This is a genomic window from Sporosarcina aquimarina (genome assembly GCF_023715615.1).
In the GTDB taxonomy this organism is placed as follows: Bacteria; Bacillota; Bacilli; order Bacillales_A; family Planococcaceae; genus Sporosarcina; species Sporosarcina aquimarina_A.
In genome coordinates this window covers 286,625-344,295 of record NZ_JAMBOM010000003.1, presented here as the reverse complement: position 1 = coordinate 344,295, position 57,671 = coordinate 286,625, and the positions used below count along the sequence as shown (strand labels likewise).

The 57,671-nt window shown below is 40.6% G+C and carries 51 protein-coding genes and 1 pseudogene (2 of these 52 running past the window's edge); 39 read left to right on the top strand and 13 right to left on the bottom strand.

Going from position 1 to position 57,671, the window contains the following annotated elements; translation table 11 throughout:
• The 14 genes from M3197_RS11225 to rlmH all read left to right on the top strand — a co-directional run.
• A protein-coding gene (locus M3197_RS11225; RefSeq protein WP_251661608.1) for a YybS family protein crosses the window boundary here: on the top strand, nucleotides 1–830 show its 3' portion. Its footprint begins 145 nt before the window's first position; 830 of the gene's 975 nt are visible here — the last part of the coding sequence; the start codon falls outside the window, past its left edge; it ends in the stop codon at nucleotides 828–830.
• A 12-nt stretch (nucleotides 831–842) separates the two neighbouring features.
• Nucleotides 843–2,813: a DHH family phosphoesterase gene (locus M3197_RS11220; protein ID WP_251661606.1), complete on the top strand. Its 1,971-nt coding sequence runs from the start codon at nucleotides 843–845 to the stop codon at nucleotides 2,811–2,813.
• 2 nt (nucleotides 2,814–2,815) lie between these two features.
• Nucleotides 2,816–3,262 (top strand): 50S ribosomal protein L9, encoded by a 447-nt coding sequence (gene rplI / locus M3197_RS11215; RefSeq protein ID WP_251661603.1) that lies wholly within the window; start codon nucleotides 2,816–2,818, stop codon nucleotides 3,260–3,262.
• Nucleotides 3,263–3,277: 15 nt separating this feature from the next.
• Nucleotides 3,278–4,630, top strand: coding sequence for a replicative DNA helicase (gene dnaB / locus M3197_RS11210; protein ID WP_251661601.1), 1,353 nt, complete (start codon nucleotides 3,278–3,280; stop codon nucleotides 4,628–4,630).
• 124 nt (nucleotides 4,631–4,754) lie between these two features.
• The gene (locus tag M3197_RS11205) at nucleotides 4,755–6,044 is read left to right on the top strand and encodes an adenylosuccinate synthase (protein ID WP_251661599.1); all 1,290 of its coding nucleotides are present in this window, start codon (nucleotides 4,755–4,757) and stop codon (nucleotides 6,042–6,044) included.
• 242 nt (nucleotides 6,045–6,286) lie between these two features.
• Entirely contained in the window at nucleotides 6,287–6,997 is a 711-nt protein-coding gene (gene yycF / locus M3197_RS11200) for a response regulator YycF (protein WP_251661666.1), read from the top strand.
• Between the two features lie 4 nt (nucleotides 6,998–7,001).
• Nucleotides 7,002–8,831: a cell wall metabolism sensor histidine kinase WalK gene (gene walK, locus M3197_RS11195; protein WP_251661597.1), complete on the top strand. Its 1,830-nt coding sequence runs from the start codon at nucleotides 7,002–7,004 to the stop codon at nucleotides 8,829–8,831.
• Nucleotides 8,828–10,162 (top strand): YycH family regulatory protein, encoded by a 1,335-nt coding sequence (locus M3197_RS11190; RefSeq protein WP_251661594.1) that lies wholly within the window; start codon nucleotides 8,828–8,830, stop codon nucleotides 10,160–10,162. The genes walK and M3197_RS11190 overlap by 4 nt, the downstream gene beginning before the upstream one ends.
• Entirely contained in the window at nucleotides 10,149–10,967 is an 819-nt protein-coding gene (locus M3197_RS11185) for a two-component system regulatory protein YycI (protein ID WP_251661592.1), read from the top strand. Before M3197_RS11190 ends, M3197_RS11185 begins: the two co-directional genes overlap by 14 nt.
• Before the next feature lie 12 nt (nucleotides 10,968–10,979).
• A complete protein-coding gene (locus M3197_RS11180) occupies nucleotides 10,980–11,768 on the top strand; it encodes an MBL fold metallo-hydrolase (protein WP_251661590.1) in 789 nt (262 codons plus the stop codon).
• A gap of 25 nt (nucleotides 11,769–11,793) precedes the next feature.
• Entirely contained in the window at nucleotides 11,794–12,498 is a 705-nt protein-coding gene (locus M3197_RS11175) for a ribosomal eL19 family protein (protein ID WP_251661589.1), read from the top strand.
• A gap of 124 nt (nucleotides 12,499–12,622) precedes the next feature.
• On the top strand, nucleotides 12,623–13,927 hold the full coding sequence (locus tag M3197_RS11170) for a S1C family serine protease (protein ID WP_251661588.1): 1,305 nt from the start codon (nucleotides 12,623–12,625) through the stop codon (nucleotides 13,925–13,927).
• A gap of 165 nt (nucleotides 13,928–14,092) precedes the next feature.
• Nucleotides 14,093–14,257 (top strand): CxxH/CxxC protein, encoded by a 165-nt coding sequence (locus M3197_RS11165; RefSeq protein WP_251661587.1) that lies wholly within the window; start codon nucleotides 14,093–14,095, stop codon nucleotides 14,255–14,257.
• Nucleotides 14,258–14,336: 79 nt separating this feature from the next.
• Complete coding sequence (gene rlmH, locus M3197_RS11160) at nucleotides 14,337–14,816, top strand: 23S rRNA (pseudouridine(1915)-N(3))-methyltransferase RlmH (protein WP_251661586.1); 480 nt, start codon at nucleotides 14,337–14,339, stop codon at nucleotides 14,814–14,816.
• A gap of 188 nt (nucleotides 14,817–15,004) precedes the next feature.
• On the opposite strand, the gene M3197_RS11155 is transcribed toward rlmH, so the two are convergent.
• The 3 genes from M3197_RS11155 to M3197_RS11145 all read right to left on the bottom strand — a co-directional run bounded on the left by M3197_RS11155 (nucleotide 15,005) and on the right by M3197_RS11145 (nucleotide 16,302).
• Nucleotides 15,005–15,238, bottom strand: a complete 234-nt coding sequence (locus tag M3197_RS11155) for a hypothetical protein (RefSeq protein WP_251661585.1) — start codon at nucleotides 15,236–15,238, stop codon at nucleotides 15,005–15,007.
• A 3-nt stretch (nucleotides 15,239–15,241) separates the two neighbouring features.
• Entirely contained in the window at nucleotides 15,242–15,562 is a 321-nt protein-coding gene (locus M3197_RS11150) for a YbjQ family protein (protein WP_251661584.1), read from the bottom strand.
• A gap of 200 nt (nucleotides 15,563–15,762) precedes the next feature.
• On the bottom strand, nucleotides 15,763–16,302 hold the full coding sequence (locus M3197_RS11145) for a TetR/AcrR family transcriptional regulator (protein WP_251661583.1): 540 nt from the start codon (nucleotides 16,300–16,302) through the stop codon (nucleotides 15,763–15,765).
• Between the two features lie 167 nt (nucleotides 16,303–16,469).
• On the opposite strand from M3197_RS11145, the gene M3197_RS11140 reads away from it, so the two are divergent.
• The gene (locus tag M3197_RS11140) at nucleotides 16,470–17,879 is read left to right on the top strand and encodes a DHA2 family efflux MFS transporter permease subunit (protein ID WP_251661581.1); all 1,410 of its coding nucleotides are present in this window, start codon (nucleotides 16,470–16,472) and stop codon (nucleotides 17,877–17,879) included.
• 145 nt (nucleotides 17,880–18,024) lie between these two features.
• Here the strand turns inward: M3197_RS11140 and M3197_RS11135 are convergent, their stop codons facing one another.
• Nucleotides 18,025–19,215: a coenzyme F420-0:L-glutamate ligase gene (locus M3197_RS11135; RefSeq protein WP_251661580.1), complete on the bottom strand. Its 1,191-nt coding sequence runs from the start codon at nucleotides 19,213–19,215 to the stop codon at nucleotides 18,025–18,027.
• Nucleotides 19,216–19,349: 134 nt separating this feature from the next.
• Between M3197_RS11135 and M3197_RS11130 the strand changes: the two genes are divergently transcribed.
• From M3197_RS11130 to M3197_RS11100, 7 genes are all read left to right on the top strand, one after another.
• The gene (locus M3197_RS11130; protein WP_251661578.1) at nucleotides 19,350–20,228 is read left to right on the top strand and encodes a LysR family transcriptional regulator; all 879 of its coding nucleotides are present in this window, start codon (nucleotides 19,350–19,352) and stop codon (nucleotides 20,226–20,228) included.
• Nucleotides 20,229–20,386: 158 nt separating this feature from the next.
• A complete protein-coding gene (locus M3197_RS11125) occupies nucleotides 20,387–21,172 on the top strand; it encodes a nucleotidyltransferase domain-containing protein (protein ID WP_251661576.1) in 786 nt (261 codons plus the stop codon).
• A 710-nt stretch (nucleotides 21,173–21,882) separates the two neighbouring features.
• Nucleotides 21,883–23,151, top strand: a complete 1,269-nt coding sequence (locus tag M3197_RS11120; RefSeq protein ID WP_251661574.1) for an MFS transporter — start codon at nucleotides 21,883–21,885, stop codon at nucleotides 23,149–23,151.
• A gap of 381 nt (nucleotides 23,152–23,532) precedes the next feature.
• The gene (locus M3197_RS11115) at nucleotides 23,533–24,042 is read left to right on the top strand and encodes a YehS family protein (RefSeq protein ID WP_251661572.1); all 510 of its coding nucleotides are present in this window, start codon (nucleotides 23,533–23,535) and stop codon (nucleotides 24,040–24,042) included.
• Nucleotides 24,043–24,187: 145 nt separating this feature from the next.
• Complete coding sequence (locus M3197_RS11110) at nucleotides 24,188–24,934, top strand: methionine ABC transporter ATP-binding protein (RefSeq protein ID WP_251661569.1); 747 nt, start codon at nucleotides 24,188–24,190, stop codon at nucleotides 24,932–24,934.
• Nucleotides 24,927–25,589 (top strand): methionine ABC transporter permease, encoded by a 663-nt coding sequence (locus M3197_RS11105; RefSeq protein WP_251661566.1) that lies wholly within the window; start codon nucleotides 24,927–24,929, stop codon nucleotides 25,587–25,589. Before M3197_RS11110 ends, M3197_RS11105 begins: the two co-directional genes overlap by 8 nt.
• A gap of 16 nt (nucleotides 25,590–25,605) precedes the next feature.
• The gene (locus M3197_RS11100) at nucleotides 25,606–26,439 is read left to right on the top strand and encodes a MetQ/NlpA family ABC transporter substrate-binding protein (protein WP_251661564.1); all 834 of its coding nucleotides are present in this window, start codon (nucleotides 25,606–25,608) and stop codon (nucleotides 26,437–26,439) included.
• 170 nt (nucleotides 26,440–26,609) lie between these two features.
• Here M3197_RS11100 and M3197_RS11095 read toward each other — a convergent pair whose 3' ends face one another.
• Complete coding sequence (locus tag M3197_RS11095) at nucleotides 26,610–27,149, bottom strand: PadR family transcriptional regulator (RefSeq protein WP_251661562.1); 540 nt, start codon at nucleotides 27,147–27,149, stop codon at nucleotides 26,610–26,612.
• Nucleotides 27,150–27,195: 46 nt separating this feature from the next.
• Entirely contained in the window at nucleotides 27,196–28,380 is a 1,185-nt protein-coding gene (locus M3197_RS11090; protein WP_251661560.1) for a YhgE/Pip domain-containing protein, read from the bottom strand.
• A 293-nt stretch (nucleotides 28,381–28,673) separates the two neighbouring features.
• Here M3197_RS11090 and M3197_RS11085 point away from each other — a divergent pair, with 293 nt between their 5' ends.
• Nucleotides 28,674–29,750, top strand: a complete 1,077-nt coding sequence (locus M3197_RS11085; protein ID WP_251661558.1) for a helix-turn-helix transcriptional regulator — start codon at nucleotides 28,674–28,676, stop codon at nucleotides 29,748–29,750.
• A 256-nt stretch (nucleotides 29,751–30,006) separates the two neighbouring features.
• Here M3197_RS11085 and M3197_RS11080 read toward each other — a convergent pair whose 3' ends face one another.
• Complete coding sequence (locus M3197_RS11080; protein ID WP_251661556.1) at nucleotides 30,007–30,765, bottom strand: SDR family oxidoreductase; 759 nt, start codon at nucleotides 30,763–30,765, stop codon at nucleotides 30,007–30,009.
• A gap of 144 nt (nucleotides 30,766–30,909) precedes the next feature.
• Between M3197_RS11080 and M3197_RS11075 the strand changes: the two genes are divergently transcribed.
• The 5 genes from M3197_RS11075 (at nucleotide 30,910) to M3197_RS11055 (ending at nucleotide 35,905) form a co-directional block, all read left to right on the top strand.
• Nucleotides 30,910–31,485, top strand: coding sequence for a TetR/AcrR family transcriptional regulator (locus M3197_RS11075; RefSeq protein ID WP_251661554.1), 576 nt, complete (start codon nucleotides 30,910–30,912; stop codon nucleotides 31,483–31,485).
• A gap of 49 nt (nucleotides 31,486–31,534) precedes the next feature.
• Nucleotides 31,535–32,311, top strand: coding sequence for a TatD family hydrolase (locus M3197_RS11070; RefSeq protein WP_251661552.1), 777 nt, complete (start codon nucleotides 31,535–31,537; stop codon nucleotides 32,309–32,311).
• A gap of 434 nt (nucleotides 32,312–32,745) precedes the next feature.
• Nucleotides 32,746–34,314 carry a methyl-accepting chemotaxis protein gene (locus M3197_RS11065; RefSeq protein ID WP_251661550.1) on the top strand — a complete coding sequence of 523 codons (1,569 nt, stop codon included), beginning with the start codon at nucleotides 32,746–32,748 and terminating at the stop codon, nucleotides 34,312–34,314.
• Between the two features lie 193 nt (nucleotides 34,315–34,507).
• Nucleotides 34,508–35,125, top strand: coding sequence for an NUDIX hydrolase (locus M3197_RS11060; RefSeq protein ID WP_251661548.1), 618 nt, complete (start codon nucleotides 34,508–34,510; stop codon nucleotides 35,123–35,125).
• A gap of 30 nt (nucleotides 35,126–35,155) precedes the next feature.
• Nucleotides 35,156–35,905 (top strand): alpha/beta hydrolase, encoded by a 750-nt coding sequence (locus M3197_RS11055; protein WP_251661546.1) that lies wholly within the window; start codon nucleotides 35,156–35,158, stop codon nucleotides 35,903–35,905.
• Between the two features lie 71 nt (nucleotides 35,906–35,976).
• Here the strand turns inward: M3197_RS11055 and M3197_RS11050 are convergent, their stop codons facing one another.
• Both M3197_RS11050 and M3197_RS11045 read right to left on the bottom strand, forming a co-directional pair.
• Nucleotides 35,977–36,468: a hypothetical protein gene (locus M3197_RS11050; protein WP_251661544.1), complete on the bottom strand. Its 492-nt coding sequence runs from the start codon at nucleotides 36,466–36,468 to the stop codon at nucleotides 35,977–35,979.
• 213 nt (nucleotides 36,469–36,681) lie between these two features.
• Nucleotides 36,682–37,104 (bottom strand): organic hydroperoxide resistance protein, encoded by a 423-nt coding sequence (locus tag M3197_RS11045; RefSeq protein ID WP_251661542.1) that lies wholly within the window; start codon nucleotides 37,102–37,104, stop codon nucleotides 36,682–36,684.
• A 263-nt stretch (nucleotides 37,105–37,367) separates the two neighbouring features.
• On the opposite strand from M3197_RS11045, the gene M3197_RS11040 reads away from it, so the two are divergent.
• The 7 genes from M3197_RS11040 to M3197_RS11010 all read left to right on the top strand — a co-directional run bounded on the left by M3197_RS11040 (nucleotide 37,368) and on the right by M3197_RS11010 (nucleotide 45,083).
• The gene (locus M3197_RS11040; protein ID WP_251661541.1) at nucleotides 37,368–38,561 is read left to right on the top strand and encodes a DUF4317 domain-containing protein; all 1,194 of its coding nucleotides are present in this window, start codon (nucleotides 37,368–37,370) and stop codon (nucleotides 38,559–38,561) included.
• Between the two features lie 167 nt (nucleotides 38,562–38,728).
• A complete protein-coding gene (locus tag M3197_RS11035) occupies nucleotides 38,729–39,724 on the top strand; it encodes a LacI family DNA-binding transcriptional regulator (protein WP_251661540.1) in 996 nt (331 codons plus the stop codon).
• Between the two features lie 157 nt (nucleotides 39,725–39,881).
• Nucleotides 39,882–41,159, top strand: a complete 1,278-nt coding sequence (gene hisD, locus M3197_RS11030) for a histidinol dehydrogenase (protein ID WP_251661539.1) — start codon at nucleotides 39,882–39,884, stop codon at nucleotides 41,157–41,159.
• 32 nt (nucleotides 41,160–41,191) lie between these two features.
• On the top strand, nucleotides 41,192–42,508 hold the full coding sequence (locus M3197_RS11025; RefSeq protein WP_251661538.1) for a GntP family permease: 1,317 nt from the start codon (nucleotides 41,192–41,194) through the stop codon (nucleotides 42,506–42,508).
• A gap of 78 nt (nucleotides 42,509–42,586) precedes the next feature.
• Nucleotides 42,587–43,537 (top strand): 3-hydroxyacyl-CoA dehydrogenase family protein, encoded by a 951-nt coding sequence (locus tag M3197_RS11020; RefSeq protein ID WP_251661537.1) that lies wholly within the window; start codon nucleotides 42,587–42,589, stop codon nucleotides 43,535–43,537.
• Nucleotides 43,534–44,298, top strand: coding sequence for an SDR family NAD(P)-dependent oxidoreductase (locus M3197_RS11015; RefSeq protein WP_251661536.1), 765 nt, complete (start codon nucleotides 43,534–43,536; stop codon nucleotides 44,296–44,298). The genes M3197_RS11020 and M3197_RS11015 overlap by 4 nt, the downstream gene beginning before the upstream one ends.
• 17 nt (nucleotides 44,299–44,315) lie before the next feature.
• On the top strand, nucleotides 44,316–45,083 hold the full coding sequence (locus M3197_RS11010; protein ID WP_251661534.1) for a 3-hydroxybutyrate dehydrogenase: 768 nt from the start codon (nucleotides 44,316–44,318) through the stop codon (nucleotides 45,081–45,083).
• A 112-nt stretch (nucleotides 45,084–45,195) separates the two neighbouring features.
• Here M3197_RS11010 and M3197_RS11005 read toward each other — a convergent pair.
• The 3 genes and pseudogenes from M3197_RS11005 to M3197_RS10995 form a co-directional block, all read right to left on the bottom strand.
• A pseudogene (locus M3197_RS11005) lies at nucleotides 45,196–47,007 on the bottom strand (ABC transporter substrate-binding protein).
• Nucleotides 47,008–47,037: 30 nt separating this feature from the next.
• Nucleotides 47,038–48,534, bottom strand: coding sequence for an ABC transporter permease (locus M3197_RS11000; RefSeq protein ID WP_251661532.1), 1,497 nt, complete (start codon nucleotides 48,532–48,534; stop codon nucleotides 47,038–47,040).
• 13 nt (nucleotides 48,535–48,547) lie between these two features.
• Nucleotides 48,548–49,969 (bottom strand): ABC transporter permease, encoded by a 1,422-nt coding sequence (locus M3197_RS10995; protein ID WP_432813997.1) that lies wholly within the window; start codon nucleotides 49,967–49,969, stop codon nucleotides 48,548–48,550.
• 125 nt (nucleotides 49,970–50,094) lie between these two features.
• Here M3197_RS10995 and M3197_RS10990 point away from each other — a divergent pair, with 125 nt between their 5' ends.
• Entirely contained in the window at nucleotides 50,095–51,834 is a 1,740-nt protein-coding gene (locus M3197_RS10990) for an ABC transporter ATP-binding protein (RefSeq protein ID WP_251661531.1), read from the top strand.
• Between the two features lie 95 nt (nucleotides 51,835–51,929).
• Here M3197_RS10990 and M3197_RS10985 read toward each other — a convergent pair whose 3' ends face one another.
• Nucleotides 51,930–54,929: an efflux RND transporter permease subunit gene (locus M3197_RS10985; RefSeq protein ID WP_251661529.1), complete on the bottom strand. Its 3,000-nt coding sequence runs from the start codon at nucleotides 54,927–54,929 to the stop codon at nucleotides 51,930–51,932.
• Between the two features lie 560 nt (nucleotides 54,930–55,489).
• On the opposite strand from M3197_RS10985, the gene M3197_RS10980 reads away from it, so the two are divergent.
• From M3197_RS10980 to M3197_RS10970, 3 genes are all read left to right on the top strand, one after another.
• Nucleotides 55,490–57,028, top strand: coding sequence for a malate:quinone oxidoreductase (locus tag M3197_RS10980; RefSeq protein WP_251661527.1), 1,539 nt, complete (start codon nucleotides 55,490–55,492; stop codon nucleotides 57,026–57,028).
• Between the two features lie 267 nt (nucleotides 57,029–57,295).
• Nucleotides 57,296–57,622 (top strand): hypothetical protein, encoded by a 327-nt coding sequence (locus M3197_RS10975; RefSeq protein ID WP_251661524.1) that lies wholly within the window; start codon nucleotides 57,296–57,298, stop codon nucleotides 57,620–57,622.
• Nucleotides 57,618–57,671, top strand: partial view of an O-methyltransferase gene (locus M3197_RS10970; protein ID WP_251661662.1) — the beginning only. The gene runs 576 nt beyond the window's last position; only the first 54 of its 630 coding nucleotides appear in the window; its start codon is at nucleotides 57,618–57,620; its stop codon lies off the right edge, out of view. Before M3197_RS10975 ends, M3197_RS10970 begins: the two co-directional genes overlap by 5 nt.

Genomic DNA, 57,671 nt, shown 5'->3' with positions numbered 1-57,671 from the left:
TTTTTATACCGCTCCCCATTTTGCTTTACCGACTTCGCTATGATCGAAGTGCAAGTCTAATTGTCGCTGTAGCGGCTATTTTAGTTTCTTCATTATTAGGGGGTCTATTTTCGATTCCAATTGCATTTGTGTTCGTATTCCTCGGCTTTGTGATGGGGGAAACCATACAGGCAGGTAAATCAAAGTTTTACACAGTGATGACGGTTGGATTGACTATTCTCATTTCATTGGTGGCGGCGTACGTAGGCGCAGTGTTGTTCTTCCAATTCAACGCGATGGAAGTAATCATGGAGATCTTAAAAAAGGCACAACAAGAAATGATAGAATATTCGTCTGATCTCAAATTACTTCCTCAAGACTATGAAAAAACAATTGCAGACACTTTTTTATTTTATCGATTAACTATCCCTGCCTTGGTGATTTTAGGCTCCCTTCTTACGGGGTACCTTTTTGTTATTGCAAGTTTTTATACGGCTGAACGGATAGGGGCAAAGGTTCCGAAATTCACTCAATTTAGAGAAATGAAATTGCCATTCATGACAATCGTCATTTATGCGCTTGTTATCTTGTCATCGTTTCTCATTGGAAACGATACAACTTCTACAGGCTTTCTGATTTACATTAACGCGATGGTTATTTTGAGATTTGCATTTTTACTACAAGGGCTCTCCTTGATTTACTACTTTTTACATGAACGGAAGCCACCGGGTTTCATCACTGTGCTTGCGACAGTGTTTGCGGTGGTGTTGAATCCGATGACGATACTGCTTGGGACACTGGACACGGCCATTGACATTCGGGCTTGGATAGGAAAAGACAAGGTGAACTAGGAGGATGAGACAATGACATCTTTTTTTAGAAGGAGAGCGATTCGTTATCCACTTGCTGCCGTCTCACTCCTCGGCGTCCTAGCGGCAGTATTTTTGTTCATGTTTAACTTTTGGATCGGGCTGATCTATACAGTGATTTTCTTTGCGCTGATTGGCTCTTCATGGAAGATTGAAGAACAAACGTATATGGATACTGAAAAACATATCGAGACGATGTCGTATCGGATGAAAAAAGTAGGAGAAGAAGCGCTACTTGAACTACCAATAGGAATTATTCTTCTCAATGATAAGCAAATTATTGAATGGGCCAATCCTTATGCTGCGCAAATCTTTGAAGAGGATTCCTTAATTGGTGAAGAGCTTTTTGAGCTAGCTGAACAATTTCGTTCTTTCTTAAAAGACGATGTACCTGATGATTTGACGTTGACGGTGGGAGAACGTTCCTTCAGACTTGCATACAAGCCAGAGGATCGCCTGATTTACTTGTTTGATGTAACGAAAAGACAGAGGATTGAATCGCTGTATTATGCAGATCGAACAGTGATCGGTATATTACTTGTCGACAATTATGACGAACTCGCACAGACGATGGATGACCAAACACGAAGTCAGCTGAATTCTCTTGTTACCTCACTTATTAATAGCTGGGGGGCGGACAACGGAATCTTTGTGAAGCGTGTAGCTTCGGATCGCTTCCTGGCGGTGTTCAATGAATCAATGCTAAATGAGTTAGAAAAGAGTAAGTTTGCAATTTTAGATGATGTTCGGGAAAAAACTGCGAAACAAAGTAATGGTCTTACATTAAGTATCGGGGTGGGCGCAGGCTCTCCATCCTTAATTGAATTAGGTGAGCTGGCTCAATCCAGTTTGGACCTTGTGCTCGGACGTGGAGGAGATCAAGTTGCCATTAAACGTTCAGACGGAAAGTTGAAGTTCTTCGGTGGGAAAACAAATCCAGTGGAGAAGCGGACAAGAGTACGAGCACGAGTCATCTCGCATGCATTACGTGACTTAATCCAAGGTAGTGATCAAATCTTTGTGATGGGACACAAGATGCCGGATATGGATGCGATAGGTGCAGCGATTGGTGTACGGAAGATGGCACGGATGAATAACGTTCCAGGATATGTCGTCGTGAATTTCGAAGAATTGGATGCAAGTGTTAATCGACTAATTGACGAGATTGAACAAGATCCTGATTTGTATGACCATTTCATCCATCCCGATGAGGTTTTATCAAAAATGACAGACAAATCACTAGTGGTCATAGTGGATACACATAAACCAAGCATGGTCATCGATGAACGAGTGATTGACAAGGCAGAAAAATTGGTTGTCATCGATCACCATCGTCGAGGGGAAGAGTTTGTACAAAATACAATGCTTGTTTACATGGAGCCGTATGCGTCATCGACAGCTGAACTGGTGACAGAGCTTATTGAGTATCAACCGAAAAACGAGAAATTGACGATGCTTGAGTCCACGGCGATGCTTGCGGGTATCGTGGTCGATACGAAGAGCTTTACATTACGGACAGGTTCCCGTACGTTTGAAGCAGCCTCTTACTTACGTACGAATGGTGCAGATACCGTACTCGTACAGCGTTTGTTGAAAGAGAACATTGAAACGTATGTAGAACGTTCGAGGCTAATTGAAACGGTTGAAATCATGGATGGCGGTGTTGCCATTGCGAAAGGTGAAAATGGTGAACCGTACAATTCCGTACTAATTGCACAAACCGCTGACATCCTGCTAACGATGCAAGGAGTATCTGCATCCTTTGTCATTGCACCACGGTCAGATGGTAAAATTGGTATTAGTGCTCGTTCACTCGGTGAATTAAATGTACAACGCGTGATGGAACAGCTTGGTGGCGGAGGTCATTTGACGAACGCCGCAGCACAGCTTACTTTAGATACAGTAGAAGAGGCTGAAGAACAATTAAAACAAGTAATTATGGATGATCAGGAAAGGGGAGATTGAACATGAAAGTTATTTTTCTACAAGATGTAAAAGGTAAGGGTAAAAAAGGTGATGTAAAAGAGGTTTCTGTAGGATATGCTCAAAACTTCTTACTCAAAAATAACGTGGCTGTTGAGGCGACACCAGCGGCCCTCAGCAAGTTAGAAGGGCAAAAGAATCGCCAAGCAAAAGATGCTGCCGAAGAGTTGGAAGATGCGAAGAAGCTAAAAGCACGTATCGAAGAGCTCACAGTAGAATTGACAGCAAAGTCTGGTGAAGACGGTCGGTTATTTGGATCGGTTACTTCTAAACAAATCGCATCAGCTCTAGAGAAACAACACGGCATTAAGCTTGATAAGCGTAAGATGGATTTACCCGATGCCATTCGTGCACTCGGCTATACAAATGTACCTGTGAAATTACATCACGATGTTAACGCTGTATTGAAAGTCCACGTAACAGAAGAATGATAAGGAGATAGTCTGATGGATCAAATGATAGATCGTATTCCCCCTCATAATAACGAAGCCGAGCAGTCCGTCATCGGGGCAATTTTCTTGGATCCTCAAGCACTTATTACAGCGGCTGAGATTTTGATTCCCGAGGATTTCTACCGTACTGCACATCACAAGATTTTTCTAACGATGATTGGCTTAAGTGATAAGGGGCAGGCGATCGATGTTGTCACTGTCACGGAAGAACTATCTGCAAAGAAGGAATTAGAAGACGTTGGGGGTCTTTCTTATTTAACGGAGATCGCAAATAGCGTTCCAACTGCAGCGAACATTGAACACTATGCTCGCATCGTTGAGGAAAAGTCTTTACTGAGACGTCTAATTTCAGTGGCTTCGACAATAATGGAAGATGGCTATACGCGAGAAGACGAAGTGGAAGCACTCCTATCTGAAGCCGAAAAGAAAATGATGGAAGTTGCGAACCGTAAAAATGCCGGAGACTTCCGTCATATCAAGGACGTACTTGTGGATACGTATGACAACATAGAGATTTTACATACGCGCAGGGGAGACGTCACCGGTGTTCCAACGGGCTTTGCCGATCTTGACAAAATAACCGCGGGCTTCCAACCAAATGACTTGATCATTGTGGCGGCGAGACCTTCCGTGGGTAAGACAGCATTTGCGTTGAATGTCGCACAGAACGTTGCAACTAAGACAGATGAAAACGTTGCGATTTTTAGTCTGGAGATGGGTGCTGAACAGCTCGTCATGCGTATGTTATGTGCAGAAGGCAATATTGATGCGTCTGTGCTAAGAACAGGGAATCTCGAGGCAGAGGATTGGCGTAAGCTAACGATGGCGATGGGCAGTCTGTCTAACGCGGGAATCTTCATTGATGACTCTCCTGGTATACGCATTAACGAAATCCGGTCAAAATGTAGACGTCTGCAGCAAGAGCACGGACTCGGGATGATTATGATTGATTACTTACAACTCATTATGGGCAGTGGCAGATCGGGTGAAAACCGACAACAGGAAGTATCGGATATCTCCCGTTCTTTGAAAGCTCTTGCCCGTGAATTGAAAGTACCAGTAATCGCCTTATCCCAGCTATCCCGTGGTGTTGAGCAGCGACAAGACAAACGTCCAATGATGTCTGACTTACGAGAGTCTGGAAGTATCGAGCAAGATGCGGATATCGTTTCGTTCTTGTATCGTGAAGACTATTACGACAAAGAGACTGAAAACCAGAATATGATTGAGATTATCATTGCAAAGCAACGTAACGGCCCAACCGGAACGGTGACGTTAGCATTTGCAAAGGAATATAATAAGTTCTTAAATATTGATTGGTCGCAACATGAGTCCTTTGGTGCTTAAACACGAATGTAGGAGAATAGTAGTTCTCTAACGTTCGTGTTTTTTCTTGACGTAGCACACAAAGCTTGATACAATAAAAGCCGTTTGAATGAGGATGCTTATGCATCCAACGGAGGTGCTTATAATGCCATCAGTAGTAGTTGTTGGAACACAGTGGGGAGACGAAGGGAAAGGAAAGATTACAGATTTCCTTTCAGAAAATGCAGAAGTAATTGCTCGCTATCAAGGCGGGAACAACGCGGGTCATACGATTATCTTCGGCGGGGAAACATACAAACTTCACCTCGTGCCATCCGGCATTTTTTATAAAGAGAAGACGTCTGTTATTGGGAACGGCATGGTTGTCGATCCAAAAGCACTCGTCAGCGAATTGAGAGGCCTTCAAGACCGAGGCGTCAACACAGACAACTTACGTATTTCTAATCGTGCCCATGTCATTTTACCTTACCACTTGAAGCAAGATCTTGTGGAAGAAGAGAGCCGCGGGGAAAACAAGATCGGGACAACGGGTAAAGGAATTGGTCCAGCGTACATGGACAAGGCTGCAAGAATCGGAATTCGTGTGGCAGACTTGCTTGACCACGAAGTGTTTGAGATGAAGTTACGCATGAACTTGAAAGAAAAGAACCGTCTGTTTGAAAAGATGTACGATACAGAAGGTTTCAAGATCGAAGACATCTTAGAAGAGTACTACGGTTACGGTCAAGAACTTTCGAAGTATGTTACAGATACATCTAAAGTGTTAAATGATGCACTTGACCAAGCACGTCGTGTCCTATTTGAAGGTGCACAAGGCGTTATGCTTGATATCGACCAAGGAACATATCCGTTTGTCACATCATCCAACCCAGTTGCGGGTGGCGTAACAATTGGTTCTGGTGTCGGACCGACTAAGATTGATCACGTCGTAGGTGTGTGTAAAGCCTATACATCTCGTGTCGGTGACGGTCCGTTCCCAACTGAACTATTTGATGAAGTTGGCGATCAGATCCGTACAGTCGGTAAAGAATTTGGTACAACAACAGGTCGTCCACGTCGAATCGGTTGGTTTGATAGTGTTGTCGTTCGTCACGCGCGTCGCGTGAGTGGATTGACAGACCTATCGGTAAACTCAATTGATGTATTGACTGGTTTGGATACCGTTAAAATCTGTACGGCTTATGAGTACAAAGGTGAAATAATTACAGAGTATCCTGCAAATTTACGGATGCTAGCTGAATGTACACCAATTTATGAAGAACTACCAGGCTGGACAGAAGACATAACAAAATGTAAATCACTTGATGAGCTACCAGCTAACGCGCGTCACTATTTAGAGCGTATTGCGCAGCTCACAGATGTAACGATTTCCATCTTCTCAGTAGGTCCGGATCGTACACAAACAAACGTTGTAAAAAGCGTTTGGCGTGCATAATTTAAACTTGCAAAACGCTTCCTCAGTTTCTGCCAATTTGGTGGACGGAGGAAGCGTTTTTACTTACGGGAAAATCCGACAAAAATCGGGAAATATTCCCCGGGAAATAAATTAGCAACGCCGGATAAAAGCTCTTTCTAAGCGGTTTCGGAAACGATTGGAACGTGCGAAAATGCATGAAGAATGGTAGAGTAAAAGGATACCAAGTAAATGCGCCGACTCGGCCGGAAAGGGTAGAACTCATGCAAAACAAAACAATACTCGTTGTAGATGACGAGAAACCCATTGCGGATATATTGGAGTTTAATTTAAAAAAAGAAGGCTTTACCGTTTATACAGCCTATGATGGAGACGATGCATTAGCGAAAGTCGAAGAGGTCAAGCCGGATATCATGTTGCTCGACATCATGCTGCCAAAACAAGACGGGATGGAAGTGTGTCGTGAAGTTCGTAAAAAGTATGATTTTCCGATTATCATGCTGACTGCAAAAGACTCTGAAATCGATAAAGTTCTTGGATTGGAGCTCGGTGCAGACGATTATGTTACGAAACCATTTGGTACCAGGGAGCTGATTGCCCGCGTCAAAGCGAACCTGCGGAGACACCAGAAAGCTGCAGCTGAGGACGCGGAAGAAGCTACAAATGATATTACGGTCGGCAGTCTTGTTATCCAGCCAGATGCGTATCTTGCACAAAAGCGAGGGGAAACTATCGAACTTACTCATCGTGAGTTTGAACTGTTGCATTACTTAGCTAATCATATTGGACAAGTAATGACACGTGAGCACTTGTTGCAAACTGTCTGGGGCTATGATTATTTCGGTGATGTTCGAACAGTTGATGTTACCATCCGTAGACTTCGAGAGAAGATTGAAGATACACCAAGCCATCCAACATGGATTGTGACACGCCGAGGGGTTGGCTATTACTTGCGAGATCCGGAACAGGAGTAACCAAATGAGAAAAGTGGGGATCTTCAATTCCATCCATGTTAAGATTGTGCTGATTTACGTCATGCTCATTCTACTAGCCTTGCAGATTATAGGCCTGTACTTTTCACAGCAGTTGGAAGAAACCTTAAAACTAAACTTCACAAACTCGATTAAAGATCGTATAAACCTCGTTGAATTTAGCGTGCGTGAAGAAATGCTGAAAGAACGAACCTCGGACGATCCGTCAACCGAAACGAGTTTGCGGACCGTCCTTTCAGGTTTTAGTTCGGATGATATCATTGAAGTACGAGTAATCGATTCAAAATATCGAATTTTAGCATCCTCTATACCGGATCATCAGAAAACGATGGTTGGACAGAGATCCATCGATGATATCGTCAAAAGGGCCATTGTTTCTGAAAGTCCTCAAAGTGTCATTAACTTCAATAAGAAAACAAATAAAAGAGTGCAAAAGCGGACTCAACCGATTATGAATGGCAGTGAAGTCATCGGAGCACTCTACGTGGAGTCCAACATAGATAAAGTCTTTAAGCAGATCGATGAAATCAATCGAATCCTTGCAGGAGCGGCTGCGGTCTCGCTTACGATTACGATCATCATAGGAATATTCATTGCACAGACGTTCACCCGTCCCATTTCTGACATGCGCAGACAAGCACAAGCGATGGCAAAGGGGAATTACTCCAGAAAAGTCCGGGTTTATGGAAACGATGAGTTGGGGCAGCTGGCCATTGCGTTCAACCATTTAACCAATCAGCTCTTGGAGTCTCAATCTACGACAGAGGCGGAGAGACGGAAATTGGCATCTGTGTTGGAGAATATGACAGATGGAGTAATTTCAACAGATCGGAAAGGACGTGTAAGTCTCATTAATGACTCGGCACTTGGCATGCTTCGGATGACTAGTGATCTCGTGTTGAATCGGCCGATTAATACGATTCTCGGAATTGAGAAAGAGTACTCCTTTGAAGATTTAATAGAGATGCGTGAATCGATCCCGCTGGACTTTAGTACGGAAGAAGAACCGTCTATTTTGCGTGCAACGTTTTCTGTAACTCAACGGGAGACAGGTTTTGTGAATGGACTCATAGTTGTTTTGCACGATAATACTGAGCAAGAAAAAATTGAAATGGAACGTCGTGAGTTTGTGTCAAACGTATCACACGAACTAAGGACGCCACTCACTACGATGCGCAGTTACTTGGAGGCCCTCGCTGAAGGGGCATGGAAAAACGAAGACATTGCCCCGGCCTTCTTGAATGTGACACAAACGGAAACGGAACGGATGATCCGACTTGTGAACGATTTGCTCAAACTTTCTAGAATGGATAGTAATGAATACGAGCTCAACACAGAGTGGGTAGACTTCAATACGTTCTTCAACTCGATCATAGATCGATTCGAGTTTTCTAAATCACAAGAAGTGAGCTTCCGTAGAATTGTACCACCAGTAGATCTGTTTGTTGAAATTGATACGGACAAAATGACACAAGTAATTGATAATATTATTTCGAACGCGCTGAAGTATTCGCCTGACGGTGGAATTGTCCGTTTCAATGTAGCGGTATTGGAAGACTCGATTCGCGTAAGTATTTCAGATGAAGGTCTTGGCATCCCAGCTGCAAATGTAAATCGGATCTTTGATCGTTTCTTCCGCTCAGACAAAGCACGATCCCGTGCAATGGGGGGGACTGGTCTCGGTCTCGCAATTGCGAAAGAAATGATTAGTGCACATGGCGGCAAGATTTGGGCGCATAGTGTCGAAGGCGAAGGAACATCGATTTTCTTCACATTGCCTTATGAACAACACGATGATGGGGAGTGGGATGTGTGAGACATATTGAGACAATCAAATCGGTCGTCCTGCTACTACTCGTCCTCCTGAGCATCACATTTACGTTTTCAATTTGGTCATATGCACCACAGCTGGCTTCAATTGATCAAAACCAGTCAGTGGATGGATCTATTACGAGCATACAAAATAAGAAACCAATATCCGATATTGTTCTTCCATACAAATGGGTGTTTAAGTTTAATGATGAAGAATTATATGGAACAACAGATACTACAGTAATACAGCCTGTACTTGAGGAAATGATGCGCTGGAAAGTGTTCGGATTCACTGCAGTGAACCTGGATCTAACGAAAGATGAGATGCATGACTTACTCACAAAAGGAAATCAGTATGTCCTCTATTATCCAGGAGAAGTACCAGTTTCCGTCTATAAGGATGTCCTAGAAATTGAAGATAAAACTGTACCTGAAGTTTTATTCAATAAACTTATTGTCAATTGGGATCCAGATGACAGTCTTCCTGAGGTGCACTTTGTCAGTACGGTTAGCAGAACGCATTATAAAGCAAAAGTGAAAATGGAGGATACACAACGGTTCCAAAAGTCGATTATTGATAAAGGGAAAAAATTGTCTCAATATAAAGAAGTTCACGTGAATGAAACCAACACGTTAACGATTTCGAGTGAGCCCATTACTGTGATTCACTCGACCTATATTGAAGAGGAGATCAACCCTTCGTTATTTAAAGATGCGTTGTTTAATGATCCAAATGCTGTTCGAAGGAATTTGGTCGATACCAATAAAGAAGAGTATGGCGACGACCATGCACTGATGAAAGTAAACACGAAAACTAAATTCTTAAACTTTGTGTATCCACCTGAAAGTCAGGAATTAGCAATTCCTTCTGAACTGATGACAACTGCAATTGAATTTGTAAATGATCACGGCGGTTGGACAGATGATTACCGCTATTCTTATATGAATCCAGTTTCGCGTTACATTCAGTTTCAGCTTCATGACAACGGACTTCCAGTCTTTAGTGAACTCGGGGAAAGTGCTGAGATAATGGAAAAACTGGGAGATAACCGAGTATCGAGCTATACCCGACCTTACTTCACACTCAACTCGCCTATCAAAAGTTATGAAGTGACACTCCCTCCAGCAACGGAGGTCGCCCGTCACCTAGAAGAATCAGATGATCTCGATTTCACAGCAATCGAAGAAATAAAGCCAGGCTATTCACTTGTTCATGATACGGATGTTGGTATCTTGAAATTCGAACCCCATTGGTTCTATTACATCAACGGAAATTGGGAAGTGTATGAGGAAGATCTAACTCGGAAGGGAGGCGGCCTTCTTGGATTGGAGTAAAACCAAAACAATTTTCATCATAGTGTTCTCGATACTGAATGTATTCCTGTGTTTCCTGTATTTGAACCGGAACGCTAATATTGAAAATCTTGAAGTGGCGGGGAAAACTTCTATGGAAGATGTCCTAAAGCAAGAAAACATCACCTACAAGTTGCCTCCATTTGTCGACAAAGAAGCGTCATTTGTTTCTGCAGATGTCGTTGACTTTAACAAAGAATCACTGAAAGATTTAAAGGGGCAAAAAACCTCCATCTTGAATGATAATCTTTTAAGGTCAACACTCACCGATAAAATAACACTTGAAGAAGCAAAGAAAGATGATTTCAAATCATTCCTTTCCCAATATGTATTGAACGGAACAGAATACGTACTGTGGGAGGTGGCGGAAGAACAAAAAAAAGCATTCTTCTTCCAACAATTCGAGGGACGTCCGATCTATTATAGTCCGAGTGCCATGCTCGTGGTCTCATGGGATGATGATGAAAAAATTCAATCTTATGAGCAACATATGTTGAAGAAATTTTCGAATTTCAATAAGAAAGACTTGCTTTCACCACTAGAAATTATTGGATCTCTGGCTTCACGAGGTTTGTTAAAACAGAACTCTGAGGTAACAAATGTCAAAATGGGCTATTCTACGCTTGTTCGCTTAACGGAAACCCAAGTGTTTGCCCCGACGTGGGATGTTCAAGTAAAATTAGAGAGTGGGGAAGAAGAACACCACTTCCTCAGTGCTAACGAAGGTAAAGTGATTGAGTTCACACTTGAAAAGGATCCAGAAGAAGAGGAAGAGCAATCCGAATAAGGAGTTTTTACGATGCGATTCAGCATACTTGCCAGTGGCAGTACTGGTAATTCAATTTATATAGAAAATGATTCAGGGGCCTATCTCGTGGACGCAGGCTTAACGGCAAAACGTATCGAAGCACAGCTTGCGAAAATCGGTCGATCCATGAAAGATGTTAACGCCATTTTCGTCACGCATGAGCATAGTGATCATATTAAAGGTGTCGGTGTTTTAGCAAGAAAGCATGGGGTTCCTATATACGCGAATCAGAAAACATGGCAAGCGATGGATGGGTTAGTTGGTGACATCTCACTCGAACAACGGTTTCAGTTCGATATGGAAACGGTCCATTCTTTCGGTTCGATCTCGATTGAATCGTTCGCTGTTTCCCATGACTCTGTGGATCCGATGTTCTACGTGTTTCATGAAGATGATCGTAAACTTGCGATCATTACAGACACCGGATACGTGAGCGATCGCATGAAAGGAATCATTAAGAGTGCGGATTCTTTTGTGTTTGAATCGAATCATGATGTTGGTATGCTCCAAATGGGGCGTTACCCATGGAGTGTCAAGCGACGTATTTTGAGCGATGTCGGTCACGTATCGAACGAAGATGCAGCGATTGCCATGAATGATGTCATCGAGCAAAAAGAGACTCAGATCTATTTGTCTCACTTAAGCCGTGACAATAACATGAAAGACCTTGCGCGCATGAGCGTTGAACAGACGTTACAAACGTGCGGCATTATAGCAGGAGAGTTTGTGCATTTGCATGACACCGATGCAGAAGAACCAACTGAACTAATCACTGTTTGAGGAGAAAACCGTATCGCTTAAGGCGATGCGGTTTTTTGTGTGGGATGAAATTGATTGGGCTAGTAAACGAGCTCGATTCGAGGGACAACCCGCCCGTTCTGCTGGTGAACCCGCTCGTTTTCTCGTACAACCCGCCCGTTTCGCGGCAGAACCCGATCATTCTCTCGTACAACCCGCTCGTTCCGCGGGTGAACCCGATCATTCTCTCGTACAACCCGCCCGTTCCGCGGGTGAACCCGATCATTCTCTCGTACAACCCGCCCGTTCCGCGGCTGAACCCGCTCGTTCTCTCGTACAACCCGCCCGTTCAGCGGCAGAACCCGCTCGTTCTCTCGTACGACCCGCCCGTTCCGCGGCAGAACCCGATCATTCTCTCGTACAACCCGCCCGTTCCGCGGCTGAACCCGCTCGTTCTCTCGTACAACCCGCCCGTTCCGCGGCAGAACCCGCTCGTTCTCTCGTACAACCCGCCCGTTCCGCGGGTGAACCCGCTCGTTCTCTCGTACAACCCGCCCGTTCCGCGGCAGAACCCGCTCGTTCTCTCGTACAACCCGCCCGTTTCGCGGCAGAACCCGCTCGTTCTCTCGTACAACCCGTCCGTTCCGCGGCAGAACCCGCTCGTTCCCTCGTACAACCCGTCCGTTCCGCAACTGAACCCGGACACTCCCTCTTAGAAGACACTTCACAAAAATATAATAGTTACAAAACTCGAGTTATCCATTCGTTATAACTTCCTAAATGGGAACGATTCACTCCATTCCATCGTCTTTTTTATAGAAGTCCCCATATTTCTTTTAAAATTATCAGAATGGGGTAAAGTGTAAAGAGAGAATGGAATCGAAAGGACGAGAGCCATGGACGACTACAACAGGGATCGGGAAGAGGAACAATCGAGGTCATCATTGGACCCGCTGAGTGAACCACAACAAGAGAAGAATTATGAAACACCACAGAGCGAGACCATGTACCGAGCACAAAATACGACTCCACCGCCACCTCCAGAGCCACCAAAACGACGAGGTGGATTTTTGCCTGCATTATTTGGAGCCATCATAGGAGGTCTGCTCGTCTGGTTGCTCATGTTTACCGTAGGTGGATCGGATGATAATGACAATAAGACGAAGGGAACAGTAAAGGACTCGGGAAGCTCCAAGCAAGTGAGTGTAGACATCGACAGTGATTTAACAGGAGTCGTGGAAAAATCAACCGACGCAGTTGTTGGGATTACAAATTTACAACGTGGTCAAGATTTCTGGACCCAATCTGACACACCACAAGCAATTGGAACAGGATCTGGTGTCCTGTACAAGAAAGCAAATGGGAAAGCCTATATCGTGACCAATCATCATGTTGTCGAAGATGCAGAAGTATTAGAAGTAACACTTGATGATGGAACGAAGATGGCAGGTAAGTTAATTGGAAGTGACGTATGGACAGATCTTGCGGTTGTTGAAATTGACGACAAAGATATAACGTCAACTATGGAGTTCGGAGATTCTGATGCGTTAAAACGTGGCGAAACGGTTATTGCGATTGGGAATCCGTTAGGTCTTGGTTTTTCTGGTTCCGTCACAGTAGGTGTGGTCTCAGGTAAAGACCGTTCGATTCCTATCGACATTAACTCAGATGGCGCCGTTGACTGGCAAGCGGACGTTCTCCAAACCGATGCAGCCATTAACCCTGGAAACTCAGGTGGAGCTCTTATCAATATGGCGGGCCAGCTGATTGGCATTAATTCCATGAAAATTACGGAGGAGACGGTAGAAGGAATTGGTCTAGCAATCCCTATCAACTTAGCCTTACCAGTCATTGAGCAACTTGAACAGACAGGTGAAGTGAATCGTCCTACAATGGGTGTATCACTACTTGACTTAAGAAATATCCCTGTTCAACAGCAGAGCGTGCTGAAGTTACCCAAAGACGTTAAAAATGGGGTTGTGGTTACAGAAGTCTTCCGCAATACACCAGCACAAACTGCAGGAGTCCAAAAATATGATACAATTGTAGAAATGGACGGAGAGCCGATTGAAGACATGGTGACGTTGCGCAAGCACTTGTACAACGAAAAGAAAGTCGGCGATAGTATGACGATGAAAGTCTATCGCGATGGGAAACCTGTCACAATTGAAATGGTTTTGAAAGATGGAAACTCGTTCTAGTGCACATGTGCATAAAATAACTATTTAGTTATCCACAGCAGACACGATAGCAGAAAAATAGCTATTGTGTCTGCTTTTTTTATCAACAAATCTACGTTTGTGGATAAAACTGAAAATTTGTGCATAACTCTGTGGGGAAATAAAAATGAAAAAGAGGTGAATAATATGAAAATTCATAGCTGTGAAACCCATATAAACCGGGCACTTGATGAATTTGTTGCGAAAGAGGAGACATTTCCGAGTATGGAACCAATAACAGAAGGTGAGAAGTTATCCACAACATGTGATTACTGTGAAGTACCACCTGTCTATCTTGTGACGAACATATAATCGGGCACAACATCTAGAAGCGGTTGTGGATATGTGTATAACTTCGGTGTATAACTTTTCAAAAAAGGTGGACAAGGCTGTGAATATTACAATTGTAACGGTAGGAAAACTGAAAGAGAAGTATTTGAAAATGGGCATCGAGGAATATACAAAGCGACTCGGTGCATATGCCAAAATCGAGTTGATCGAAGTGGCGGATGAAAAAGCACCCGAGCAACTCAGCGAGGCCGACATGGAAATTGTGAAGAAAAAAGAAGCAGACCGCATTCTTTCGAAAGTTTCACCAGATACCCACGTCATTGCACTAGCGATTGAAGGAAAACAGAAAACATCCGAGCAGCTAGCAGAAAATCTGCAATCACTCATGACATATGGTAAAAGCAAAATCACCTTTGTGATTGGCGGTTCCTTGGGATTACATGCAGATGTCTACAAGAGAGCAGATGAGCTGCTGTCGTTTTCGAAAATGACATTCCCGCATCAGTTGATGAAGCTGATTTTGTTGGAGCAGGTATATCGAGGGTTTAGAATTATGAGGAATGAACCGTATCATAAGTAAGTGCAGTTTATGAAAAGGACCACCTAAAACGTTGAAGCGTCAGCGTTTTAGGTGGTCCTTTTCATGTAGTTAAATTCAATAACGGCAGTTTTAGTTAATGAGCGTAGTATCTTTTGTACATCTTCCCATGTAAAAAGCGATTTTCGTTATAAAAAAATTGGCAGGGTCAATTTAAAACAGACACTTAGTCAATTTTTATTTTCCTCTTTATAAAAGCGTTCGCCGGATTGTGGATTAAAATAAACGACGAGTCTTTTATTTGTAATTGGATCAATAGAAATCTCATTTGTCCGTATAAATCCTTTTGGTACTTGGTTGCCATGTTTTGTTTTGAAACGACGATCCCATATGAACCAGGATCCAAATATTAAGACAATCAGAATGAGAAACTGGATACCGTAAAATCCTATAATCCATTTCATTCGTTATTTCTTTTCTACAATAACTGCTGTTCCATAGGCTACAATTTCACTCATATTTTGACCGATTTCTCCAGAGTCAAAACGCATCATAATAATAGCGTTTGCTCCCATTGCTGTAGCATTTTGAACCATACGATCCATTGCTTGCTTTCTGGCATCTTCCAGCATTTCTGTATATTGATTGATTTCTCCACCTACTAGTCCTTTTAGAGAAGCGACGATGTCTTTGCCAATTCCTCTTGCTCTTACGGTTAAACCAAATACGGGACCTAGCACTTCTGTGATTTGATGATTAGCAATATTCTCGGTCGTAACGATTATCATAGGTATCCACTCCATATCAAAAATAATAAGTACATCGTTATAGTATATTCTATCTTTAGAAAAAATAGAAGCATTTACCAGTGAAGAGCACAAAGTTTTAGATTAAAACCTCATTAAGATAGACAATGGTGAACTTTACCATAAGTAGGTCTGTTTTTTCTACCAACCACTTAATTTATAGTGGTCCAATTTGAAGATAATTAAGATTTATACATGAGGTTAATTTGATCAGCGATGTAATCCGAGCTTAGATGCAAGCCATTTTTTAACCACCACATGATGATACCTACTAAAGAAGCTGTTCTAATGTCAATATCGACATAGAATTCGGTAGGGATTATGCTGGTGTTCATTCTACGTTTTTCAATTAGTTTTTTGATCAAACTAAACAAATGCTTTTCAAATTGCTCGAGTTGAAAAAGTATGAGTAGATGATGTCTTTGTGTATAAAGATAATCTAGTAATTGAACCAATTGTATTTGTTTATTGTTGTCCTTCAATTGAATGAGCCCTTCAATTTGGTTGGTTAGCTCATGTAAAACATCCTGCATTAATTGAGAAACCAGATCGTCTATATCTCGATAATGCAAATAAAAGGTAGTTCGATTTAACAACGCTCTGTGCGTTACCTTTTGCACGGATAATTGAGAAATGAGCACTCCTTCATTTAAAAGTGTTAATGCAGCATTTTTTAACATTTCTTGGGTCCGAATGGATCGGGGATCTTCTTTTTTAGTCATTTTTCACATTCCTGTCTATCATAGTTGATTTTATCTACACTTCATTTTTGATTGTTGATTAGTCGACAGTTGGTGCTATATTGTTTATGGTCAATCTTGTGAGTTTCTTGCTATTATACTTTATAGACATTGTGTCGTAAAACTATAATTGAGTTAGGAGTTTGATCATGCAAAACGAAATATCTAAAGAAACAAGGAAGCTACTGCTAATTGTCATGATTGCAGGATGCTTTTTTTCTACTTTAAATCAAACATTGCTCAATGTTGCGTTGAGTGATTTAATGGTTATTTTTGATGTGAAACCGACAACCATCCAGTGGCTGGCTACCGGTTTTATGCTTGTGAATGGTGTATTAGTTCCGATTACTGCTTATTTAATGAAACGCTTTTCAACACGTCAATTATTTATTAGCTCGATGGTATTTTTATTAGTGGGTTCTATTGTTGCTGCGTGTGCTATGAATTTTGGGGTGTTATTAGCGGGACGTATGATTCAAGCTGTCGGTGCAGGAATTATTATTCCGTTAATGATGACAGTTATTGTTTTCTTATATTCAGTAGATGAACGCGGTAAAGTTATGGGGAAAGTGGGATTTGCGATTATTTTTGCTCCAGCCATTGCCCCTACAGTTGCAGGATTTATCGTTGAATATATGTCATGGAGATGGCTTTTTATTGGGTTAATTCCATTTGTGGCAATCATTATTTTAGTGGCTTATAAGTATTTATTGAACGTAGCAGAGGCGACGAAGGTAAAAATGGATGGGCTGAGTGTCATTTACTCCACTGTAGGCTTTGGCTTTTTATTATTTGGCTTTAGTAGTGCAGGTAGCCGAGGATGGGGGGACTGGCTTATTGTAACGATAATTGTTTTAGGATTGTTGGTTACAATGCTATTTTGTCAGCGTCAAATGTCTTCGAGTGATCCATTGCTAAACTTATCGGTATTTAGATACAAAATGTTTTCGATGACGACCATTGTAAATATTGCGATTACGATTTTAATGTATGCGGACCTAATTTTATTACCGATGTATTTACAGGACGGCCGTGGTTTTACCGCATTTGAAGCAGGGTTATTATTGTTACCTGGTGCTATTATTAATGCTATGTTATCGCCGGTAACAGGAAAATTGTTTGATAAATACGGTGCAAAACCTTTATTTATTGTGGGAATGAGCTTCATTGCATTGTCGATGTGGGCAGTCATTGATTTATCATCTTCTACTTCGTATGCTTATATACTTGTTCGTACGATTATTCTACGCATTGGATTAGCATTTATCACAATGCCATTAAATACAGCAGCTCTAAATGCTTTACCTAGAGAATTAGTCTCCCATGGCTCTGCTATTAACAATACGACGCGTCAATTAGCTGGAGCAATTGGTACGGCGGTCATTGTGACGATTTACTCGATGCAATTAACCAAGATTTCAATTGAAACAAGTGAGGGCTATGTAGCAGCAGTAAATACGACTTATCTCTTTATGTTTGTTGTAGCGCTTCTTGCATTTATTGTGGTTTGGTTTGTTCCTAGAAATAAAAAAGAGGCAAATAAGAAATTAAGTAACTAGTACTTCATAAGTAAATGCGTTTTAAATAAGCAGTATTTGCAATAGCAAAGTAGATGACCAACTAACGTGAGATGGATAGTGGATCCGTAACATAAGAAAAAGTAAAAGGATGTCTCGACTAAAGAGACATCCTTTTATGATGAGTTTATTTTGTAAAGTTATCGAAGTAACCTTGAATATAGACAATTGGAGTACCTTTATCTCCACTTCCTGAAGTTAAATCGGATAAAGATCCAATTAGGTCAGTTAGTTTACGAGGTGTAGTGCCTTGTGCTTCCATTGAACCTACGAGGTCTTCTTTTTTATTCTGGATGAATTCAGTAATAGCTTGATTTAACTCTTCACCTTGAAGATGAGAGAAGTTATTATCTGCCAAGTATTTTAGTTTCACTTCGTTTGGAGTACCATCAAGTCCTTTTGTATAAGCAGGTGATACTACTGGATCCGCAAGCTCCCAAATCTTACCCACAGGATCTTTAAATGCTCCATCGCCATAAACCATTACTTCAATAGTTTTACCAGTTAATTCTTTAATTTTTGCTTGAATTCCATCAACAACTGGTTGGCAGTTGTTCGGAAATAGTTTGACACTGTCTTCCGTTGCTTTATTTGAACCAAGTAGACCATAGGCTTCATTAAAGCCGCTACCGTTAATTGGTTTTGAAAGAACATCATCTAGGCCATATACTTTTTCAGCACCATTGTTTGTTAATATACGTTTTGTCCTTACGCGTGAGTGAATATCACAAGTTAACACGTTCTTTGTATAGTCCAGAATTGTTTTTGGATTATTAGAGAAGATTACTTCACAAGTTGCACCTTCAGCTTCAATCAAGGATTTATAGTATTCAATGTAATCAACACCTGTGAAAGTGTGTTTGCCATAACCGAAATGTTCACGGAACTGGGCTTCAGTTAATACATCTGTCCATGGATTGATGCCTTTCGCATCCAGCTCATCGATGTCTACCAGGTGATTGCCCACTTCATCAGAAGGATAGCTTAACATTAAGACTATTTTTTTTGCTCCTTTTGCAATCCCTCTCAAGCAGTTTGCAAATCGGTTACGACTAAGAATTGGGAAGATGACACCAATTGTATCATCACCGAATTTAGTTTTTATATCTGATGCAATATGATCAATGGTTGCATAGTTTCCTTGCGCACGAGCGACAATGGATTCAGTAATTGTAACAATATCGCGATCCTCTATCGAAAAACCTTCGACCTTTGCTGCATTTAATACTGTTTCAACAGTGATTTGTTCCATATTATCACCTTGGTTGATGATGGGACTACGAAGCCCACGAACTACTGTTCCAACGGCTCTTGTCAATTTAATCTCTCCTCTAAGTGAGTATGTTTTATATAATTATGTCCATATATATAAACATTATATGTTTACTATACCCTTATAACGTGATATAAGTAAAATTAATATTCATTATATCAGATATAAGGAGAGCTTATATGATAGGGAAATTGGATTTATACAGAATATTTAACGTTGTTAGCTCTAATCAAAGTTTTTCAAAAGCAGCACAAGAACTATACATGACGCAACCAGCTGTTAGTCAAGCAATATCGAAATTGGAGAAAGAATTAGATATTCTGCTTTTCCATCGAACCTCAAAGGGAGTAGTATTAACAAATGAAGGAAACCTGTTAAATGAGCATATTAAGTCAGCATTGGGAATCATAAACGCCGCAGAAGACAAACTTTTAGAATTTAAATCATTAAAGACCGGACAATTACGTATTGGAGTTGGAGACACCATCTCTCGCTATTTCTTATTACCTTATTTGGAAAAATTCCATAAGGGGTATCCTGGGATCAAATTAAATATATTAAATGGAACTACAACAGAAATTTGTGACTTAATTAAATCAGGAAAGGTAGATATTGGTGTGTGTAATTTACCAATCGATGAAGAAAATCTACAAGTCATACCCTGTAAGGAAATTCAAGATATCTTTGTTTGCGGAGAAAAATATAAAACTCTTACTGAAAAACCCGTTAGTTTTGAGTATTTAATGAGAATGCCACTCATTTTTTTGGAAAAGAAGTCGAATTCACGATTGTTTGTAGAGCAATTCTTTGAAAAGAAGGGTTTTCAATTTTCACCTGTATTTGAATTAGGCTCTTTTGATTTGGTTTTAGAATTCGCAAAAATAAATTTAGGGATTTCGTGTGTGATCAAGGAGTTCTCAAAGAACTATTTAGAAAGTGGAGAATTATATGAGATACAGCTAGTAGAGGAAATTCCAAAGAGGATTATTGGCCTATGCTATTTAGAGAATGTTCCATTAACACGTGCTGCAAAATCATTTATAGAACTTATAAAATAATACCTGAAGTTGAAAAAACTCATTTACAAGTAGTACGGAGAATCGGACCATAAGTAAGTGAGGGTAATGTAGAATTCATAATTTTTTCTGATATTTCTTTTACTAAAACGGTATGTAAGATAAAACTAGTTCTTTTAAGCCTAAAAGGAGATGTGTAAATGAATGAAATTATTCAAAAGAAATTGTTAGAAATAGAAGAGAGATACGGGGTGAAAATCTTGTATGCTGTTGAATCTGGAAGCAGAGCATGGGGCTTTCCTTCAAAAGACAGTGATTACGATGTTCGTTTTATTTATATTCATCCACCAGAATGGTATCTCTCAATTGATCCCCAAGGAATTGGAGTAAAGAGAGATGTAATTGAAGAACCAATTAGTGATTTGTTAGATATAAGCGGTTGGGAGATCACAAAAGCGCTCCGTCTTTTTAGAAAAAATAATCCGCCACTTTTAGAATGGTTAAGAAGCAATATCATTTATTATCAAAAATACTCGTTTGTTGATAACATACGGTCTTTGGAATCGGATGTATTTCATCCGAATTCGATGCTGCACCACTATTTAAACATGGCAAAAAATAATTATCGTGAGTACCTGCAGGGATCAGAAGTGAGAATAAAAAAGTATTTTTATGTACTACGACCGATATTGGCGTGTATGTGGATTGAGAAATATAATATGACACCTCCAATTAGCTTCCATGAATTATTGAAAGACATCATTCCAGAAGGTGAATTAAAAAATGCGGTTGAACATCTTTTAAAAAGAAAGCTAATAGGTGATGAGTTAGATATTGAACCCCGTATTCATGTGATTAACAGATTCGTGGAAAACGAAATGGAACGACTCGAGGAATATGTAAAATCGCTCAAAGTTGAAGCGAAGGATCCGACGAAACTATTAGATGAATTGTTTAGAAATACATTGCAAGAAGTTTGGAAGTAATATTTTTAATTCGCGCATAATCTTGTAATTTTGATAAACAAAGAAATCTTCCGAACTGCCTTAAGACAAGGTACGGTGAAGCCTATCATAAGTAAATGCAGTTTTGAAAAAAATCACTTAGTGTGTTGATATATCAACACGCTAGGTGATTTTTTTAGTTAAATTTTATATATTTCTATCTCAATAATTATAAATCATTACTCAAAATGACAAAAACTTAGAGTTAGCAGCATTGAAGTGGCTTTTATTTGTCATCAAACTTTTATGTGAGAACGATATTTTTATTTGACGTGAATAATATCAACAAATGGAACTATCCATTTCAAACTTCAATTTATAAATTAATAACACAATTCATAAAAGATATACATGTGGATTATTTGAATGGTTCGTATTATTCCAACGAAGTTCATAGCATTGACACAATATAAATTGCAGGTTATTATTGTTACTAAAAGTAACTTAGTTATTTAAAGTCACTATAATTATGAATGTTGTTTGTATTTTAAATAAAGTAATTTATTTAATGAACTAGGCAGAAAGGAAAAAGTATAGTAGGGAGAATCCATAAATTTAATGATGGATATATCAAACTAAAAAATTCTCATTAATTAACGGCATGTTAATTATAAAACTTCTTTCAAAGTAGAAAGAGATGTTAGTCGTTTACTTTAAAAATAGAAATTAAATATGGAATAGGGGATAACATCATGAGTCAGTCAAAGAAAAAAATCCACTATGCATGGTGGGTATTATTAGGGTTAGTTGTAATGGTCGGAGCTGCAAAAGGTGGCATTTTGACCACAGGTGGACTATTTTTAACTCCGATTACAGAGGATTTAGGTATTGGAATGGGAAGTTTAACTTTGTACTTTAGTATTTCATCAATTGTAACCATGATATCATTACCAATTGCAGGTAAGATGATAGCAAAATATAATATTAGATTAATTTTAGTGACAGCTGTTATTTTGGAGGCAGGCTCCTTTGCCATGTTTGGATTAATGAACTCCGTATGGGGATGGTATCTGTTTGCTATACCTATGGCAATGGGATCTGTATTTGTAACACAATTGGCGGGTCCTGTACTTATTAATAATTGGTTTGAAAAGCACAAAGGCGTGGCTATAGGTATTATGGTGGGAGCTGGTGGTTTAATAGGAGCTTTTCTTCAACCGGTAGCAGGTAACTTAATCGCAAGTGAAGGTTGGAGAAACACGTATATGATTTTAGGATTAGGTGTAATGACGGTTGTTATACCTGTTGTGCTATTAACGATTAGAAAGGCCCCTCACCATAAAGGTTTAGAGCCATATGGTAAGGTTGTAGTTCAGCCAAATGAAGAGATTAAAGTTCAAACGACAACAAATAGCGGGGTTACTGCTGCCATAGCAAAAAAATCAAGTGTATTTTATTATCTATTATTTTTCTTCTTCTTTGAAACATCAATAGCTGCTTTTAACCAACATGTTGCGCCATTCGCAATGGGTTTGGGATATGACATCAAGTTTGCAGGGAATGCAATGGGCGCATGGTCGGTAGGTATTGTAATTGGAGCGATCTTCTTCGGTTTTCTCAGTGATAGAATAGGAGTGAAGAATACAGCCATTTCGGCTATGCTTCTAGGCTTAGTCCCAGTAGGAATTCTTATAATAGTTCCTGAAAATCCAATGATGTTTACACTAGCTACTGGCCTATATGGATTTGTTGTTGCATCTCTTGGGACATTGGGGCCGCTTTTAACAACAGCTCTATTTGGCAATAAGGAGTTCAGTCAAATTTATGGACTTGCAATAACGGGATTGGCAGTTGCAGGTATTGTTGCGTTACCTGGATACGGCTTTATATTTGAAATTACAGGTAGTTACACATATGTGCTATATGGAATTTTTATAATGTTTCTCTTGAATGTGGGAGCCATTATCCTCGCATTTAAAGGAAAAAAGAAATTTAAAAAAGCCGGATTGTGGAATGAATAATAGGTTAAAGAGTTTTAAAGCAACATATACGCATGAGCCATACGATGTTTACGTGAGTAATAATCCTCGTGCATTCCTATAAAGTTGCCTAAATAGAATAAGAATGATCTATGAGAAGTTATCACTAACTTCTTTTTTTTATTCTTTAAATAGACAACAATTCAAAAAGCGCGATTGGACGTATACAGTAGCTGATTGGGCATGTCATGAATAGATGAGGGGAATAATACCATTACTAACTGAATTAGCAGTTCAACTACTCTTATATTAGTTGGAATGCCGAAATAAATTCGGTAATGGGATGGCAAGGGGAAGCAATGAATAAGAAAAAGCATTATACTAATACTTACTGTACGAATTAGAAAAGGTTAGGTGAATAACATGAATGCAAATGACATATTAACTCGACTAAGATACGCACTCGACATAAAAGACGCAGAAATGGTTGAGATTTTCGCACTAGGCGGAATCGAAACAACAAAGACAGAAGTCCAAGACATGCTATCAAAGTCAAAAAACAGTACGGATGGTGAGGCTCCGGAAGAAGAATATATTAACATGATCGACAACACGACGTTAGAGTCATTCTTAAACGGGTGTATAACATTAAAAAGAGGACCGCAAGAGGAAACTCCCGAGACTCTCAAAAACCAATTCTTGATGACCGCCGACAATAGAAACATGAATAATATCTTACTTAAGAAAATGAAAATTGCACTTTCCTTAACGAGTGAGGAAATGATCGATATCTTAAATGACGCAGGGGTTACGGTGTCAAAAAGTGAATTGAGTGCGGTTCTTCGAAAAGAAGGTCATCGAAACTATAAGGAGTGCGGTGATCGTTACGCTAGAAATTTCCTAAAAGGGTTAGCCCACATCTATCGACCATGATGACTTATAGAACAATCCACGCAGGATCCGGTAAAACAAGGAGCCTGCTTTTTCTTGTTGCCTTGCAGATAGTATGACAGCGTATACGGGATAAGCTATAATCATGAAGGTCGCAGCCACCTTTCAACTAGAGAGGGGAGTATCTTTGATTTCACTACATAATGTTAGTAAAAGTTTTACCGGTGTTCCAGTCATTCAATCCATTTCACTCTCGATTGCACAAGGTGATATCCACGGCATCATTGGAGCGAGTGGTGCTGGAAAATCGACATTGTTACGACTCATGAATTTGTTGGAAACACCAGACGATGGAGTAGTTGAGGTGAACTGTCAAAAGCTAACATCTCTCAACATTAAACAACTTCGACAAGCTCGTAAATCCATAGGGATGATCTTTCAACACTTCAATTTAGTGGCCAATAAAACCGTGTATGAAAATGTAGTAGTCGCGCTTGAGCTTGCAAAGTATCCTAAAGATGAACGTCGGAACCGAGCCTTGGAGTGTCTGCGATTTGTTGGACTTGAAAGCTTTCAGCCCAAGTATCCAGCTCAGCTAAGTGGCGGTCAAAAGCAACGAGTTGCGATTGCAAGAGCGCTTGCGAACCATCCGCACGTGCTGTTATGTGATGAACCCACGTCATCTCTAGACCCTCATACAACTGCTGAAATCCTCACAGTCTTAGCAGATATCAATCAAAGACTTGGGGTTACCATTGTCCTTGTGAGTCATGAGATGGAGGTCATTAAAAGCATCTGTAACCGTGTAACTGTGCTCACGGAAGGAACTGTCTATGATACGTTATCCATTACACCTAAAGGTATTCAGGCGACGGAAAGCTCTGCGAATCACTTTGTAGAACAGCTCACGAAAGACGGTGGTCGCGATGCCTGAAGTACTCGTTCAATACCAAGCTGAAATTTGGCAGGCGATTGGAGAAACGTTCATCATGGTGGGAGTTTCTATCCTTGCAGCTATTCTAATTGGGCTACCTGTGGGAACGTTGTTATTTCTGTGTCGAAAGGGACAAGTTTTTGAAAATCAGGTTGTTTTTTCGATCGTCAATTTATTCGTGAATGTGGTCCGTTCTTTTCCATTTCTTTTGTTAGTCGTCTTTTTAATCCCTTTTACAAGATTTTTAATTGGAACAGCAATCGGGACCGCAGCTGCGACTGTGCCTCTGTCAATTATTGCAATTGCCCATTACGCTCGTTTAGTGGAACAAGCATTGTTGGATGTGCCAAAAGGCGTGATGGAAGCGGGTATTTCTATGGGCGCTTCTTTGAAAGAGCTCATCTTTAAATTTCTTTATGTGGAAGCACGGTCCGGACTCGTCCTTGGATTAACCACATCTATTATTAGCTTCATCTCGTACTCCACCATTATGGGAGTTGTAGGAGGCGGGGGAATCGGTGATTTTGCCATCCGCTATGGCTATCAGCAGTTTAAGACAGATTTGATGATTTATATGATTGTGATCATGATCATTCTGGTACAGCTCATCCAATTTACGGGGACGACTGTATCTAGATGGTTAGACAAAAGATAAAGAACAGGAGAAAACAATGAAAAAACTTCTTTTATTTTTAACGTTGAGTATGATTCTTGTAGTAGCAGCAGGCTGTAGTAAATCGGATTCTGCCAGTGAACCTGAAAAGGCTCCGGCAAAAGAAGACGAAGTTGTTACATTGAAAGTCGCATCATTAATTCCACCAATGACCGAGATTCTTGAACTGGTTAAACCGACACTAGCGGAAGAAGGCGTGGACCTTGAAATCGTCGTGTTGGGGGATAACATTCAACCGAACAGCGCTCTTGCTGCAAAAGAAGTAGACGCAAACTTCTTCCAACACGTACCGTACATGGAAGAATTCAATCGCAATAATGATGCCAACCTAGTTCCGATAACCCCAATCTATTTTGCTAATTATGGTGTCTACTCAAAAGACTACGACTCCATGGACAAACTGCCGAAGGGTGCGAACATTGCGATTGCGAATGATGTTTCAAATATTGACCGCTCATTAGCGTTACTAGCTCAACATGACATTATTACATTAAAAGAAAAAAATGGACCTTACTATACTAAAGCAGACATCTTAGAGAATCCGAAGAACTATGAATTTAAAGAGGTGGATTTGCTAATGCTTGCGAGAATGTATGATGACGCAGATGCAGTCATTATGACACCAGCTTATGCAGCACCACTGGACTTGACGCCGAAAAGTGATGCACTCTTAACTGAAGGTGTTGAAAATGACTTCGCGATCACACTTATTGCCCGGGAAGACAATGCAGATTCGGAACCGATTCAAAAGTTATCGAAAGCAATGACTTCTGATGAGGTCCGTAAGTTTCTAAAAGACAACTACGACGAAACGGCAATTCCAGCATTTTAATTAACAAAAAAAGGCTTTGAGAGCGGGGGACCCCTGTCTCTTAAAGTCTTTTTCAATGAAGTCACGCATTTAATGAAATTAACTCCAAATCACCTGTCCCCACATTTTTCATCTGAACAAAAAAGAACTCTCCCAGAAACCAGTTTTCACTGGCTTTCTGGAGGGTTCTTTTATAAATTGTCCTGTTCAATTTGTCTAATAGCTTCTTCGAGCCAATAATTTGAATGATCTGACTTAGTTGTAAAGTATCCAATAAGCAACTCATGGAGGTTTTCACTTTTTTTGTCTTTTTGAGATGTGTTTTCAAACTTCATAATGTGTTCCCAATGAGCTTTATGACTCGTTAACTTTTCTTTTAACAGTGTCACTACTTTTTCAGAATCCACATATTTGATATTTGCTAAAGCGATTACCATGTCATTGATGTCATTTGCGCTTTTAAATAACTTATAGATTTTATTAGGGAGCTCTTCACGGCCTTTATCCGTAATCGCAAATACTTGTTTGTCAGGTCGATGTTCTTCTTTTATGATTTCAACGGGTTCTATTAAACCATGTTTTGCCAATGAGTCGAAGTGATAGTACAGTTTGCTCTCTGTGATTCCACCTAATTCGTCCAATGGAATGGGTTCAGACATTTGTTTTTTCAGCTCATAAGGATAGGTTTTTCCTATCATTAATTTGCTTAATATAAACACTTGAATGCTCATTCGCAATGCCCCTTTAAGAATAATAATTATTCTTATTATAACATGATTAAGACAACACTTTAGTGATTTCTTCGATTTCAGTCCTTGTTGCGGACTTGTCAGCTGGTTTGGATTTGTGAACGGTCGCAACGATGATGATATTTATGACCATTGCCCCTAAACCAACAGCAGCTAGTGACCAAAGGAAGGGACTTGGACTAATGCTTCCGTATAGATCCGCTAAGTAGCCTTGTACAGAATAATACATAGGAGTAATGTGGCTAGCCCATTCATATGGCTTGTACATCATATCCCTTGAGATTACTGCCCCATTTGCTAAGGTTTGGACGAAGATAAGAGGTATGTTGAGAATCATACCAGCGGGTCCCAGTAAGAAAATAAGGATCGCCGTAAAATTGAAACTAGCCATATAGATAAGAGTTTGATGGCCAACGATACTTAAGAACAAGCTTCCGTCAGGTTGGTTCACTAAAAAGGTAATTCCTGTAGCCGCTAATGAAGATAACAACGCAATTAAAAGAGCCGTCAATTGTAAATAGATGAATAGCCGCGTTTTGCTAGCTCTTCCTCGGTTCTCTTTAAAGGTATCTACTAGTTGCATAGATCCAATCATAGCCCCAATGTAACTCGCCATTGTTAGGAACATAGGAAGCATATTGTTATGCATACCATCGGGTATTTTGTTGACGGTGACGATGTTACCTACATAAGCGGTTTCAATCTTTTCCGCTAATTCAGTAGCCTGTTTTTCGGGTACATTAAAGTTCATTAATACACTTTGTGCTGTTTGTTGAGAGAATTGCTGGCTAAGTTGATTATTAATTTCTGCAACAACTGACTTCATGGAAGAAGAAATGACTGTCGCTCCTGCGTCATTAATTGTAAAGTCGATACTAGAAGAAGTCTCACCGTTTTGCATATCCGATGAGAATGATTCGGGAATGTGAACGACTAAGGCTAAATCATTTTTCTCCAACTCTTTTAAAGCCTGTTTATTTTTAATATCTGTTTCTATATCTTTAAAAGGTAAATTTTCTTGTAGTTGATCTGCAATCTTTGCTCCATATTCCCCGGCATCATCGTTAACGATTGCAATCGGTAATTTGTCAATATTCCCCGGAATTGCCGTATAACCTGGTAAGAAGATTCCTAGCATGGCAATCGCATAGAATACTCCCATAATGATGGCGGCAATAGAACCTCTCGATTTTAGAAACTGTGTGAATTTCATAAGTTTTTCCTCTTTCCAATTGAATATACACTTTAACGAACGAACTTTAAAGAAAGTACTTTGTTTAAAGTATATCATCATTTTATTCTTTTTTAGTAGGAAGTCAACTGATCTGATTGGAGGAGAAGTAGGTGGGTTTTGAATCAGGTGAGATGAGAAATTTCTAAAATGAAAGAGCAAATCCACGGCAAGATTGTTTCGCCTTTTCTAAATAGACCGATTATCGAACAGCACAACAACTATCATATGATGAAACTAGCTACAGCTTATACTGTTATTCAGGAGTGATGAAATTGAATGAGTACATCCAGCAAATGATTGATTGGATAGAGAACAAATTACAAGGGGAGTTTTCATTGGACGAGTTAGCAAATCATATGGGGTATTCTCCATACTACTGCTCTTTTAAGTTTCATCAGGCAACCGGTATTAGTATGAGGCGCTACATTTTGCTTCGAAGATTATATTTGTCTACAGGAGATTTAGTAATGAATCGCAAAATCATCGATGTCGCTGTTGACTACAACTATTCATCCCAAGAAGCTTATAGCAGAGCTTTTAACTCAGTGTTTGGAGTAAGTCCAAGAGATTTTCAACGACACCAAATGCCAGTTCAATCGATTGGCAAGTTAAGAATTCATCCAGCAGAGGGAGTGGATAGTATGAATACGTGTAGAGAAGAAGAAGTAGCACACTTGCAAAGTGAAAAGAGCGAATTATTTGACTGGGATGTATTGAATATCTTAAATGGTGAAGTTATGTATGAAGAGTTTAATAATAAACAACTGATGGGGAATTCCGATTATGCCCCATTTAATGAAGCGATGTGTGTCCATGAAACAACAATTCCAATTTTCGATTCTACATTTATTGAAACACGTGCGTTAGGTCATCATGTCTCAATTGAAAGTTACACCTCTAAAGTGTTGCAGCCATTAAAACGTCTTAATCAGAAAAACTATAATTATATAGTTTTATGGTTTGGTGAAGATATGTTTTGTCAGATGAATCTCCTAACCATTCTTGCTTATCTTGAGCAATCAGAGTATGAAGGTATGGTGTATTTAAATAGTTTTAAGGAGGACGAATTTAAAGTAACTCAAACTGAACTTGTTTTAGGCAACTATTATTCCGTCTATGAAGACGTACTCGTGAATCACAAGAAGCCGAAACGTAAAGTGCTACCTATTATGTTCCAAGCAATCGGGTTGTATCTAGAAATGCAGACAGAAACCAATCCAGTGACTAAATACATTACGAGAAATAAACAATTGTCTCAATCCGAATTGCTCAAGCGGTTATTTGAGGTTTTCCCGATGATCGGGTATGGAGATACACAGTATATAGAGCTGATAAATAGAGTACGGTAGAGGAGTATGACCGATCTTGTTTAGACAAAGTAGTCAGAAGCAGTGGTAGCGTAGATTATTTAAACTGTAAGATTATACAAACAACAATACGTAGAGCTGTTTCACTCACACTAACAACTCATAAAAGGAACCGTATCAAAAGTAAACCAAAAGACCTTAAAGAACCGGTCTTTTGGTTTTAAAATTGTCAGATCAACCTAATCTCATTCAAGACTACCCTCAAGAACTAGATACACACCGATACAAATCCAGTTCCTCAATAAGAAGTCCAGCCTCCATCAACACCGATTACTTGTCCATTCACAAAACTTGCAGCATCCGATCCTAGAAGGATAGCCAATTCTGCTACTTCTTCAGGCTGTCCGACACGTGGGTTCAAGGACATTCCAAGTGATTGGCGACGTGCGCCAAATTCGCTTATATTTTTCATGGAAGCACTGATATTTGTCGCGACGGCTCCAGGCGCAATCCCGTTGCAACGGATGTTTTTGTCAGCATACATGAATGCCGTATTTTTTGTTAGACCGACGACTGCGTGCTTCGAAGCTGTATATGCAGCTCCTGCGCGACCACCGTAAAGACCGCCTGCAGAGATGTTATTAACGATAGCGCCGTGTCCTTGTTCCATAAATAGGTTGACGGCAATACGCATTGATCTCATGACGGCAGTTGTATTCACAGAGAACACTCTTTCCCATAGTTCTTCTGAAACTTCTCCAACAGGCTCCATGCCATCCATGATACCGGCGTTGTTTACAAGGATGTCCAGTTTACCAAAAGCTTCTTTTGTTTCATCGAATAGTCGCTGCACATCCTCCTCGGATACCACATTTGTTTGAACTGCAATGGCTTCTGCACCTAAAGCTTTAATTTCTTCTACTACAGCTTGAGCACCTTCCAGGTGGATGTCGGACACCACGACTTTCGCGCCTTCCTTTGCGTACCCTACAGCAATCGCCTTTCCCATGCCAGATGCTGCTCCAGTGACAATCGCTACTTTTTCTTTTAATCTCATTTCAACCAGCCTCCTTTGACTTTACTGTACACCTGTTCAATAAAATTATAGTATTGGGTGTAAGTTCTTACAATAATCAAATAGTTGATAGTTGTTCATTAAGGAACAGATCTATCAAAACTGTTCAATAAGAGGTGGAAAGGGATGCGGACAGATTTACGTGTGATAAAAACAAAAGAGGCGTTGCACAACGCTTTGTTGGAAGTACTAGATGAAAAGAGTTTGAATGCCATTTCTATATCAGAGATTTGCAGAAGGGCAAAAGTGAACCGGGGTACTTTCTATTTACACTATGCTCAAGTCGAGGATCTATTTGAAGAGTATTTTAAAGAAATTACTGCTGATTTGGCGAGATCCTATCAAGAACCGTATCGCTATGTGACTGTATTGAAAACAGAAGAATTAAATCCTGATACAATACGTATTTTCCATCATATTGAAAATTATAAGCGCTTCTACCGTATTGTGTTTTCAAAGAAAGTCCCAATACTGTATTATTATTTATTGTTCGAGGAAATTAAGCAATTGTTGCTTAAGGATCAAGAAGCTATCTTGCATGAAGATATTGACCATGAGTTACATTGCTCTTATCAGGCGAACGCCATCATTGGAATCATCATCGATTGGTATCATAAGGATTTTAGCTATAGTGCGGAATATTTAAACCGTCAACTCGTACAAATTGTAAATATACAATCAGGTAATTCAAAAGGTATTTGATTAATAATTATATATTTTAATGAAGAACTACATAAGCAGGTGAGAACTCATGAACCGAAAAATAATTGACGCACACATTCACTTAGATATGTATGAAGATAATGAACGTGTCCAAATTCTAGATGAATTAGAAGCAACATCTGTTGAATCATTAATTGCAGTCTCAAACAATTTAGCTTCTTCACTTAGGCAACTGGAGTTTGCCCGAATGGATAGTCGGGTTAAACCTGCTATAGGTTATCATCCGGAACAGTCGCTGCCGAGTAAAGGGGAGCTTGATGGAATTATGGAGCTCATTGATGAGAATCGTGAAGGTCTCATTGCAATAGGAGAAGTCGGTCTTCCATATTATTTGCGTCAGGAGGAGCCGAAGATAGATATAGCGCCTTATGTGAAGTTACTTGAGCACTTTATGCAAAAGGCGGTAAACTGTGAGTTACCTATCGTGTTACATGCTATTTACGAAGACGCTGAGCTTGTATGTGACATGTTGGAAAGCTATCACATCAAACACGCACATTTCCATTGGTTTAAAGGAGATGACGCAGTTCTAGACCGTGTTCTTCGGAATGGGTATGTTCTATCGATTACTCCGGATGTCACGTATGAACAAGAAATTCAACATATAGTTAAACAAACCCCACTATCGCAACTAATGGTGGAAACAGATGGGCCGTGGCCATTTAAAGGTCATTTTACCGAGAAGATGACTCATCCATCTATGATGCATCGTAGTATAAAAACAATTTCAGATATTAAGGGAATGAGAGTAGAAGAAACCTATCGTCAAATCTACGAGACAACCTTGAAATTTTATCGGGTGTAAAGCGAACCCTTTTTATGATGTGTTCGGTATACCCCATAGTAAATGATTGAAAAGGCGTAACCTCAAAATGGTGCGTCTCTTTTTTTGTTGTAAAATATGGAGAAAATCGACTATTTATAATATAAGTTACCTGAATACAAGATATAATGGGACTTTTTAATAAGAATAAAAAACCATAAAAGACGTAAATCATTGCTTTACATAGTTCATTGGTATGTATATATTTAATTTTAGAGGATGGTTATTATTTACTATATTTACCCAATAGTACATAGTATATCCTGAAAAATATATAAGAGGTGTACAGGTTGAGGAAATTTATGCAGTTAAATAGTCTTAGAAAGAAAATTTTATTTGGGTTTGCTATCGCAATTGTTTTAACGTCCGTATACAGTGGCTTTACCTATCTAATGAATAAAAAAACGAGTGCTTCTATGGATCAAGTCATTAATGAAGAATTACAGCTATTGTCTGCATATGATCAAATGTCTTCTTCTATCTCAGTTAGGATATCAGCGGTGAGAGGATATTTACTTTCAGGAAACCCATCCTATATAGATGATTTTCAGAAGTACACTGAAATTGGTCTTGAAAGTGAAAGTGTTATTAGGAGTATAGAAGTAAACAGTGAGTTTGATGCATTGATAAAGAGAACGGTCAATTGGCGTAAACAGGTTGATGCAGATGTTTTTAACGAATATGACGAGGGGAACAAAGAGTTAGCTATTCAAAATGCTACCAAGCTAAGTGCAGAGAGTACTGAGATTCGTCTGGGATATGAAGAGTTGGCGGAAAAAAACCATGAAAAAATGGAGGAAATGGGTAAAGAAATACAACGATCAGAAAAACGGGCTGCACAAATGGGTTCTCTATTTGCCTCTTTAATCACAATTATTTCCATTTTAATTGCCGTTGTTACAGCGAGAGTGATCTCGAATCCTATAAATAACGTTGCAGAACGAATGAAGTTAATTGCTAGCGGAGATATTAGCCAGGAGCATCTTGTTACAAATGCACGAGATGAAATCGGTCACCTTGTGACAGCGACAAATGAAATGCAAACAAAAATGAATACAATCCTACGTCAAATCAATGGCGTTTCGAATACCGTGTTATCCCATAGTGAAGAGTTAACGCAGTCTGCTAGTGAAGTAAAGGCTGGCTCTACTCAGACCGCAATGACAATGCAGGAGCTGGCAACAGGGGCTGAAACTCAAGCGAATAGTGCTAGCAACCTAGTATCTATCATGGATTCGTTTGCCACAAAGATTTTTGAAACCAATGAGAATGGGACCGATGTTCAGAAGTATTCTCAAGAAGTGATTGGTATGACCCAAGAAGGTGTAGAGATGATGGAGTTTTCTACAAAACATATGGAGAAAATTAATGAGCTTGTTGAGGAATCGGTTCAAAAAGTTGAAGGATTGGATAGTCAATCTCAGGAGATTTCTAAGCTAGTTACAGTAATTAATGATATTGCAGCACAAACAAATCTACTGGCATTAAATGCAGCAATCGAAGCAGCTAGAGCAGGAGAGCATGGGCGTGGATTTGCAGTAGTTGCTGATGAGGTGCGTAAGTTGGCAGAGCAAGTTTCTCATTCTGTAACCGATATTTCAGGCATTGTGGAACGAATACAAGGCGAAACGAAAAGCGTTTCGAATGCACTTGCTAAAGGTTATAAAGAGGTAGAGCAAGGAACCGAACAGCTGCAATTGACAAAAGGGACATTCAATAAGATTAGTAAAGCAGTACTAAAAATGGATGAAAATATAAAAACAGTTGGCAACAATTTGAATGACATTGTTGACAATACTAAAGAGATTAACAATACAGTCGACGATATCGCTGCCGTATCTGAAGAAGCGGCGGCGGGTGTAGAACAGACCTCGGCTTCTGTACAGCAAACTGCAAGTTCTATGGAAGAAGTGGCCAGTAGTTCAGCTGAACTCGCGCAACTCTCTGAAGAGCTGAATAGATTGGCACATCAATTTAAACTGTAATTACACAAAACACGAGACCATTTCACTTTGATGATCTCGTGCTTTTTTGTGGGGATAGATTATTTTTATCCTATATTCTTACGTGGTGTAACGTAAACAAACGGTATGAAATGGCTTTTCATGAGCTTCTTTAATTATTCACCAGCCAATGATACGATAATGTTATGAGAAAGCATGGAGGTGCAGAAACTTTATGTTCTTGGAGGATTGGAAGAAACAACTAAATGACAATAAGTCATTGTTCATTGGGGAAGATACAGCGTTTCGCGCCGCGGTATTGGTGCCTCTCGTTCAAGAATCAGGCGAGTGGCATGTAGTTTTTGAGAGGCGTTCCCTGACAATGCGAAAACAGCCGGGAGATAGTAGTTTTCCAGGAGGTCGAATTGACTCGACAGACGCTTCCCCGATGGATGCGGCATTGCGAGAAACACATGAAGAATTAGGAATCGATCCAGATACCGTCACCGTTATTGGAAAGTTGAGTCCATATATTGCATCTCCTTCGTTTGTGGTCTATCCATTTGTTGCGGTATGTGACTACCATGAAATTATCCATTCTTTTAATAAGGACGAAGTCGAGGAAGTCTTTGCAATTCCGTTGAAGTGGTTACTTGACCACGAACCTGTTCTACACAGAGTCCCGGTTCAACCAATACCCTTGCCAGACTTCCCGTTCGATAAAATCTACAATGGTGAGCAGTACCAATGGGGAAATCGTTCACAGGAAGAGTGGTTTTATGAGTATGAAGAGTATATTGTTTGGGGATTGACTGCTCGGATATTAAAACACTTTATCGATCTGATTAAATAAAATGGTATCTCACATAAAGGAGTCATGAAAATGAGAGAAAAGAAACCATGGGCAGTAAAGATCCTTATGGGAATTGCAGTGTTATTGATAATTACGTTAGCTGGATTTTTCATCTTCGTCAGCACTTCCTATGAAGCAATTCCATCTTCAAAGAACAGCTTACAATCAGATGATCAGGTGATCGTTAAAGAAGAAGGGGATATTCTATTTGAACCGGTATCTGAAGCACGCGATATCGGATTTATTTTCTATCCTGGCGCCAAAGTAGAAGCACCCGCTTACGCAACGATGGCAAAAGAAATTGCAGCGCAAGGATATCCTGTCATTCTTGCCGACTTGAGATTTAACTTAGCGATCCTGTCTCCAAATCGTGCGGGTGAGATTATAAATGACCATCCTGAGATTAAAAGATGGGTCATTGGTGGTCACTCGTTGGGTGGTGTGATGGCGTCCAATTATGCGCTAGATCATGAGAATGTAGAAGGGCTTGTATTACTTGCATCCTATCCTCAAAGTAAAACTGATTTGAGTAAGTCCTCGTTAAACGTATTATCCCTTTGGGGAAGCAATGATGAGGTGGCAGATCTGGACAAAGTGAAAAACGCTAAGGAAATCATGCCCAATGATGCAGAATTCATTGAAATAAAAGGCGGAAATCACGGTGGTTTTGGAGAGTATGGTCATCAAAAAGGTGATGGAGACTCTTCGTTGTCAGGGAATCAGCAGGTACAAGATACCGTTAAATACATTGTAGAATTTTTGGAAGAACTGAGCGAGTGAAAAGAATCTTTCTGACAGTAACGTAAAAAAACGCATGCAGAAAGTTTCTCCACATGCAAGGTACACTCAAATCATGAGCATAACACAACGATTTGATATGGCGTCGTCTGAGCAGGGATACTCCGAGTTGTTGCACCATACACGACAAGTAGATCTCGATTGGCCAGGTTTCCAGTGAAAGGCTGCCCGTTCTGCAGGACGACTTTAGTAGCTGGATTCATATTCAGCTGTAACGTGTGATCACTGCTCACTAACTGGTCATCAAAATGGTCGACTTTCACAAATTGTCCTCGTACATTTTTGCTTACAATGAGCGCATTGAATTGGGGTGGAAAGATAAGAGGTGCAGGTGCATTTCCATCGTAAAATCCTGTTACTTGATCCCCAACGGATACGACTTCGTGATCGACAAAGTAAGTGGTCGGAGCCACTACAAAATTCACTACGTTTCCATAACCATTATCAACTGACATTTGCTTATAACAACCCACTTCGTTGTACTGTCCAATTGAAAAGTCATTAATGGCAGTTACGATGCCCGCAAAGGCTTGATAGTTTATCATTCCGATTCCTCCTGTTTGTTAAGCAGTATCTCCTGTCTATATAGCCTATGTCGCTCTCGCTTCATGGTGACAGTTTAAAGGCATCTTATTTAATAACTCATTGAGTTGCAGTATTTTACTGGTCTTCTCGCTACTTAAAATCTTTCAATGAAGAATGCCAAAACCCCAACGCCTGTAAACGTTGGGGTTTTCCTACTTTTAACGTTTTCAAAATTAAAGGGTTTCTAACTCAACTTCTATGTTGTCTCGCGTTGCTTTTGAGTATGGGCAGACCTGGTGAGCTTTTTCAACTAACTCTTGCAACTGGTCTTTTTCAATACCTGAACCTTTTACTTGAAGTTTCACGGCTAATTTAAAGCCTTGATCCGATTCGTCTTTCTGAAGGCTGACATTTGCAGTGACTTCAGAGTCGAATTTCACTTTTGCTTTGCCAGCGACCAATTGCAGTGCACTGTCAAAACATGCCGCATAGCCTGCAGCAAACAATTGCTCAGGGTTGGTTGAGCTTTCTAGTTTTTTAGCTCTAGGAGTTCCAGGCATCGCCGTATCAAAGCTCACGACATTATCGGAGGATTGAACGTGTCCTTCACGTCCACCTTTTGCAGTTGCAGTTGCTGTGAATAGTGTTTCTGACATACTATCACTTCTCCTTATTTTCTATTTAGTACGATAGATAGTGTTTACCCTAAGCTCATGTTTTTAAGCATAAGAAACAGATAGGTAGTGTTGATGCCTAATTCAAGTCTTCTATAACCCTCAAAATTTCTTTCATGTACACAACTATTGCTATAATGTAAGAGTGTCAAAAGCGAGTGCTGAACTTTGAATAGTCTAAGTTGGATGTGAGCTAAGTCAGATCCAAAACAATCGATCTTAAAGATAGAAAGCAGGGACTTTATATGAACAAGAAAGACATTGCTGATATTCGCAAGCAATTTAAAGTAGATACGGATTTGCTTATGATTACAGACATTTATAATGTATACGTTCGCCAGGAAAGTGATGAAATCTATCACGAGGAGAGTCAAGCATTCGGGTTAATGGAGCGGGAGCAACAAGAATTATTTTTAGCGAACTTTAAAAAGGTGTTAGGCGGAAAACTCGCCATGAAACTATTCGAGGTTCGATTTGCGGAAGTAAAAGAAGGACAGACAGACAATACCCAACAGCTCTTATACGCAGGACTCCATACAAAAGAAGTGAATGATTGGAAAGAAAGCATGCAGTTGATCGCACAGAAAATGGTCAAGGATACTCAGTATGAAAAAGACTTGGTCATTACGTTCATTCGTGGGAAGTATTATAAACCGACGAAAAAGAACTTGGAAGAGTTGGAAATGGCTGAAGGGGACGAGGCGTACACCACACCTTTCATTCTTTGTAGCATGAATCACACCGAACTGCCGAAAAGTTCACTCGTGTTCGACTTTATCGAACGTGAGTTTAAGTCCAGTGAGATGACTGATCCTGTCGTCAAATTAGCTTCGCCTATTGGTGGGTTTTTGTTCCCTTGTTTTACTGACAATGCAGCGGATGTGAATCACATTTTGTATGCTGCGGGTAAGGCAAACAAACCGGATTATCAATTTATCGAAAATGTGTTAGATGGTGAGGAAATCATGACGGCTGAAGATGACAAAGCAGTGTTTGAAGAAATTGTTAAGCACGTTGTGGGAGATGAAGTCAACACCAAAATGCTGGCCAACGTTTATGATGAACTCAACCGAATGACGACCGTGGAAGACGAAGGTGAAGATGAGGATTATGTGCCGACATTGAATACAAAAGAACTGGAACGTGTATTGAAATTGAGTGGGGCAGAAGACGTCGATACCGAAAAAGTACAACAGGCATTCCAATCTGTCGTTGAAGATGAATCCTATGAGCTGAAAGCGAGCCATGTCGTTCCAAGTTACACATCAAAATCTATAAAAATCAGCACGAAAGTCGCAAATATTTCAATCAGCCCCCAAGATTTAAAATATGTGAAACAAGTCAATTACAATGGCAAACGCTGTCTCCTAATTGAGGTAGAAGAAGATACGATGATTGAAGGATTTACGTTGATGGAAGAAGAGCTGTTTGAATCGTAAGTTAGCATCTTACAGCTAACAAATGAGCGTAGTAAATTCGAAATGAAAGATTCAAAAGACTGATTGCTCGTATGCAATCAGCCTTTTTTGTTGTGGACTATTGAATACAAAAAACTAGTAATATAAAGTAAAGGTATCGGTAGTGATGCGAAATCGAATTCAAAGGAATGAGCGTAATGAGAGAAACGGTAACTGCAAAGGATGTAGCTAAACTGGCGGGAGTCTCCCAATCCTCAGTTTCGAGGGTATATTTTGAAGGAGCTTCTGTTTCAGAAAAGACGAAGAAGCGGGTTCTTGAGGCTGCGGAAGAACTTGGCTATCGTCCTAACGTATACGCGAGAAGCCTCATAACGAATCAGTCGAATATTATTGGCCTTGTCATGAAAGGCGTTCAAAACCCTTTTTATGCGCAAGTGCTGAAACGGTTTAGTTCCATATTTAAGCAACATGGATATAGTATTTTGTTTGTCTATACCAACAATGATGAAATTCAAAAAGAGGATGTCGAAACGTTATTGAACTATAATGTTGCGGGTGTGGTAGTCACGGATGCAACCATGTCGTTTTCAGTAGGGGAAGAGTTTAAGAAAAATCATATTCCACTCGTCTTCTTTAATAGAAAGCTAGGAACAGGAGAGTTCCACTCGGTATGCTGCAATAATTTAAGTGCGAGTCGTTCGATTGCGCAGTACTTACTATCAAAAGGTGCATCAGAGCTGGTGTTGATTACTGGAAATGAACACACATCTACGAGCATGGAGCGTGAAAAAGGTTTTTGTGAAGTTCTCGATCAACAGAAAATCGCATACCGGAAATATAACTCAGATTACACATATGAGGGAGGCCATCAGACAGCTATGACTGTCCTGGAAGGAAAACGTTTGCCGTCAGCATTTTTTGTCGCTAATGACATAATGGCATTAGGAGTAATTGACGCACTTCGTAAAAATGATATTCGTATTCCACAAGACACAAAAGTTGTAGGATTCGATAATATTGATATGGCTTCTTGGCCAGCTTATGAATTGACGACCTGGGAACAGCCGATTGAAGAAATGATAGAGGAAACTGTGAATTATTTATTGGCAGAAATCACGTCTTATACCGGTTTAGCGCAAATTATAGAGGTGGATGGAAAATTCGTTGAAAGAAAAACTACATAAAAGTGTTGACTAAAATGAATAATAGGAATAATCTTTTCTCATAGAGTTTCTTGCATACGTATGCAAGTGTGAGAACTCTCCGTGTAATGAGAATAGGTCTGTAACTAATTTTTTTATAAATCGGAATGTAAGCGGTTTAAAAATAGGAGGCGTAATTATGGTGAAAGTGATTAAAGCAGGTAAGTCACAAGAAGAAGTAGTTGCAAATGATACTAAGGTATCGGAAATTGTTGCAGGTGCATTAAAAGATGTAGAGACTCGTGGTGATCAAGCGGTACGAGAGCTATCGGCGAAGTTCGATAAATGGGCTCCTGAATCATTCCGTTTGAGTGATGCTCAAATTCAGGAAATCGTTGAACAAGTGCCATCTAGTGTCATTGAAGACATTAAGTTTGCTCAAAAAAACATTCAGGCGTTTGCACAAGCACAACTAGATTCTTTGAATGATGTAGAAGTTGAAAACATCCCAGGAGTTATTTTGGGACACAAAAACATCCCTGTAAACAGTGTAGGCTGCTATATCCCTGGTGGCCGTTATCCGATGGTAGCTTCTGCACACATGAGTGTTTTGACTGCAAAAGTTGCTGGAGTGAAACGAGTAATTGCATGTACTCCGCCGATCAATGGCGAAATTCCAAACGCAACAATCGCTGCTATGCATTTAGCTGGGGCAGATGAAATCTACTTGCTTGGTGGCATTCAAGCAATGGCGGCAATGGCAATCGGTACAGAATCTATTGAATCCGTAGACATGATCGTTGGACCGGGTAATGCATTCGTCGCAGAGGCAAAGCGTCAATTATACGGTCGGGTTGGAATTGACCTATTTGCAGGTCCTACAGAAACGTTAGTGGTTGCAGACCATACAGCGGACGCTGAAATGATCGCAACCGATCTTCTCGGTCAAGGTGAACACGGACCGACTTCTCCAGGAGCATTAATCACGACTTCTGAAAAACTCGCCTACGAAACGATTGAAGAAATCGCACGTCAGTTGGAAACATTGTCGACTGCAGATGTTGCAAGTGTTTCATGGGAAGATTATGGCCAAGTATTGGTCGTGGATTCCATTGAAGAAGCACGTGTTGAAGCTGATCGTCTTGCATTTGAGCACGTAGAGATTTTAACGGAAGATCCAGATTACTTCCTAGAAAACATGACGAACTATGGTTGCTTGTTCTTAGGACCTGAAACGAACGTTGCTTACGGGGACAAAGTAATCGGCACGAACCACACGCTACCGACAAAAGGGGCAGCACGTTATACAGGTGGACTGTGGGTAGGGAAATTCATTAAAACCGTGACGTATCAAAAAGTGAAGCCGGAAGCTAGTGCTTATATCGGAGAATACGCAGCACGTCTTTGTAAGCTGGAAAACTTTGAAGGACATGCGAAACAAGCACTCCTTAGAGTAGAACGGTACGGTAAAAAGTAAATCGTACACTTGGGGAAATTGGGGGTTTTACTATGTTAGGATTCATTGGTCTTTTTGGGGGACTAGCAATATTAATCTTTTTGACAATGAAGGGGATGAATCTCCTCATTGCAGCACCAATAACTGCACTGTTTATCGCAGTGTTAAACGGCATTCCTCTCTTCCCGCAGTTAGCGGAAGAGGGAGCAGTAAATTTCTTAACGAACTATATGGGCGGATTTACGGGGTTCATCGCATCCTGGTACTTGATGTTCTTGACGGGAGCCATATTCGGTAAAGTCATGGAAGACAGTGGGGCCGCAGATAGTATTTCGCAATGGATTGTCAGCAAAATCGGTATGAAACGAGCAGCTTTAGCAGTAGTCATCGCCTGTGCTGTTTTAACATACGGTGGTGTCAGTTTGTTCGTTGTCGCATTCTCTGTCTATCCGATGGCGTTGAGTCTATTCAGACAAGCCAATCTACCAAGACGATTCATACCAGCTGCATTAGCATTTGGATCCACGACGTTTACAATGACGTCCGCGGGATCACCTGAAATACAAAACTGGATTCCAATCGAGTTCCTAGGCACAACTCCATATGCGGGTTGGGAAGTGAGCTTTTTCGTAGCAATCTTCATGTTCTTGTTTGGATACTGGTGGCTGAAACGAATGATTTCTAAAGCTGTCGCTAAAGGTGAAAGCTTTGTTGTGAGAGAAACGGATCAGGAAGCGGATACACGAACAGAACTTCCGAATCCATTGCTCAGCATGATTCCTTTAGTAGTTGTCCTTGGTATTACATTGATTTTGCACAAACCACTCGGAACGTCAGCGTTAATTATTTCTTTGAGCGGTGGTATTTTAGCAACGTATTTGATCAATAAAAAGTACTTTCAGAACTTCGGGCATGCGGTTGGTGAAGGTGCAATGGGGGCAGTTATTGCAATCGCCAACACAGCCGCAGTCGTTGGTTTTGGGGGTGTGGTAAAAGCGACACCTGCTTTTGATGCAGCGGTTGGCGTAATGACAGACATCCCGGGGAGCCCGCTTATTGGGGGGGCACTGGCGGTTGCCGTTATCGCTGGACTTACGGGTTCGTCATCAGGGGGACAGGCGATTGCCTTGCCACTACTTGCACCACATTATATGGATTTAGGAGTCGATCCAGAGGCGTTACACCGTACAGTAGCCATATCTTCAGGGTCATTGGATTCACTGCCACAAGGAGGATACGTTGTGACAACTATTCGTTCCATTGCGGGTGAAACGCATAAAGACGCGTATCCAGCATTTGGAGCCTTGTCTGTTGTCGTACCAATCATTGGTGCCGCTTTGGCTGTTATCTTATTCTCGATAGGCTTGTAAGAGTTCAATACCCAACAAACCATCTGATGGTTTGTTGGGTATCTTTCGTTTGCTAGACAAAAATAAGGGGTGGTATAGATGGAGAAGATTTCAATAATTGGTTGTGGAACAATGGGGCATTCTATCGGATTAGCAGCCGCATGGGCAGGATTTCCGGTTAAACTTATTGGAATGAATGAAGCTGATCTTGAAACAGCCAAAACAGGATTACAAAACAAGTTAACCGTGATGATGGAAAACGAACTAATCGATTTGAATGAAATAAAAAGCATTCGTGGGAACATCGAGTTATCGACGTCGTTAGAAGAGAGTGTTTCGTCTTCTGATTTTATCTTTGAAGTGATACCTGAACAAATCGAACTGAAATGGGTATTGTATAAAAAGCTAGAAGCATTAGTGAGTGACACATGTCTTATTGCTAGCAATACATCTGGATTTAAACCGAGTGAGCTTGCAAAAGAGATGAAGCATCCGAACCGCTTCATTGTCACACACTTTTGGAACCCTGCTCACTTAATTCCTCTCGTAGAAGTGGTAACGGGTGAGCATACAGACGAGCGAACCATTGAGCAAGTGATGAAAATTCTTGAAAAGATGAATAAGAAACCGGTTCTACTAAAGAAAGAAATCCCTGGTTTCATAGGTAATCGTCTTCAATATGCATTGTTCCGGGAAGCCCAGTATTTATTAGATATTGGAGCTGCAACGAAAGAAGACATTGACGCTGCAGTTACCTATAGCATAGGGCGCCGTTTACCAATTACAGGTCCATTGATGACCGCAGATATGGGCGGACTGGATGTATTTTCAGCAATATCGAATTACTTATTCAGCGAACTAAGTACAGCTCAACAATCTGGTGAAACGCTCACTCGTCTTGTGGATGAGAAACATTTAGGTGATAAAAATGGACAGGGTTTTTATGAATGGGACGAGAAGACATCTAAAGAGGTCAATGAAGAGCGTGAACGCACACTCATCCATTTCTTGAAATATGATCGAAATAACCGAGAGGAGGAGAACGAATGAGTTCTTATTTCTCTGAACTTGAGGGGAAAACCGTTGTCGTTACAGGTGGTAGTAAGGGAATAGGAAAAGATATTGCACGCACATTTGCAGAGTTGAATGCCAATGTAATTATTACAGGCCGTGATGAAAAAGCACTCAATGAAACTGTAAGTGAACTTCGAGTATTTAACCCAAAATGCATCGGGATCTCTGGGGATTTGAGTGGTCTATCTGTGATCCAGCATTTGATTGAAACAGTTATAGCTACCTTCGGAACGATTGATGTGTTAGTGAATAATGCAGGAGTAAACATTGCGAAGCCAGCAATGGACGTGACAGAATCGGATTGGGACACTGTACTCGATTTAAACTTGAAGTCGGTCTTCTTTAGTAGCCAGGAAGCAGCTCGTCATATGCTTGCTCAAAAAAGTGGTAAGATTATTAACATTGCTTCGCAAATGGCGTTTGTTGGGTATTATAAGCGTGCGGCGTATTGTGCAAGTAAGGGAGGGCTCGTTCAATTAACGAAGGCATTGGCAGTTGAATGGGCAGAGCATGGCATTACGGTAAATGCAGTTGCCCCAACGTTCATTGAAACGGAGTTGACCGCAAAAATGTTTACAGATGAAGCCTTTAAACAAGATGTAGAAAAGCGGATCTTGTTAAATGGATTGGCCAAGCCTAAGGATATATCAGGAGCTGTACTCTATCTAGCTTCCGATATGGCTAGCTTTGTAACAGGAGAAACCATTAAAGTAGATGGCGGATGGACAGCAATTTAACTTAAGGGGATGAAGAAATGGTAGAAGGCAACGTTTTGTTCATTACAGGAGCCGCTCGAGGAATCGGCTTTGATATTGCAAAAGCCTTTTCAGAATCCGGAGCAAAAGTGGTTCTTTCAGATCTTAGTCAACAAGCGATCGATGAAGCAGTTTCTCAGTTAAGTGGAGATGTTTCGGGAATTGTTTGTGACGTCACGAAAGAAGAAGACATTCAAGCTGCAATTGAATTCACTGTAAAAACCTACGGAAAAATAGATATCTTGGTGAATAACGCAGGTATGCAACATGTGTCGTTCATTGAAGAATTCCCAACCGAAAAGTTTGAGCTACTAGTTAAAATTATGCTAACGGCACCATTTATCGCTATTAAACACGCAATGCCATATATGAAGAAGCAGAAGTTTGGCCGTATCATTAACATGGCATCGATTAATGGGGTTATAGGTTTTGCAGGGAAAGCTGCCTACAACTCTGCGAAACATGGCGTAATTGGATTAACAAAAGTAGCTGCCTTGGAATCTGCAACAGATGGTGTTACCGTGAATGCAATTTGTCCGGGATATGCAGATACGAAACTGGTACGTGACCAATTCAATGATCTTGCAAAAACCCGCAACGTTGAAGTAGAGCAAGTATTGGAAGAAGTTTTATATCCACTTGTGCCACAGAAAAGGTTGATTGACGTCAAAGAAATCACCGATTTGGCATTGTACATGTCGAGTGAATCAGCAAAAGGGATTACTGGACAGGCGATCGTTTTAGATGGTGGGTATACGGCTCAGTAATCGGGTGTAACTCGTTTCGAATTCTTGTAAACGAAAGAGTATCCTTAAAGTATATATCAAAGTAAAAAACCGCACGCCAACCTGGAAAATGAGGTTGGCGTGCGGTTTTCTTTTATTCTCTGTGATAGGCTTTCAAGAAATCTTTTACCTTATCAGAATCAGCTACGAGCTCGTTTCCTGTGTCTACCAGTGGGCTAACTGTCGAATAGGCTTTTTTCTTGTTGCCTTGGTAATAGTTCAAAAATTCATCTTGATTGATGGAGAAGAGTACCGCTTTACGTAAGTTTTCACTCTCTGAAACTTCTCGGCCGGCCGTGTTGAACTGCAAATAAGTAACGGCGTTGCTGTCACTTTTTTGTAGTAGCAAGTTATCGTCTGCTTCAACAAGGTCGTACTTCGTTTCCGGAACGCCATTAAATAGATGAATTTCACCGTTACGTAATGCCGACAGAGCACTATCAGAGTCATCGATGAAGCGTACAGTTATGTTTGAAATCTTAGGTTCAAAATCACTTCCCTTACGATACCCAGGATTTTTTACGAAATCTGCTTGGTAATCGTTTTTCTTCACAAGAATATAAGGTCCACTTGCATACAGATGGTTGTTATAAGTTGCACCTTCAGTTACTGTGCGCTGATCTCCATATGGAATATCCTTATCTAAGTTGAAGGATGCAACATCGTATGTGTTGATACTCTTCACTTGTTTCTCTGAGACTATCCCTGCGGATTGATGGGCCAAGTAATTTAATACTTGGGGGAATGGTTCAGTTGTTGTTACTTTAACCACTTGATAGTTTCCTTTACTATTGTCAGCTTTTGTTTTACTTTCAACGACTCCGGATAGTTTCGTATCAAGCCCTTTTTCCAGTGACTCTAGAATGGTTTTTTCACTACCGGATTGTTTTGCATTCTTCAATTCTGTTAAATCGGTAACAATTTCAGCGCTTTTTATACGCTCGTGTAAGCTATACGTTCGGTGATCAGGTACAGAGTCTTTGTCTTTTGCACGTTCCAGAGAGAACACAACATCTTCTGCGCCGACACGTTCTCCCGTGTCAATCGCTTTCTCATTGGAAATGGAAGCAAAGTTAATGTCATCGCGAAGAAGGAAGTAGTAGTCTGAATTTCCTTCAGCCATCGCATAGTTATAAGAGAGTGAACCATCTGATACGACCTCATCTTCATCTGTTAAGTTGACAAGTCGTACGTACATATTTGTGTTGAGTGTATTAATAGAACCATCGTTCCCTTTAATTGGATCCAGAGAAGTCAAATCGCCTATTGCTTGTTGCGTCACCAGTGGTTCAGTTGTGCGTTTTGCTGCATCTTTGAAGTCAATAGTTTCCCATGGAATCGCACGGGATTTTGCAAGTCTAACTGTATCTGAATTCAGCACTTCTTTGTTTACGCCTTGTGCTTTAAAAGAGTTATAAAGGGGTGCGATGAATGCTTTTTCTGTAACGAGTTGCTGTTCAAGCTGCTTGTAAGTTTTAATATATTCGTCAGCAGTTTCTGAGCTTGCTTTATCGATCAGTTCATCCACTTTAGAGTCCTTAACCAGACTATTCGCGCCATCAGATTTGAATAACGCACGTACGGCATAGTCAGGGTTACCAGTTACTGTCGTCCAACTTGAAAGTGCAAGGTCGAAGTTTCCAGCATCTTTTTGTGCTGAAAAGGTTCCGTAATCCGGTTGAATGTTCAGTTTGACGTCAAAACCATTTTTGATGAGCTGGTCACGCACAATATTTAAGTCTTCTTAGCCTGATCCCATTCCAAGGACTTCAATCTGCACTTTCTCATTCAAGCCACCCTTGCTGTCCTCTTCTTTACCTTCACTTTCGACTTCGGATTTAGTTTTGACACACCCTGCAAGCACAAGAACGAGCAGTATGGTTAGTGTTAACAGTTTCTTTTTCATAGATGAATCCCTCCAAGTTTTTGTTAGTTGTCAGTCAAGCTTAGGATCTAGGGCATCTCGCAACCCATCACCCAAGAAATTGAAGGAGAGAACGAGCAATATAATTGCAAGTCCAGGGAAAATTGCGAGATACGAATTCGACTCAAGATACGTACTACCGACTTTCAAAATATTTCCCCATTCTGGAATATGTGGCTCGACTCCAAGTCCTAAGTAACTTAGACTACTTGTCGCGATGACTGCACCACCAATTGTTAAAGTCGATTTTACAATCATCGGAGCAAGTGAATTAGGTACAACTTGTTTAAACAGTATTGAAAAGTCTGATGCGCCTAATGCCTTTGCAGAATCGACGAAATCGTAGTTAGAAACCATAAGGACATTCGCTCGCATCGTACGTGCATACGTTGGTATGCCACCAACGCTTAGCGCAATAATTAGATTGACTGTATTGGCTCCAAATGCAGCAATTATGGCGATTGCAAGTAAGATACCAGGAATCGAATATAGGATATCGAGCAAGCGCATAATCCAGTTGTCGATGCGATTACTGTAATATCCCGCAATTGCACCAAGGAATCCTCCAATTAGGCCTGGAAGAATCGTAGATGCAAAACCCACGAGCAATGAAATCCTGGCACCGAACACAATTCTTGAAAACACATCGCGTCCAAAGTTATCCGTTCCAAACGGATACACGATACTGGGAGCTTGTAATATAGCACTGTAATTATTTTCTACAGCAAGTGCATAGTCGAACGTGAATCGGCTCGTGATAGAAATGGTAAGCATGAGTAGAATGAAAAACATGCCTAGGACCGCAGTAGAATTCCGAGTGATTTTCTCCCACATCACATTCCATTTCAGCAGTCGGGAAGAATCGAAGCGCCTAGACTTCATGAAAAGGCTCCAACCTAGAAGTAAAGCAAATAAGTTACCTGTAACGGCTGTTGCCATTAAAACAACAGCAAGGATAGACATCCAACGTGGGGCTGTATACTCTCTTACGTAATGGACTGTCAGTATGAGCGCTACTAGGTGAAACAGAGCAATAACAAGAAGGCTTGCCATAGCGATAAGAAACGTATCGCTGACATAAGGTTTAAATAGATTCACTGAGCTTATAGCGATGACAGCTAGTTGAGTCAGGAGCGTATACACCGCAAACGTGTATTCAGGAGTCTTTCTTTTATTGATTAAGTTAAAAGCGAAAGCAGCTGCAAAAATATTACCTGTCAGTAAACTTGCTAGTTGGAAATAACCTAAACGTCTTGTTGTTTTGTGAATTCCCCCCGTATTGAGCAGATCCTTTTTCATCTTTCTAGTGATGAATAGCTGGAATATGGACGTTAACATGTAGGCGCAGAACAGGGCGAACACAAACGGATTCAGCTCATCTGTTTTAGTTGGAAAACTGTTCCACCAGAAGAGTGCAGCGAGTGCTAACGAGAGAATCCATGTGAAATTAGCTTGAGGATAATCTTTTGATATCACTAACGCATGTCGATTGTTTGAGGAATCTTTCATGCTTTCACCTACTTTACGATTGGTTTATCTTAGAGCGAATTCGTGGATCTAGGAATGCATACAAAATATCAATTAGTAAATTGACTAAGGATATTGTAATTGCAATATAGACAACTCCGCCCATGATGGCGGGGATATCAGGGATGAATTGCTTATCAACAATATAACTTCCTATTCCTCTAATATTGAAGACCTTTTCCGTTACGGCAGCACCTCCAAGCATCCCTCCGAACAATAGTCCGATGACAGTGATGACAGGGATCATAGCGTTTCCGACAGCATGTTTCCATAACATCTGACTCTTAGAAAGTCCTTTCGCTCGTGCTGTGATGATGTAGTCTTCGTGAATAATTTCAAGTAACGATGAGCGCATCATTCTTGCAATAGAGGCTGTAAGCGCAGTTCCAAGAACGACGATAGGCATAATCATGGATAGGTGATTACTAGGACTATACGTAGCTGGCAACCAATTGAGCTTAATCGAGAAATTTAGAATGAAGATTAGTCCTTGCCAAAAGTTCGGAATGGACAAGCCGATTAATGCAATGAACATGAACGAGTAATCCAGAAACGAATTCGGTCGAGTTGCAGAAAGGATGCCGACCGGAATTGCTATGACAACTGCCATAATGACCGAGAACAGTGCAATCGTTAACGTAACCGGGAATTTGTTGGCGATGCTCGTTGCGACATCTTCATTACCTGCAAATGAAGATCCTAGATCGAAGGTGGCGATACCTTTTAACGCATTCAATAGTTGTTGCCAATAGGGTAGGTCGAGTCCGTGTAATTGGTTGAACGCTGCAATCTGCTCCTGTGTCGCCGATTCCCCAAGAATGTTGGAGGCTGGATCGAATGGTGAGATATAGAGAATTGTAAACACCAAAATCGCGACTCCTACAATGACAAGCACACTTTGGATAAGTCTCTCTGCGATATAGGTTAGAAAAGGATTGCTGATTAGCAATAGGATTGCGTACATAAGAACCCCGGGAAGTAAGGTGCAAAGTAAAAAATGGCGGCGTTCTAAGAGGGATTGAAAGTAAACCGAATACGTAGTTCTCTGTATTCCATTCTGATTAAAATAATCAACAGTACGCCGTGTAATTTCTTCTTTCTTCCTTTCTTCCACTAGCTTTTCAGCTACTTCGTGTAGCTCTTTATCGCTAACATTCTCCTGAAAGAAAGTTCGTTTTCGAGATAGCTGATCTACATAATCAGCATGCCATTGATCAGATAATTGTTCCTTTGACAGTTCCAACGCTATGTCTTTCAACACAGTATCGCGGCTTTGGTCTTTTTTTCTAATCAAGTAAATAAAATATATGACTAGATGAACGGGAAGTCCGGCCAGAACTAACAGAACTTGAACTACTGTTTTTCCTTGTGCTTCTTTGTATGACTTTTGAAGAAGTGAAGTAATAGTGTACGCCAAATTAATCCACCACCTTTTTATATTGTTTAATTCCTATCGGTATACTAGACTATAATCAAGTAGTTATTAGTTGTCAATTCTATTCTTGACATTCACCAATGATGACAAAAGGGGGAGGATTTCCTGTGGAACCCATATTAAAAGTAAAAGATCTACACGTTTCCTTTACGATGAGGGATGAAGATTTCCACGCTGTTCGTGGTGTGAGTTTTGAGGTTAATAAAGGAGAAACACTTGGTATTGTAGGAGAATCAGGCAGTGGAAAAAGCGTGACCGCGCGTTCTATCATGCGTTTATTGCCTTCCCCACCTTCGTATATGAAAGAGGGAATTATCGAATTTCAAGGAGAAAATCTGACCTTGAAGACAGAGAAGGAAATGGAACGTATTAGGGGTAATGGGATTGGGATGATTTTTCAAGATCCTATGACTTCTTTAAATCCGACTAAAATAATAGGAAAACAAATATGTGAAAGCATTATGAAACATATGAACGTTTCCAAGAGAGAAGCAAAAAGGGAAACAATTGAACTTTTAAATTTGGTTGGCATTAAAGATAGTGAAGTTCGGTATAACCAATACCCTCATGAGTTTTCAGGAGGAATGCGTCAACGGGTCATGATTGCAATTGCGCTCGCTTGTAAGCCCGCATTGCTAATTGCAGATGAGCCTACGACCGCACTAGATGTAACCATTCAGGCACAAATTCTCGATCTCATGAAAACTATTCAACAACGTTTTGGCACTTCTATAATATTGATCACTCATGATTTGGGAGTAGTTGCGGAAATGTGTGATCATGTCGCAGTTATGAAGAAAGGTGAAATTGTGGAAACCGGAACAACGTTTGAGGTGTTTGAAAGTCCAAAACATCCATACACGAAAAATTTATTAAATGCACTACCTCGACTCGATGAGAAGAAAAAGGAGAAACGTGTATCCCAATTACCAGAGGGAATTGACAAGACGATTCCCCTTATTCAAGTGACGTCCCTTAAGCAACATTTCGATAGTGGAAAAAAAGGATTAACTAAAGCGGTTGACGATATTAGTTTTCACATTCGACCCGGTGAAACACTTGGTCTTGTAGGGGAATCTGGATCTGGCAAGTCTACAACGGGACGTGCAATTTTGAGGTTGGACGAACCGACGGGTGGGGAAGTGTTATACCAAGGGATGGCCATCAACCGTTTTACTTCAAAAGAGATGAAGAGAATGAGAAAACATATGCAAATGATTTTTCAAGACCCATATTCCTCTTTGAATCCACGCTTTAAAGTACTTGATATTATCGGGCAAGCACTAGATATTCATCAGATGAGCAAAAGCAAAACTGAACGGAAGAAAAGGGTGGAAGAGTTGCTGATGATGGTTGGTTTGGAACCTGAGCATGCGATGCGTTATCCCCATGAATTCTCTGGTGGTCAACGTCAAAGAATTGGAATTGCACGAGCTTTGGCAGTGGAGCCAGATTTCATCGTATGTGATGAACCACTATCTGCACTTGATGTATCCATCCAAACACAGATTGTTCAACTTCTGGAGGATTTACAACATAAGCTGGGTCTTACGTATTTATTCATAGCTCATGACTTGTCAATGGTGAAGCACATCAGCGATCGGGTAGCAGTTATGTACGCAGGGAAGATTGTCGAGTTGGCAGAGAGCGAAGAGTTATATAATAACCCGCTCCATCCATATACAAAGTCCTTATTAGCTGCTATTCCGATTCCAGACCCTAAATTGGGAGCAAACAAACATCGACAACTCAACAAAGATGATGAAACAAGTAGGAAGTTCAATGTGGAAAATACAAAACTGGTAGAAGTAACGGATGGGCATTGGGTAGCTCATGAAATAGGGTGAAATCTAAAAAACAATTGAAAGACCAGTTAAGTGATGATTAGGTGACAAAGCCTCATTCAGCCTAAGTATGAGGCTGAATGAGGCTTTTCATTTCATTAAGTTTCTGTTTTCGTTTTGCTAACAGTAAACACTCGATACACCGAAGGAATCAGCAACAATGTAATGACGGTCGCAAATAGTAATCCCGAAATGAGTACTGTTGCAAGAGGTGCTTGGTAGTTCCCTGAGACACCAGATGCGAGTGCAAGGGGCAACATGCCACCCACTGTCGTTAACGTTGTCATGAGAATGGGGCGTATTCGTTGAATACCTGCTGCAACGAGTGCTTCTTCAACAGAACTTCCTTCTGTACGCAGCTGATTTGTCCGGTCAATGAGTAATATTGCATTGTTCAAGACGATACCAATGAGCATGATGATTCCCATACCCGACAAGAGATTCAGTTCTCTTTGAGTGACGGCCAACCCAATTATGACACCGATTATTGCCATTGGGATGATAGACATGACGATGAAGGGGTGCCCTAAGTGGTTAAACTGGACTGCCATTACAAAATACACAAGGAATAATGCAATAGCCAATACAATTATCATTTCCATCATCAGATTTTGTTGCTGCTCGATATCGCCCGCGACTCCAACGGAATATCCTTTAGGCGTTTGGAAAGACTTCAAAGCCTTTTGAACATCACGATTGATGGCTCCTAAATCCCGCCCTTCAATATCAGCAGATATCGTAATATAACGCTCACCGTCTTTATGCATAATTTCGTTTGGAGTTTGAACCGTTTTTAAATCTATGAAAGTGGACAATTTCTTTTCGCCATTTGTTGTCGGGATCTTTAATTGGAGCAATTTTTCTGGAGTAGTTGTTTTTGAATCCCAACTTGCGATTAATGGAACTGACTGTTCCGCAACAGTGATTTGTCCGATAGGTGTAGTAACGAAGGCCTCTTCAAGGAATTGTTTCACTTGTAACGTAGACAAGCCCGCATCCTGAATCGCTTTCTCCTTCAATACAATGAGTTGCTCAGGTGAAGCATGCTGTAGGGTATCCGTAATTCCTACGACTCCTTCAACACCATCAAGTTTTTGTTTAAACTCATTGGATAGGGTTTGTAATGTGCCAAACTCCTCTCCTTTAATAATCACTTGAACGGGGGATCCCGCCAACCCATCCATAGCACTTTGAACACTATTGACTGGCGTAGAAGGCACCAATTCACGTATGCTTTTCAAAATCTGTTCGTTCACTTCTTTTTGTCCTTTGTGAATTTTATCGCCTTTCGTCATGTTAATAATCCCAACGAGCACCCCATTTGAATCCAATATATAATTAGATTCAATATCTTGAATAGCATTCAGGCGTTCATTCACAGTAGCGATTACTTCTTCTTTTTCTTGAGCATCAATACCGGATTCGAGCTCAATCACGATTTCTGTATATCTGTTGAAAATGTCCGGCATCACGGTCATCGGGATTTTAGATACGAAGAAAAGAGAGCCGACGAAGAGTGCAAAAAACAGAGCAATGACGAGCATACTGCGTTTCTTTTTTCGGACAATCCATGAAATGATGGCACTGTACCTTTTCGTAATGAACCCTTCCTTAGAGGCCGTATCTCTCTTTTTGAACCGTAAAAACTTTTCCGATAAAGTCGGTATTACCGTAAAAGCGACAATGACGGAACTGATTAAGGTAACGGCAACGACGATTGATAAGATAATCATGAGCCGACCCAGATCGCCACCTATGAATCCGATAGGTAAGAACACTACGATTGTCGTCAACATGGATGCAAAAACCGCACCAGCGACTTCCTTCGTTCCAGTAAGAACCGATTCCATATTTCCGAGTCCGAGTTCTCTCTGCCGGTAAATCGATTCCAGGATCACAATAGACGAATCCACCATCATTCCGATTCCTAAACCTAACCCAATAAGGGTCAACATATTAAGACTATAACCTAATAGGTGGACGGTTAAAAAAGTGAGAAGAACAGAAGTGGGGATAGATACCCCAATAATGAGTGTTGCACGAACGTTGCGCAGAAACACCAGTAGAATAGCAATCGCAACAATACTTCCTATTAAAATATTGACCGAAACACCTGTAATCGACTCCTGAACAAAGTCTGCCTGGGCAACCATTTCATTTAAGGTGAAGCCTTCGATAAGCCCCTCTTCTCGGATCTTTTCGACTTCCGATCGAACAGCTTTTGCCATGTCGATTTGGTTTACATTAGCAGCGCGACTGATCTGCACGAACACTAAATCTCGCGTGCCATTTTTCCAAACGAATGATGAGCCTTCAAGAGGTACTAAGGAAACCTTAGCAATGTCATCTAAAAGGATTGTTCCGGTGGATGTCGGAATTTCTAGTTGTTCAATGGACGCCACGCTATCCAACTTTGTATCCCATCTAACCGTTACTTGGTCTTTCCCGTCCCTCAATTCTCCGAGTGTCGCGTCTGTATTCGCTTCAGCTATCATGCTAATTACCTGCGAAATATCCAACTTGTGTTTCGCCAGTTCATCGCGCTTAAACTGAATGGCTACTTCAGACTCGGGCATTCCTGACAAATTCACATCAGCGACTTCACTCAAGCTATCAAGTCGCGGCTTTAAAACCTCTTTTGCGAAATCAGACATTGAGTTCATATCTCCGCCGGTCACATCCATATAGAACTCATAGCCTTGGTTCACACCATACTGACTTGAAGAGATTTCTTTAATTTCCGGATGAGCCGCTTTTAGTTCGGTTACAACTTGATGGACTTCTTTGGATAATTCTTCTCCCTGTCCGCGCTCAAATGTAATCTGTAAAGTGCTATCGCCTCGTTGGGTTTTAGATTGAATTTCTTTTACACCTTCAATTGCCTGGATCTTTTGTTCAAGTGGAGTGGTAATCATCTTCTCAACATCAACCGCGGATAGTTCACCAGCGTCGACATTGACATAAGCACCATCCATTCCAATAGAAGGCATTATCTCCTTATCCAATTGAAAAACAGCAAGTCCTCCAAGAGCGATAACCAAAACAGATAGAAGACCCACTAATACTTTTTTTCTAACGATATATTCTAAAATATGCACCGCCAGACCTCCTTTAACTTTTTACTATCTATACAATAGCGTAGATTTTAGAAATTTCAGACGTCTATAAGTCTGAATCTGTCTCAGCCTTTAGATGTATATGAGGGGTGACTCGTCTCATTCTCAAGACTATTCTTTCGTGTCTTCAATCATTCCTATTCAGGGTTAAGCTGTTTTTGCGCAGACTTAAAAAAATCAAGAAAACCGCACGCCACCTTATAATACAAAGGGAGACGTACAGTTTTTATTCAAAATAAATAACCTACAATAAGTTCTCTATCACACTCTAAGTAAGTAAATGTCGAGTACAGAATGTTTTCTACTTGTATAAATTTCTGTGGATTTTGCATTTGAATTTTTGCGTATAGGGAATTCTATTGATATTCCAAACATCTCTCTTTTGTATCTCTTTGAATTAGTCTATAATTGGGAAGGTATATCATGTGTATTTATTAATCAATCCAATCGAATAGATTTAAACAAGGAACAACTAGACAAAAAAGGTGCCGGTAAGTATTCTGTCATTTTTTTTGCAAATTCAGTGTGTAAGGATGGGTCAAATGAGCAACAGAGATACGCATACAGACGTTATTTTAATTGGCGCTGGCATTATGAGTGCCACGCTCGGAGCGATGCTGAAAGAGGTGGCTCCAGAGTGGAATATCACAGTGTTTGAAAAGCTTAACCGTGCAGGGGAAGAGAGTTCGAATGAATGGAATAATGCCGGTACAGGTCACGCAGCATTATGTGAACTGAACTATACAACGGAAAAGGCAGATGGTTCCATTGATATTAGCAAAGCGATTAAAATCAACGAACAGTTTCAAGTCTCTAAGCAGTTCTGGTCATTTTTAGTAGAGAACGGAAAAATTCAAAACCCTGAAGACTTCATCCGTCCACTTCCACACATGAGTTATGTGCAAGGTAAGGACAACGTAACGTTTTTAAAGAAACGCTATGAAACGATGAAGCAAAATCCGCTGTTCCAAGATATGGAGTACACAGAAAATCGTGAAACGTTAAAAGAATGGGTTCCTGTGATGATGGAAGACCGGACATCTACGGAGCCAATGGCTATTTCTAAAATCGATGATGGAACAGATGTTAACTTCGGCGCGCTCACAAATATGCTATTTGATCATCTTCAACGTGAAAATGTTGATATTCAATACCGACGTAGCGTAGAGGATTTGAAACGGAAGAGTGATGGGCGTTGGGAGCTGAAAGTTCGCAATTTGGTGAGCGGGGAAATCGAACGCCACACGGCTAAGTTTGTGTTCATCGGCGGCGGCGGTGGAAGCCTTCATTTGTTGCAGAAGTCCGGGATTCCTGAAGGTAAAGGAATCGGCGGCTTCCCGGTTAGCGGTCTGTTTTTAGTATGTAACAACCCGGAAGTTGCAGAAAAGCATTACGCGAAAGTATATGGGAAGGCTTCTGTCGGTGCACCACCGATGTCAGTCCCTCACTTGGACACACGTTATATTGACAACCAAAAGTCTCTGCTGTTCGGACCGTTTGCTGGCTTCTCACCGAAGTTTTTGAAAACCGGTTCGATGATGGACTTACTATCGTCTGTCAAACCGAACAACGTCGTCAATATGTTATCTGCAGGTATGAAAGAGATGTCGCTGACGAAGTATCTTGTTCAACAGCTTATGCTTTCGAAAGAGCAGCAAGTTGAAGAGTTACGTGCGTTCATTCCCAATGCTAAGGTGGATGAGTGGGATGTCGTCGTTGCGGGTCAGCGCGTACAAGTCATCAAAGAAACAGAGGCTGGCGGAAAAGGAACACTACAATTCGGAACTGAATTGGTCAACGCAGCCGATGGCTCGATCGCTGCATTGCTCGGAGCGTCTCCTGGAGCTTCAACAGCAGTTCACGTCATGATCAATCTCCTGAACACGTGTTTCCCAGAACGTAAAGCTGAATGGGAAGCGAAATTTAAAGAGATGATTCCTTCATACAGTGTGGCATTGGTAGAGAATCCAGAAATGCTACGTGATGTGAAAGAAGCAACTGCGAAGTCATTGAAACTTAACAATGCACTTCCAGTTGTAGAGATAGTTGAAACAGAAGAGCAAACTAAAATCGAAGAATAATCATCAGTGATCCAATAAAAAACTCTTGCAGGGTTTCTTCTAGAAGCCTCCCTGCAAGAGTTTTTCCTTTTTAGAAATACTGCATCCAGTGTATTCAATTGCTGACAGGCTATAGCGATTAACAGCTCTATCAAGGCTCTAGACGGGGAAAATAAGATGTACAGAAAGAAGAATTGAAATGGATTTAAAGTAGTGTTTGCACGTTTGTATACAATTGTATACAAAAAGTGATATAATTTATTTATCGTAGTGGAAGGAGTGAGCGTGGTGAAAGAAGAATTATCTTCTGATTTTCATAAAGAGGGAAGACAACGAGGGGGACGTCATAGAGGAGGACATCATGGCGGTGCTAAGACATTTCGTCGCGGAAAAGCAATTGCATATGCTGAAATGCTGAAAAGGAAACGAGCAACGATTAAGCAACAATTGGATCAGCCAGAGTTCCAATCAATCCAGCAAGTACTTATCGGAGAACTGAAGGCAATTGATATGATGACGGACGAATTCACTCAACTGTTTGAAATTCAAGAGGACGAAACGATGGTCATTGCTAAAGAAGTTACAAGAGGGGGGAATTCAAGTGAAATAGATTAATCACTACATTGACTCCGTATTTACTAAGGAGGATCCGTTGCTTGAAAAT

Excerpts from the sequence above, each read along its gene's own strand:
- M3197_RS11220 (WP_251661606.1), top strand. The coding sequence starts at position 843 with ATGACATCTTTTTTTAGAAGGAGAGCGATTCGTTATCCACTTGCTGCC.
- rplI (WP_251661603.1), top strand. The coding sequence starts at position 2,816 with ATGAAAGTTATTTTTCTACAAGATGTAAAAGGTAAGGGTAAAAAAGGT.
- dnaB (WP_251661601.1), top strand. The coding sequence starts at position 3,278 with ATGGATCAAATGATAGATCGTATTCCCCCTCATAATAACGAAGCCGAG.
- M3197_RS11205 (WP_251661599.1), top strand. The coding sequence starts at position 4,755 with ATGCCATCAGTAGTAGTTGTTGGAACACAGTGGGGAGACGAAGGGAAA.
- yycF (WP_251661666.1), top strand. The coding sequence starts at position 6,287 with ATGCAAAACAAAACAATACTCGTTGTAGATGACGAGAAACCCATTGCG.
- walK (WP_251661597.1), top strand. The coding sequence starts at position 7,002 with ATGAGAAAAGTGGGGATCTTCAATTCCATCCATGTTAAGATTGTGCTG.
- M3197_RS11180 (WP_251661590.1), top strand. The coding sequence starts at position 10,980 with ATGCGATTCAGCATACTTGCCAGTGGCAGTACTGGTAATTCAATTTAT.
- M3197_RS11175 (WP_251661589.1), top strand. The coding sequence starts at position 11,794 with ATGCGGTTTTTTGTGTGGGATGAAATTGATTGGGCTAGTAAACGAGCT.
- M3197_RS11170 (WP_251661588.1), top strand. The coding sequence starts at position 12,623 with ATGGACGACTACAACAGGGATCGGGAAGAGGAACAATCGAGGTCATCA.
- M3197_RS11165 (WP_251661587.1), top strand. The coding sequence starts at position 14,093 with ATGAAAATTCATAGCTGTGAAACCCATATAAACCGGGCACTTGATGAA.
- M3197_RS11155 (WP_251661585.1), bottom strand. The coding sequence starts at position 15,238 with ATGAAATGGATTATAGGATTTTACGGTATCCAGTTTCTCATTCTGATT.
- M3197_RS11150 (WP_251661584.1), bottom strand. The coding sequence starts at position 15,562 with ATGATAATCGTTACGACCGAGAATATTGCTAATCATCAAATCACAGAA.
- M3197_RS11145 (WP_251661583.1), bottom strand. The coding sequence starts at position 16,302 with ATGACTAAAAAAGAAGATCCCCGATCCATTCGGACCCAAGAAATGTTA.
- M3197_RS11140 (WP_251661581.1), top strand. The coding sequence starts at position 16,470 with ATGCAAAACGAAATATCTAAAGAAACAAGGAAGCTACTGCTAATTGTC.
- M3197_RS11130 (WP_251661578.1), top strand. The coding sequence starts at position 19,350 with ATGATAGGGAAATTGGATTTATACAGAATATTTAACGTTGTTAGCTCT.
- M3197_RS11125 (WP_251661576.1), top strand. The coding sequence starts at position 20,387 with ATGAATGAAATTATTCAAAAGAAATTGTTAGAAATAGAAGAGAGATAC.
- M3197_RS11120 (WP_251661574.1), top strand. The coding sequence starts at position 21,883 with ATGAGTCAGTCAAAGAAAAAAATCCACTATGCATGGTGGGTATTATTA.
- M3197_RS11115 (WP_251661572.1), top strand. The coding sequence starts at position 23,533 with ATGAATGCAAATGACATATTAACTCGACTAAGATACGCACTCGACATA.
- M3197_RS11105 (WP_251661566.1), top strand. The coding sequence starts at position 24,927 with ATGCCTGAAGTACTCGTTCAATACCAAGCTGAAATTTGGCAGGCGATT.
- M3197_RS11100 (WP_251661564.1), top strand. The coding sequence starts at position 25,606 with ATGAAAAAACTTCTTTTATTTTTAACGTTGAGTATGATTCTTGTAGTA.
- M3197_RS11095 (WP_251661562.1), bottom strand. The coding sequence starts at position 27,149 with ATGAGCATTCAAGTGTTTATATTAAGCAAATTAATGATAGGAAAAACC.
- M3197_RS11090 (WP_251661560.1), bottom strand. The coding sequence starts at position 28,380 with ATGAAATTCACACAGTTTCTAAAATCGAGAGGTTCTATTGCCGCCATC.
- M3197_RS11080 (WP_251661556.1), bottom strand. The coding sequence starts at position 30,765 with ATGAGATTAAAAGAAAAAGTAGCGATTGTCACTGGAGCAGCATCTGGC.
- M3197_RS11075 (WP_251661554.1), top strand. The coding sequence starts at position 30,910 with ATGCGGACAGATTTACGTGTGATAAAAACAAAAGAGGCGTTGCACAAC.
- M3197_RS11070 (WP_251661552.1), top strand. The coding sequence starts at position 31,535 with ATGAACCGAAAAATAATTGACGCACACATTCACTTAGATATGTATGAA.
- M3197_RS11065 (WP_251661550.1), top strand. The coding sequence starts at position 32,746 with ATGGATCAAGTCATTAATGAAGAATTACAGCTATTGTCTGCATATGAT.
- M3197_RS11060 (WP_251661548.1), top strand. The coding sequence starts at position 34,508 with ATGTTCTTGGAGGATTGGAAGAAACAACTAAATGACAATAAGTCATTG.
- M3197_RS11055 (WP_251661546.1), top strand. The coding sequence starts at position 35,156 with ATGAGAGAAAAGAAACCATGGGCAGTAAAGATCCTTATGGGAATTGCA.
- M3197_RS11050 (WP_251661544.1), bottom strand. The coding sequence starts at position 36,468 with ATGATAAACTATCAAGCCTTTGCGGGCATCGTAACTGCCATTAATGAC.
- M3197_RS11045 (WP_251661542.1), bottom strand. The coding sequence starts at position 37,104 with ATGTCAGAAACACTATTCACAGCAACTGCAACTGCAAAAGGTGGACGT.
- M3197_RS11040 (WP_251661541.1), top strand. The coding sequence starts at position 37,368 with ATGAACAAGAAAGACATTGCTGATATTCGCAAGCAATTTAAAGTAGAT.
- M3197_RS11035 (WP_251661540.1), top strand. The coding sequence starts at position 38,729 with ATGAGCGTAATGAGAGAAACGGTAACTGCAAAGGATGTAGCTAAACTG.
- hisD (WP_251661539.1), top strand. The coding sequence starts at position 39,882 with ATGGTGAAAGTGATTAAAGCAGGTAAGTCACAAGAAGAAGTAGTTGCA.
- M3197_RS11025 (WP_251661538.1), top strand. The coding sequence starts at position 41,192 with ATGTTAGGATTCATTGGTCTTTTTGGGGGACTAGCAATATTAATCTTT.
- M3197_RS11020 (WP_251661537.1), top strand. The coding sequence starts at position 42,587 with ATGGAGAAGATTTCAATAATTGGTTGTGGAACAATGGGGCATTCTATC.
- M3197_RS11015 (WP_251661536.1), top strand. The coding sequence starts at position 43,534 with ATGAGTTCTTATTTCTCTGAACTTGAGGGGAAAACCGTTGTCGTTACA.
- M3197_RS11010 (WP_251661534.1), top strand. The coding sequence starts at position 44,316 with ATGGTAGAAGGCAACGTTTTGTTCATTACAGGAGCCGCTCGAGGAATC.
- M3197_RS11000 (WP_251661532.1), bottom strand. The coding sequence starts at position 48,534 with ATGAAAGATTCCTCAAACAATCGACATGCGTTAGTGATATCAAAAGAT.
- M3197_RS10980 (WP_251661527.1), top strand. The coding sequence starts at position 55,490 with ATGAGCAACAGAGATACGCATACAGACGTTATTTTAATTGGCGCTGGC.